At 59.8% G+C, this 57,671-nt stretch carries 52 protein-coding genes, 1 other RNA gene and 1 pseudogene (1 of these 54 running past the window's edge); 28 read left to right on the top strand and 26 right to left on the bottom strand.

From position 1 onward, the window contains the following. The 6 genes from WD823_RS01390 to WD823_RS01365 all read left to right on the top strand — a co-directional run. Nucleotides 1–536 carry the 3' portion of a TVP38/TMEM64 family protein gene (locus WD823_RS01390; RefSeq protein ID WP_368427690.1) on the top strand. It extends 187 nt beyond the left edge of the window, so 536 of the gene's 723 nt are visible here — the last part of the coding sequence; its start codon lies off the left edge, out of view; its stop codon occupies nt 534–536. Nucleotides 537–559: 23 nt separating this feature from the next. After that, nucleotides 560–1,633 carry an AbrB family transcriptional regulator gene (locus WD823_RS01385; protein ID WP_368427689.1) on the top strand — a complete coding sequence of 358 codons (1,074 nt, stop codon included), beginning with the start codon at nt 560–562 and terminating at the stop codon, nt 1,631–1,633. Between the two features lie 190 nt (nt 1,634–1,823). Continuing rightward, a complete protein-coding gene (locus tag WD823_RS01380) occupies nt 1,824–2,756 on the top strand; it encodes a carbohydrate kinase family protein (protein ID WP_368427688.1) in 933 nt (310 codons plus the stop codon). 48 nt (nt 2,757–2,804) lie between these two features. Next, nucleotides 2,805–4,379: an AAA family ATPase gene (locus WD823_RS01375; protein WP_368427687.1), complete on the top strand. Its 1,575-nt coding sequence runs from the start codon at nt 2,805–2,807 to the stop codon at nt 4,377–4,379. 350 nt (nt 4,380–4,729) lie between these two features. Beyond that, entirely contained in the window at nt 4,730–9,286 is a 4,557-nt protein-coding gene (locus WD823_RS01370; RefSeq protein ID WP_368427827.1) for an LAGLIDADG family homing endonuclease, read from the top strand. Nucleotides 9,287–9,373: 87 nt separating this feature from the next. Next, entirely contained in the window at nt 9,374–10,045 is a 672-nt protein-coding gene (locus WD823_RS01365; protein WP_368427686.1) for an NrdJb, read from the top strand. Nucleotides 10,046–10,851: 806 nt separating this feature from the next. On the opposite strand, the gene murU is transcribed toward WD823_RS01365, so the two are convergent. Further along, entirely contained in the window at nt 10,852–11,538 is a 687-nt protein-coding gene (murU, locus tag WD823_RS01360) for an N-acetylmuramate alpha-1-phosphate uridylyltransferase MurU (RefSeq protein WP_368427685.1), read from the bottom strand. 36 nt (nt 11,539–11,574) lie between these two features. Next, nucleotides 11,575–12,570 carry an aminoglycoside phosphotransferase family protein gene (locus WD823_RS01355; RefSeq protein ID WP_368427684.1) on the bottom strand — a complete coding sequence of 332 codons (996 nt, stop codon included), beginning with the start codon at nt 12,568–12,570 and terminating at the stop codon, nt 11,575–11,577. 105 nt (nt 12,571–12,675) lie between these two features. Here WD823_RS01355 and WD823_RS01350 point away from each other — a divergent pair, with 105 nt between their 5' ends. The 4 genes from WD823_RS01350 (at nt 12,676) to rsmA (ending at nt 18,234) form a co-directional block, all read left to right on the top strand. Next, complete coding sequence (locus WD823_RS01350) at nt 12,676–14,916, top strand: LPS-assembly protein LptD (RefSeq protein WP_368427683.1); 2,241 nt, start codon at nt 12,676–12,678, stop codon at nt 14,914–14,916. A gap of 170 nt (nt 14,917–15,086) precedes the next feature. Next, complete coding sequence (locus tag WD823_RS01345; RefSeq protein ID WP_368427682.1) at nt 15,087–16,436, top strand: peptidylprolyl isomerase; 1,350 nt, start codon at nt 15,087–15,089, stop codon at nt 16,434–16,436. Nucleotides 16,437–16,477: 41 nt separating this feature from the next. Then, entirely contained in the window at nt 16,478–17,455 is a 978-nt protein-coding gene (pdxA, locus tag WD823_RS01340; RefSeq protein WP_368427681.1) for a 4-hydroxythreonine-4-phosphate dehydrogenase PdxA, read from the top strand. Next, complete coding sequence (gene rsmA / locus WD823_RS01335; protein ID WP_368427680.1) at nt 17,452–18,234, top strand: 16S rRNA (adenine(1518)-N(6)/adenine(1519)-N(6))-dimethyltransferase RsmA; 783 nt, start codon at nt 17,452–17,454, stop codon at nt 18,232–18,234. The genes pdxA and rsmA overlap by 4 nt, the downstream gene beginning before the upstream one ends. A 150-nt stretch (nt 18,235–18,384) precedes the next feature. Here rsmA and WD823_RS01330 read toward each other — a convergent pair whose 3' ends face one another. The 6 genes from WD823_RS01330 to mtgA form a co-directional block, all read right to left on the bottom strand. Next, nucleotides 18,385–19,098, bottom strand: coding sequence for a lysophospholipid acyltransferase family protein (locus WD823_RS01330; protein ID WP_368427679.1), 714 nt, complete (start codon nt 19,096–19,098; stop codon nt 18,385–18,387). Nucleotides 19,099–19,100: 2 nt separating this feature from the next. Beyond that, the gene (gene gmhB, locus WD823_RS01325; RefSeq protein ID WP_368427678.1) at nt 19,101–19,652 is read right to left on the bottom strand and encodes a D-glycero-beta-D-manno-heptose 1,7-bisphosphate 7-phosphatase; all 552 of its coding nucleotides are present in this window, start codon (nt 19,650–19,652) and stop codon (nt 19,101–19,103) included. Between the two features lie 100 nt (nt 19,653–19,752). Further along, nucleotides 19,753–20,082, bottom strand: a complete 330-nt coding sequence (locus tag WD823_RS01320) for a pyrophosphatase (protein WP_368427677.1) — start codon at nt 20,080–20,082, stop codon at nt 19,753–19,755. Nucleotides 20,083–20,196: 114 nt separating this feature from the next. Then, nucleotides 20,197–22,347, bottom strand: a complete 2,151-nt coding sequence (gene glyS / locus WD823_RS01315) for a glycine--tRNA ligase subunit beta (protein WP_368427676.1) — start codon at nt 22,345–22,347, stop codon at nt 20,197–20,199. A gap of 2 nt (nt 22,348–22,349) precedes the next feature. Further along, a complete protein-coding gene (glyQ, locus tag WD823_RS01310; protein ID WP_368427675.1) occupies nt 22,350–23,231 on the bottom strand; it encodes a glycine--tRNA ligase subunit alpha in 882 nt (293 codons plus the stop codon). A 74-nt stretch (nt 23,232–23,305) separates the two neighbouring features. Further along, nucleotides 23,306–24,205 carry a monofunctional biosynthetic peptidoglycan transglycosylase gene (gene mtgA, locus WD823_RS01305; RefSeq protein WP_368427674.1) on the bottom strand — a complete coding sequence of 300 codons (900 nt, stop codon included), beginning with the start codon at nt 24,203–24,205 and terminating at the stop codon, nt 23,306–23,308. Between the two features lie 558 nt (nt 24,206–24,763). Here mtgA and WD823_RS01300 point away from each other — a divergent pair. From WD823_RS01300 to WD823_RS01265, 8 genes are all read left to right on the top strand, one after another. Then, on the top strand, nt 24,764–25,864 hold the full coding sequence (locus WD823_RS01300; RefSeq protein ID WP_368427673.1) for a tRNA (5-methylaminomethyl-2-thiouridylate)-methyltransferase: 1,101 nt from the start codon (nt 24,764–24,766) through the stop codon (nt 25,862–25,864). Next, on the top strand, nt 25,852–26,091 hold the full coding sequence (locus tag WD823_RS01295; protein ID WP_368427672.1) for a sulfurtransferase TusA family protein: 240 nt from the start codon (nt 25,852–25,854) through the stop codon (nt 26,089–26,091). Before WD823_RS01300 ends, WD823_RS01295 begins: the two co-directional genes overlap by 13 nt. A 274-nt stretch (nt 26,092–26,365) precedes the next feature. After that, nucleotides 26,366–27,535 carry a cation diffusion facilitator family transporter gene (locus WD823_RS01290; RefSeq protein ID WP_368427671.1) on the top strand — a complete coding sequence of 390 codons (1,170 nt, stop codon included), beginning with the start codon at nt 26,366–26,368 and terminating at the stop codon, nt 27,533–27,535. Nucleotides 27,536–27,727: 192 nt separating this feature from the next. Then, nucleotides 27,728–29,140 carry a glutamate--ammonia ligase gene (glnA, locus tag WD823_RS01285; RefSeq protein WP_368427670.1) on the top strand — a complete coding sequence of 471 codons (1,413 nt, stop codon included), beginning with the start codon at nt 27,728–27,730 and terminating at the stop codon, nt 29,138–29,140. A gap of 205 nt (nt 29,141–29,345) precedes the next feature. After that, nucleotides 29,346–30,410, top strand: coding sequence for a nitrogen regulation protein NR(II) (gene glnL / locus WD823_RS01280; protein WP_368427669.1), 1,065 nt, complete (start codon nt 29,346–29,348; stop codon nt 30,408–30,410). Next, on the top strand, nt 30,403–31,797 hold the full coding sequence (gene ntrC / locus WD823_RS01275; protein WP_368427668.1) for a nitrogen regulation protein NR(I): 1,395 nt from the start codon (nt 30,403–30,405) through the stop codon (nt 31,795–31,797). Before glnL ends, ntrC begins: the two co-directional genes overlap by 8 nt. Before the next feature lie 224 nt (nt 31,798–32,021). Continuing rightward, nucleotides 32,022–33,014 carry a phosphate/phosphite/phosphonate ABC transporter substrate-binding protein gene (locus tag WD823_RS01270; protein WP_368427667.1) on the top strand — a complete coding sequence of 331 codons (993 nt, stop codon included), beginning with the start codon at nt 32,022–32,024 and terminating at the stop codon, nt 33,012–33,014. Nucleotides 33,015–33,081: 67 nt separating this feature from the next. Continuing rightward, nucleotides 33,082–34,053 carry a phosphate/phosphite/phosphonate ABC transporter substrate-binding protein gene (locus tag WD823_RS01265; RefSeq protein WP_368427666.1) on the top strand — a complete coding sequence of 324 codons (972 nt, stop codon included), beginning with the start codon at nt 33,082–33,084 and terminating at the stop codon, nt 34,051–34,053. Between the two features lie 60 nt (nt 34,054–34,113). Here the strand turns inward: WD823_RS01265 and WD823_RS01260 are convergent, their stop codons facing one another. The 6 genes from WD823_RS01260 to pepP all read right to left on the bottom strand — a co-directional run bounded on the left by WD823_RS01260 (nt 34,114) and on the right by pepP (nt 39,849). Beyond that, nucleotides 34,114–34,560 carry a PH domain-containing protein gene (locus tag WD823_RS01260; RefSeq protein ID WP_368427665.1) on the bottom strand — a complete coding sequence of 149 codons (447 nt, stop codon included), beginning with the start codon at nt 34,558–34,560 and terminating at the stop codon, nt 34,114–34,116. Between the two features lie 103 nt (nt 34,561–34,663). Further along, nucleotides 34,664–35,092 (bottom strand): hypothetical protein, encoded by a 429-nt coding sequence (locus WD823_RS01255; RefSeq protein ID WP_368427664.1) that lies wholly within the window; start codon nt 35,090–35,092, stop codon nt 34,664–34,666. Nucleotides 35,093–35,139: 47 nt separating this feature from the next. Further along, nucleotides 35,140–35,589 carry a hypothetical protein gene (locus tag WD823_RS01250; protein WP_368427663.1) on the bottom strand — a complete coding sequence of 150 codons (450 nt, stop codon included), beginning with the start codon at nt 35,587–35,589 and terminating at the stop codon, nt 35,140–35,142. A 416-nt stretch (nt 35,590–36,005) separates the two neighbouring features. Next, a complete protein-coding gene (locus WD823_RS01245) occupies nt 36,006–37,223 on the bottom strand; it encodes a UbiH/UbiF/VisC/COQ6 family ubiquinone biosynthesis hydroxylase (protein ID WP_368427662.1) in 1,218 nt (405 codons plus the stop codon). Between the two features lie 19 nt (nt 37,224–37,242). Beyond that, the gene (gene ubiH, locus WD823_RS01240; RefSeq protein WP_368427661.1) at nt 37,243–38,478 is read right to left on the bottom strand and encodes a 2-octaprenyl-6-methoxyphenyl hydroxylase; all 1,236 of its coding nucleotides are present in this window, start codon (nt 38,476–38,478) and stop codon (nt 37,243–37,245) included. Between the two features lie 69 nt (nt 38,479–38,547). Beyond that, nucleotides 38,548–39,849 carry a Xaa-Pro aminopeptidase gene (gene pepP, locus WD823_RS01235; protein ID WP_368427826.1) on the bottom strand — a complete coding sequence of 434 codons (1,302 nt, stop codon included), beginning with the start codon at nt 39,847–39,849 and terminating at the stop codon, nt 38,548–38,550. A gap of 172 nt (nt 39,850–40,021) precedes the next feature. Here pepP and WD823_RS01230 point away from each other — a divergent pair, with 172 nt between their 5' ends. Together WD823_RS01230 and WD823_RS01225 are read left to right on the top strand one after the other, a co-directional pair. Beyond that, a complete protein-coding gene (locus WD823_RS01230; RefSeq protein ID WP_368427660.1) occupies nt 40,022–40,468 on the top strand; it encodes a PA2779 family protein in 447 nt (148 codons plus the stop codon). Between the two features lie 24 nt (nt 40,469–40,492). After that, the gene (locus tag WD823_RS01225; RefSeq protein ID WP_368427659.1) at nt 40,493–41,449 is read left to right on the top strand and encodes a PA2778 family cysteine peptidase; all 957 of its coding nucleotides are present in this window, start codon (nt 40,493–40,495) and stop codon (nt 41,447–41,449) included. 141 nt (nt 41,450–41,590) lie between these two features. On the opposite strand, the gene WD823_RS01220 is transcribed toward WD823_RS01225, so the two are convergent. Further along, the gene (locus tag WD823_RS01220; RefSeq protein ID WP_368427658.1) at nt 41,591–42,172 is read right to left on the bottom strand and encodes a UPF0149 family protein; all 582 of its coding nucleotides are present in this window, start codon (nt 42,170–42,172) and stop codon (nt 41,591–41,593) included. A gap of 95 nt (nt 42,173–42,267) precedes the next feature. Here WD823_RS01220 and WD823_RS01215 point away from each other — a divergent pair, with 95 nt between their 5' ends. The 6 genes from WD823_RS01215 to WD823_RS01190 all read left to right on the top strand — a co-directional run bounded on the left by WD823_RS01215 (nt 42,268) and on the right by WD823_RS01190 (nt 45,084). Then, on the top strand, nt 42,268–42,495 hold the full coding sequence (locus WD823_RS01215; protein WP_368427657.1) for a TIGR02449 family protein: 228 nt from the start codon (nt 42,268–42,270) through the stop codon (nt 42,493–42,495). A gap of 1 nt (nt 42,496) precedes the next feature. Next, complete coding sequence (locus tag WD823_RS01210; RefSeq protein ID WP_368427656.1) at nt 42,497–42,808, top strand: cell division protein ZapA; 312 nt, start codon at nt 42,497–42,499, stop codon at nt 42,806–42,808. Nucleotides 42,809–42,824: 16 nt separating this feature from the next. Further along, nucleotides 42,825–43,011, top strand: a non-coding RNA gene (gene ssrS, locus WD823_RS01205) — 6S RNA. A 25-nt stretch (nt 43,012–43,036) separates the two neighbouring features. Next, nucleotides 43,037–43,627, top strand: coding sequence for a 5-formyltetrahydrofolate cyclo-ligase (locus WD823_RS01200; protein ID WP_368427655.1), 591 nt, complete (start codon nt 43,037–43,039; stop codon nt 43,625–43,627). Nucleotides 43,628–43,661: 34 nt separating this feature from the next. Further along, nucleotides 43,662–44,474 carry a TIGR00282 family metallophosphoesterase gene (locus tag WD823_RS01195; RefSeq protein ID WP_368427654.1) on the top strand — a complete coding sequence of 271 codons (813 nt, stop codon included), beginning with the start codon at nt 43,662–43,664 and terminating at the stop codon, nt 44,472–44,474. Between the two features lie 127 nt (nt 44,475–44,601). Beyond that, nucleotides 44,602–45,084 carry an EVE domain-containing protein gene (locus WD823_RS01190; RefSeq protein ID WP_368427653.1) on the top strand — a complete coding sequence of 161 codons (483 nt, stop codon included), beginning with the start codon at nt 44,602–44,604 and terminating at the stop codon, nt 45,082–45,084. A gap of 14 nt (nt 45,085–45,098) precedes the next feature. On the opposite strand, the gene WD823_RS01185 is transcribed toward WD823_RS01190, so the two are convergent. Beyond that, nucleotides 45,099–46,139 carry a rhodanese-like domain-containing protein gene (locus WD823_RS01185; protein ID WP_368427652.1) on the bottom strand — a complete coding sequence of 347 codons (1,041 nt, stop codon included), beginning with the start codon at nt 46,137–46,139 and terminating at the stop codon, nt 45,099–45,101. A 24-nt stretch (nt 46,140–46,163) separates the two neighbouring features. Further along, nucleotides 46,164–47,678, bottom strand: a complete 1,515-nt coding sequence (gene ilvA / locus WD823_RS01180) for a threonine ammonia-lyase, biosynthetic (RefSeq protein ID WP_368427651.1) — start codon at nt 47,676–47,678, stop codon at nt 46,164–46,166. Nucleotides 47,679–47,958: 280 nt separating this feature from the next. On the opposite strand from ilvA, the gene rpiA reads away from it, so the two are divergent. Further along, nucleotides 47,959–48,615 carry a ribose-5-phosphate isomerase RpiA gene (gene rpiA / locus WD823_RS01175; RefSeq protein WP_368427650.1) on the top strand — a complete coding sequence of 219 codons (657 nt, stop codon included), beginning with the start codon at nt 47,959–47,961 and terminating at the stop codon, nt 48,613–48,615. Here the strand turns inward: rpiA and WD823_RS01170 are convergent, their stop codons facing one another. Further along, on the bottom strand, nt 48,616–49,164 hold the full coding sequence (locus tag WD823_RS01170) for a 2'-5' RNA ligase family protein (RefSeq protein ID WP_368427649.1): 549 nt from the start codon (nt 49,162–49,164) through the stop codon (nt 48,616–48,618). Next, nucleotides 49,161–50,117 carry a M28 family peptidase gene (locus WD823_RS01165; RefSeq protein ID WP_368427648.1) on the bottom strand — a complete coding sequence of 319 codons (957 nt, stop codon included), beginning with the start codon at nt 50,115–50,117 and terminating at the stop codon, nt 49,161–49,163. The genes WD823_RS01170 and WD823_RS01165 overlap by 4 nt, the downstream gene beginning before the upstream one ends. 144 nt (nt 50,118–50,261) lie before the next feature. Here WD823_RS01165 and WD823_RS01160 point away from each other — a divergent pair, with 144 nt between their 5' ends. Beyond that, nucleotides 50,262–50,912, top strand: coding sequence for a DUF2459 domain-containing protein (locus WD823_RS01160; RefSeq protein WP_368427647.1), 651 nt, complete (start codon nt 50,262–50,264; stop codon nt 50,910–50,912). Between the two features lie 93 nt (nt 50,913–51,005). On the opposite strand, the gene WD823_RS01155 is transcribed toward WD823_RS01160, so the two are convergent. The 7 genes and pseudogenes from WD823_RS01155 to WD823_RS01125 all read right to left on the bottom strand — a co-directional run. Further along, nucleotides 51,006–53,843, bottom strand: coding sequence for an AMP-binding protein (locus tag WD823_RS01155; protein WP_368427646.1), 2,838 nt, complete (start codon nt 53,841–53,843; stop codon nt 51,006–51,008). A 783-nt stretch (nt 53,844–54,626) separates the two neighbouring features. Beyond that, nucleotides 54,627–54,893 (bottom strand): hypothetical protein, encoded by a 267-nt coding sequence (locus tag WD823_RS01150; protein ID WP_368427645.1) that lies wholly within the window; start codon nt 54,891–54,893, stop codon nt 54,627–54,629. 42 nt (nt 54,894–54,935) lie between these two features. Beyond that, on the bottom strand, nt 54,936–55,193 hold the full coding sequence (locus WD823_RS01145) for a proton-conducting transporter membrane subunit (protein WP_368427644.1): 258 nt from the start codon (nt 55,191–55,193) through the stop codon (nt 54,936–54,938). A 17-nt stretch (nt 55,194–55,210) separates the two neighbouring features. After that, the gene (locus WD823_RS01140; protein WP_368427839.1) at nt 55,211–55,840 is read right to left on the bottom strand and encodes a hypothetical protein; all 630 of its coding nucleotides are present in this window, start codon (nt 55,838–55,840) and stop codon (nt 55,211–55,213) included. Next, complete coding sequence (locus WD823_RS01135) at nt 55,810–56,280, bottom strand: proton-conducting transporter membrane subunit (protein ID WP_368427825.1); 471 nt, start codon at nt 56,278–56,280, stop codon at nt 55,810–55,812. The genes WD823_RS01140 and WD823_RS01135 overlap by 31 nt, the downstream gene beginning before the upstream one ends. A 13-nt stretch (nt 56,281–56,293) precedes the next feature. Next, nucleotides 56,294–56,662: pseudogene (locus tag WD823_RS01130) on the bottom strand (cation:proton antiporter); the annotation flags it as partial. Between the two features lie 57 nt (nt 56,663–56,719). Next, a partial coding sequence (locus WD823_RS01125; RefSeq protein WP_368427643.1) for an HAD-IC family P-type ATPase occupies nt 56,720–57,671 on the bottom strand: 952 nt, incomplete at its 5' end.

Genomic DNA, 57,671 nt, shown 5'->3' with positions numbered 1-57,671 from the left:
AGGTTGTGGCCGCGCCCGTCCCCGGCGAGGTTTCCGGATTCGTCGGCGGAATTGTCTTCGGCCCATTGTGGGGCGTTGTCTATTCAACCATCGGTTTAACTGCCGGGTCGTGGGTCGCGTTCATGCTGGCCCGAATTCTGGGACGGCCGCTGGTGGAACGATTGGTCAAAGCGGAAACCATCGAGCGATATGACTACGTGATGAAACACAAGGGTCTGCTGCTGGCCTTCTTGATGTTTCTGATACCGGGGTTCCCCAAAGATTTCCTCTGCTACCTGCTGGGTCTGGGCCACATGCGGCAACGTGATTTTCTGCTGGTGTCCGCATCTGGACGGCTGCTGGGCACGATCCTGCTCACCATGGGGGGCGCCTATTTTCGCGATGCGCGTTATGGCGCGCTGTTCACGATCGTCGGCCTCAGTCTCGTCATCATCTTGATCGTCATGATCTACCACGATCGTATCGAGCATGCCTTTCGACGGATGGCCGGCGCCCTGCGAAAGGACACGCAAAAAAAAAATAAACCCAGCAAGTAAGAATTCATCAACTTTAGAATTCAATGTCGTCGTACCGAGACAGACTGATTCATCCCATTAAGGGTTTGTTGCTATGCCTGGCGGGCGGATTTTTCTGCAGCTGGATACAAACGCCATTGCCCTGGATGATTGGACCCTTGCTGGCAATGGTTGCCGGAAAGGTAAGCGGCGGCGGCGTGGACGCGCCCCAGGGAGGCCGCCAGACCGGCCAGCTCATCATCGGCTGCGCGCTCGGACTCTATTTCACTCCGGTGGTCGTCAGCATCCTCGCCGTTCACGCGGTGACCATGCTGCTGGCCGCCGTCTTCGCGATCCTGCTCAGCTATATTTGTGGATTTTTACTGTCCCGCTTTTCAGGTGTCGACAAAACCACGGCCTTTTTCGCCAGCGTCCCCGGCGGGGCGGCTGAAATGGCGGTGCTGGGAGACCGTTTCGGCGCCGCCATGGACAAGGTCGCGCTCGCTCAGTCGCTTCGTATCCTGCTGGTTGTGGTGTTGATCCCCGCGATTCTGACGTACTCCGGCGCCCACGGCGCGGATCAATATCAACCATCGCCAGGCCAGGTCAGTTACCCCGGGTTGGCACTGCTGCTGACGTTATGCGCTTTCGCCGGCGGGTTGCTCGCGTTGGCAAAAATTCCGAACGCCTGGATGTTGGGACCGTTGTTCGCAAGCATTACCGTTACGGTCATGCAGGCAGACCTTTCCGCCATGCCGGTTCCCTTGTCCAATCTGGGCCAGCTGCTGATCGGTTGTGTTCTCGGGGCGCGTTTTGAGCGGGGTTTCATGCTCAAAGCCCGGCGATATCTTCTGGGTCTGTTGCTGAGCATCGGCATCGCGCTGATTCTCTCGGCATTGTTCGCGCTCGTGTTGACCTTCTTCACGGGAATACCCATTCCTACCCTGATCCTGGCGACGGCACCCGGTGGCATAGCCGAGATGGGGATCACCGCCAAGGTGCTACAACTAGGTGTCCCCCTCGTGACCGCGTTTCATGTCACCCGGGTTGTTCTGCTCGTAACCGCGACCGGGCCCTTGTTCAAAGTCATGCGACGGATTTCTGCAAATCTCAAACACAAAGGGTCAGGCACAGACTGATGCCTTCCAGAATGGCCGGCAGGGTGTCGTCATGGCGGCGATCGCGTGAGCGCCGGCCGGTTCGAGACGGCCGGCCAGTCAGACCGCGCTTTTCAGCGTATCGGGTTGCAAACGGATTCAACGCACCGGACAATTCCAACCCGCATGACAAGAGGTGCACGCAAAAAATGAATACCGACTGGATCCAGGCATGGCGGCTTTAATCTGCGGTTCGTTCGCGTATGACACCATTATGGTCTTCAAGGACCAGTTCAAGAATCATATCCTGCCGGACAAGGTTCATATCCTGAATGTCTCCTTCCAAGTCCCGGAACTGCGCCGTGAATTCGGCGGCTGCGCCGGCAATATCGCCTACAACCTCAAGTTGATCGGGGGTGAACCCCTGCCGATGGGGACGGTGGGCCGGGATTTCGGGCCCTACGCCGAGTGGATGGACCGGCACAAAATCAGCCGCCGCTATATCAAGATGTGCGAAGACACGTATACCGCCCAGGCATTCATCACCACGGACATGGACGACAACCAGATAACCGCGTTTCACCCGGGCGCCATGAACCGTTCCCAGGAGACACACGTCGGAAATGCCCATGGAGTAAAACTCGGAATCGTCTCACCGGACGGGCGTGAAGGCATGGTCCAGCATGCCCGCGAATTCGCCGAGGCCGGCATTCCGTTCATATTCGATCCCGGACAGGGCATGCCGCTGTTCGATGGGGAGGATTTACTGCGTTTTTTGGAACAAGCGACATGGGTTACGCTGAATGACTACGAAGCCGAGCTGCTCCGGGAACGCACCGGAAAATCCCTGAGCCACCTCGCGGGCTGCGTGAAAGGGTTGATCGTCACGCTCGGCGCGCGCGGTTCGCGCGTTTACACGGCTGGGCGGATCATTGAAATTCCGGCGGTGCCCACGGCAACGATCAACGACCCAACGGGTTGCGGCGATGCCTACCGCGCCGGGCTGCTATATGGCTTGGCGTGCGATATGGATTGGGAAACCACGGGCCGTATTGCCGCCTTGATGGGGGCGATCAAAATCGCACACCACGGCACTCAGAATCATCGTATCACCCACGACGAATTCGCCGTCCGTTTCTGCGACAGCTTCGGTTATAGTTGGTAGCTGCCGCGGGAATGACCCGCCGCCGATCTGCCGAGGAAGCGACGCTCCGTGGAAACCCGACTTCCCCCTCTGCTGCAGGCTTTGCTGCACTCGGACTGTTACGACCATGCCGTGCGGGAAATGCACATTGTCGAAACGCACATTTCCTGGGTCATCCTGACCGGTTCTTATGCCTATAAAATCAAGAAACCGGTCAATCTCGGTTTTCTCGATTTCAGCACGCTTGAGAAACGCCGCTTTTATTGCGAGCAGGAATGGCGTCTTAACCGGCGACTGGCCGAGGCATTGTATCTCGGGGTGGTGGCGATCACCGGATCGGAATCCGCCCCGAGGGTAAATGAAAACGGGGTCGCCATCGAATACGCGGTGAAGATGGTCCAGTTCCCGGAATCGGCGCGACTGGACCGGATGCTGGCGCGCGGCGAGCTGCAACCACGGCACATCGATTTGCTGGCTCAGGAGCTCGCCGAGTTTCATGGCCGGATCGCCATTGCCGGCGATGACAAGTCCTTCGGCGATCCGGATCATGTCAATGAACCGGTACGCCAAAACTTCGAGCAGATGGAATCGAGGATCGAGACACGTCATCGCGCACAGCTGCAGCGGCTGCGAACATGGAGCATGCGAACTTTTACCTTGCTCAAAAATACATTCGCCGAACGCAAACGCCGAGGCTTCATACGCGAGTGTCATGGCGACGCGCATCTGGCTAACATGATTTGGCTGAATGAACGCGTGATATTATTTGATTGTCTCGAGTTCAATGAAAATCTGCGCTGGATCGACACCATGGGTGAAACCGCGTTTCTGACCATGGACCTCGATGATCGCGGGCGCTCCGATCTGGCCCGTCGCGCGGTGAATGCCTATTTGGAATTTACCGGTGACTACGAGGGTCTCGCGGTGTACCGTTTCTACCAGGTTTATCGGGCGCTGGTGCGCGCCAAGGTCGCCTGTATCCGGTTAAGTCAGGAGGGGCTGGACGAACAGGAAAAGCAGAGAACGGGCGTGGAATATCTCGGTTACGCCGATCTCGCTGAACGTTATACGCAACCGCTTCATCCCGCGCTGATCGTTACCCATGGGCTCTCGGGCAGCGGCAAGACCTGGCTCTCACAGCAACTGCTGGAGGCTTGGGATGTTATCCGTCTGCGCAGCGATATCGAACGCAAGCGCCTGCATGGACTGGCGCCGCATGCGCGCAGTGGATCGGATGTGGATCAGGGAATCTATTCAGCGGAATCCAGCCGCCAGACCTACGCGCGACTCGCGGAACTTGCGCGTTCGATTTTGGCGACCGGTTATTCGGTGGTGGTGGATGCCGCCTTTCTCAAGCGCAACCAGCGCGAACGACTGCGTGCCGTGGCGCACGAACTGCGCGTGCCCTGCATGATCCTTGATCTCCAGGCACCGGAAAGTTTACTCCGTGAGCGTTTACGGCAACGCGTCCGGCAATCGCGGGAGGTATCCGAAGCAAGCCTCGCGGTGCTGCAGCGCCAGTTGGCCACTCGCGAGCCGCTCACGGTCGATGAACAGCGCGTTGCCTTAACCGTCAGCCCCGATGCCGCGTGCGATATCGGCGGCCTTGTGCAAAAAATGAACAGCCTGACCGGCACCTCCTGACGGTATCGCGGCTTCCCCTGCAGCCCGTTAACCTGTCTCTGGCATCCGGGTTAACCATTGAGGGCCGATCGCCTCACCCCATTCGACTATCGGTACCTATATAAAAGGAAAGCGCTGCTCCGGTGCCCGAAGCAACTCTTTGAAAATTGCAATCTTGACATCTCCCACCTGTTGGGGCTAAAACTACAATATGTAGTGGTTGGCCGAGGTTACAGGCCCGACACCTAGTATTACACCCAATAAACAGGCACGTTGTGTGCCCGACAAATATTGCCGGCACCGGAGGACAGGAATCAATGAAGGTCGTCCAATTACAAGCAGAAAACCCGGTTATCACTGAGAAGTGCGCCATGGATGGCGCGCCTACGGACCTAAGGACGGAAATCTCCATACAACCCGCTTCGCTCGACATCTGGGACAAAAAATACCGCTTAAAGAGCAAAACCGGGGAAGCCCTGGACCAGGACATTACCGGAACCTACGCCCGCGTGGCTCGGGCCTTGGCCGATGTCGAGGAAATCCCGGAAAAACGCGAGGAATGGTTCGAAAAATTCTTTTGGGCCCTGCAAAACGGGGCGATTCCGGCCGGGCGCATCATTTCCAACGCCGGCGCCCTGGAGCATAAACCCGCCACCAGCACTATCAATTGCACGGTATCCCGAGCGGTTCCGGATTCCATGGACGGGATCCTGTCCTCGGTGCACGAGGCCGGCCTGACGCTGAAGGCTGGCTGCGTCGCCCCTGGCACCTGGGTCGTCACCGAGCGCGGCTTGGTCACCGCCGATCGGGCGGTCGCCGAGCGCCATGCGCAAATCCTGTGCTACGACCGCGACGCCGGACGGTTTGAGATGCAGACCATATTGCGGCACCTCACCACGCTTGTGCCGCGCGCCGAGAATATCGAGATCGTCTCGAACGGTGCCTCACTCAAGACTTCGATCAAACACCCGGTGCTGGTTTATCGGCATGGCAAGCTGATTTACACGCGGGCCGACGATGTCCGCACCGATGACGCCCTGGTGCATCACCACTTCGCGTGGAGCGCCGAACCGGCGCGCGCACTCGAGGCATGGTTCGCCGGCGCGCACCTGGGCGATGGCAGTGCTTATCCCAAGGCCATGGCCTATAAACCCTCGCGCCAAGCCTGGGCCGCGCGCGCCCAAGCCTACGGTAAACGGCTGGTCTTCAAAATCCGCGCCGCCGAGCGCGAGGTGGTGGAACGCTACGCGGCGTTTTTCCAATCCTTCTGCGGCGCCCAGGCCAAGGTCGTCGCCACCGCCACCGCCAACGGCACGCCGGTATGGGACTACACCGTCGCGAGCTTCGAGGCCACCAACGCCGCCGGGCTCATTGACCATCAGATCGGCGCCAAGTCGGACACGCTGCGGGTGCCGGCCTGGATCAAGACCAACCCCGAGAAATATTTGCTCCCGTTCCTGGCCGGTCTCATCGATACCGACGGCACGGTCAGTAGGGAAACCGGCAGCGCCGGCATCGCCATGCAAAACCCGGACTTCGCCGAGGAGCTTAAAAGCCTGCTCGCCCTGTTCGGCATCCACGGTGCGATCACGCTGCGTACGCCGCGCCCGCATGTTTACAACGGTCATGTTGTCAACGACCACGGCGGCGCCATGCTCAAGATCAGCGACTCGGAGTTTCTTGCCAAGGTCGCCGAACATATGGCCGACAGCGGGAAGCGCGGACGCATTCTCAAGTGCGCCACACAGTCGGGCCAGTACGACACCTATGTATTGCCGCAGACCCTCCATGAGGCGTTGGAACAGGAGCTCCCCGGACTCGGCCACGTCGAGCGCCAGAAACTGGGCTTCTACCACGGCTACCACCGGGCACGCGCGGTCAGCCGCATTTGGCTCGATCGCTGGGAAGCGCGTTTTCCGAACCTTCGCCCCCTTATCGGCCTTGCCCGCACGCTGCGTCCGGTGGAGGCGATCCAGCGCAACCTGGATCTGCCCGAGACCTTCTACGACTTCACTGTCGAGAAGCACAACAACTACTTGGCCGGCAATAATGGCCTAGTCACGATTCATAACTGTGGAATCGGTTACGAGTTCTCTACCCTCCGCCCCAAAGGGGCGTTTGTGAGTGGGGCCGGAGCTTATACCTCCGGTCCCCTCTCTTTTATGGATATCTTCGACGCCATGTGTTTCACCGTCTCGTCCGCCGGCGGGCGGCGCGGGGCCCAGATGGGCACGTTCGACATTGCACATCCGGACATCATGGATTTCATCCGTGCCAAGCGCGAGGACGGGCGGCTGCGACAATTCAATCTCTCGTGCCTCATTACCGATGAATTCATGCAAGCCGTGAAAATGAACACAACCTGGGATCTGCTGTTCCCCGTCAACCGGCATGAATACGAAGACCCCGAGTCGCATATTGTCTGGCGTTACTGGCCGGTGACCGAAGGCTATATCACCAACAACCTTGGCCAGGTAGCCTGCAAGGTATACAAATCCCTCCCGGCACGCCGCCTCTGGGACCTGATCATGGCCTCGACTTACGACTACGCGGAGCCCGGTTTCATCCTGATCGACAAGATCAACGAGATGAACAACAACTGGTTTTGTGAAAACATCCGCGCCACCAACCCTTGCGTGACGGCAGACACGCGCCTGCATACACAGTACGGCCTGGTTCCCATCGGCGAGCTATATGCCGCCGGCGTCCCGCTACAAGCAACGGTTGACGTGCGCGCCCTTGGGCAGGATGGCCGTTGCACAACTGTACGGCCGGCCGTGCCAGCCTTCATGACCGCTCAAGAAGCCGATGTTTACCGGGTGCAGACGGCGGACGGGTACGAGATCAAGGCCACTGCGTGGCACGACTTCTACACTCAGCGCGGCAAGATCAAACTCAAAGACCTGCGTCCGGGCGACGAGCTGCTGGTGCAGTCCGGAAAAGGGCAATTCGGAAAAGAAGGCAATGCCGAACTCGGAGCACTTATCGGTCTCATCGCCGGTGATGGGCACTTTACCAACCGAGGCAAGGGTAAACAGGCTGCCATCGTTAATTTCTGGAACGAAGACCGTGCCTTGGCACCGGTCGTGGCCGGTTATATCAATACCCTGATTGCTGGTCTGGCGGTAAGACCACGCGCCTACCGGGTAGAGCCTGTGGCGGTGCCCGACCGTCACCATGTCTTCCTCCGCTCCGTGCTGCTGGCGCGTTTCCTGGAGCATTACGGGTTCACCGCATCGACCAAATACAAAGTACCCGGGGTCATCTGGCGTGGCACCGAGGACTGCGTCAAAGGGTATCTGCGTGGGCTGTTCCAAACAGATGGGACAGTGAATGCGACCGAGAGTAATAGTTGCTGCACGATTCGTTTAGCTTCTAGCCATCCGGACCTGCTAAAAGAAGTACAAACCTTGCTGGCAAACTTTGGCATCTTTTGCCGTATCCATAAGCGGCGCGAGGCTGCGCAGCGGTCTATGCCGGATGGTAAGGGCGGAAACAAGTTGTACCACTGCTGTGCCGACTACGAACTGATCATTGGTAGCGAGTCACGCGAACGCTTCATGCGCGAGATCGGTTTCTTAGGTGAAACCAAAAACAATCGTTACCGTGTATGGGCACAGGACCGCGCATTGCAGCGAATGGATTCCTTCACCGCGAAAATTACTGAGATCAGCTATATCGGCAAGGAAGCCGTGTTTGACACTACGCAGTCTGACCATAACACACTTGTCTTCAACGGCCTGGTGACAGGGAATTGTGGTGAGCAGCCCTTACCGCAATACGGCTCGTGTTTGCTCGGCTCGGTCAACTTGACCAAGTTCGTGGAAGAACCGTTTACCGACGCGGCGCGCTTTAACTGGGAGCAGTATCGTGAAGTCGTGGCGGTGTTCACCCGCATGCTCGACAACGTGGTCGAGATCAACGGGTTGCCCCTCGAACCCCAGCGGCATGAAATTCACTACAAGCGCCGTCACGGCATGGGCTTCCTGGGCCTGGGCTCGACATTAACCATGCTCAAGATGAAATACGGCTCGCCCGAGTCGCTCGAGTTCACCGAGCGCGTGGCGCGCGAGATGGCCGAGGTGGGCTGGAGAGTGGGCATTGAGCTTGCCGAGGAAAAAGGACCGGCCCCGATTATGGAGGACGAGTTCACCGTTACCGAGGAATTGCTCGTCAAACGCCCGGAGATGCGCCAGCACGGTTATAAAGTCGGCGACAGCATCAAAGGCAAGGTACTGCTCGCCCGCTACAGCCGTTACATGCAGCAGTTCGACGCGTCGCTCACCTCCCGCATTGCCGAGAAGGGCGCGCGCTTCACGCACCATACCTCGATCGCGCCCACCGGCACCATTTCACTGTCGCTCGCGAACAACGCCAGCAACGGCATCGAGCCGTCGTTCGCTCACAAGTACAGCCGTAATGTCCTGCGCGAAGGCAAGAAGAGCAAGGAAAAGGTCGAGGTGTTCTCCTACGAATTGCTGGCTTACCGCTCCCTGGTGAACCCCGACGCCGACCCGGACGCCGAGGGCGGAAGCAACCGGCTGCCGGACTACTTCATCACCGCCGACCACACCAAGCCGCGCGAACACGTGGACGTGCAGGCGGCGGCGCAGAAATGGGTGGACTCCTCCATCTCCAAAACGGCCAACGTTCCCACGGACTTCCCGTACGAGGACTTCAAGGACATCTATCTGTACGCCTATGAGCAGGGCCTGAAAGGCTGCACCACCTTCCGCTTCAATCCCCAGGCCTTCCAGGGCGTGCTGGTGAAAGACAAGGATCTCGAGAACACCACTTACCGCTTCCAGCTGGAGAGCGGCGAGGTGATCGAGGTCAAGGGCAACGAGGAAATCGAATACGACGGCGAGGTCCATAACGCCGCCAACCTGTACGACGCCCTCAAGGAAGGCTATTACGGGCGGTTCTGAAATACCGTAAATTGTGAGTCGTGAACCGTGTCACGACAGGCCGCCAGCGACTCACGACTTACGAATCACGTCTCACGGAGTTTAAACATGGCTATCAAGATCAACGAAAAAATCATGGGCTACGAGGTCATCAAGGAGGAGCCCTTGCGCGCCGAGAGCAACGTCGTGCATATGCACGAGAAGCTCGAACGGCCCGAAATGCTGGTCGGCTCCACCTACAAGATCAAGACCCCGCTCACCGAGCACGCCCTGTATGTCACGATCAACGACATCGTGCTCAACCCGGACACACCCCATGAGAAGCGCCGGCCCTTCGAGATCTTCATCAACTCAAAAAACATGGACCATTTCCAGTGGGTGGTGGCGCTAACCCGCGTCATTTCCGCCGTCTTCCGCAAAGGGGGGGACGTCACCTTCCTGGTTGAAGAGCTCCACTCCGTGTTCGATCCGCGCGGCGGCTATTTCAAGAAAGGCAAGTACACCCCTTCGCTCGTGGCCGAGCTGGGTGATGTCATCGAGCGCCATCTGAAGTTGATCGGCCTCATTCCCGTCGAGCAACCGGATGCAATACGCCAGCAGATCATCGCCGAGAAGCTCGCCGAACTGAAAAAACGCGCCGGCGTGCCGGAAACTATCGCCGGCGAGGCCAGCGTATTTCCGTCCGACGCGTTACTTTGCGTCAAGTGTTCCACCAAGGCCGTCATCATGATGGATGGTTGCATGACCTGTCTCAATTGCGGTGACTCGAAGTGCGGATGACGACTCGAGACGCGCGAAAAATTTCGAAAAAACTGTTTGCAATTTTTTTTCCATTGCCTTAATGTCTTGACACACAGGGTCGATGTGCTAAACATGAAGTGTTTATTGAACACAGATGCTACCGCCCAGATGGCGAGTTGCCGCACCAGCGCAAAGACACCTGCGCGGCGGCGGGCGGAACTAGGATCAACCAAGAGTTAATGGATCGATTGCGAAGCTCGACAACCGGTAGCAAACATACGGCACCCACCAGCGGCAGAGCATGGCTGCCAGGTTCAGTTCTTCCCGTTCTCCTCGTGAATTCAAATGCGCCGACCTCCCGCGTCGTGCGCTCCTCCACGGAATCCGTAAAAAGACGGTCTCAGACTGTCTTTTTTCATTGGCAACGCGCAGTAAGGTCGGGGATTGTTGGCCCCTGACTCCCCCTGCAAGTCCCTTAACCACAATCCAAAGGAGCTTATCATGGCCAAAAAGGCAAAGAAAAAAGCAGCTAAGAAAAAGAAATAACCCGACGGCGAGGGGGATTCCGTGCAGCCGGGCGACCCGCGCTGAGCGCGGGATGACGTCGCAGCATCGGATAACCCTGACCGCCTTCGCAGGCAACATGCCGGTAACACCCGCCCGATGATTACGGGTGGCGAGGTGTTACCGGTTTTTTATTGTCCGGGTCGCCGTATCTGTCTTCCACGACGACGTTCCCGCCCGGTTATTTTCTCAATAACCAACCCTCCCTGGCACAGTAATTATATCCATCTGATTTTTATGGATTTTTTAGGCGATCCGGCCGATGGCCTGCGCCGATATTGTTAACAACGGGGGTTAGGACTCCGGGAGTCACGCAATTCCTGATTCAACGCCGCGAGCCGTTGCGGCGTGCCCACGTCGCACCAGCGACCGGTGTAATGTTCGCCGCTGACCCGGCCTTGCGCCATGGCCGCAAACAGCAAGGGCGCGAGTGGAAATTTGCCGGGGTGACAATCCGCAAACAGCGCATGCGTATAAACACCGATTCCGCTGAACGTGAGCCGCGACTCCCCCGCGGCCAGAAGCCGACCGTGTTGCAGCGAAAAATCACCCTGCGGATGATGATCCGGATTGTTCACCAGCACGAGATGCGCCAGTCCATCCAGTTTCGACGGCAGACGTGTGAACGGGAAATCGGTCCAGATATCGCCGTTGACCACCACAAACGGATCGGTGTCGATCAGGGGAAGCGCCTTGAAGATCCCCCCGCCGGTCTCGAGTCCGCCGCCTGCCTCGTGGGAATAAGCGATGTGCACGCCATATCGGCGGCCATCGCCGAGGGTAGCCGGGAATTTTTCCCCGAGATGAGAATGATTGATGACCAGCTCCCGAAATCCGGCTTCCGCCAACCGCTCGACCAGATGAACGATTAACGGTTTGCCGCCAACCGGCAACAATGGCTTGGGAACGGTATCCGACATCGGGCGCATGCGCTCTCCCCGACCGGCCGCGAGGATCATGACTTTCATCAGCACCTCCAGTGTGCTCCCAGATGAATTGTCACCTTAATCAGCTCCCGGGAGCTTGAGTTCCTGCATCAACGTCAGGAACGGTTGCAGTTCCGGGTAGCGGACGCTGACCTCGTATACATAACCCAGGGTACGCGGGATATCCGGCAGATAGCCCGGCTTGCCGTCGCGATGGCACAGCCGCACGAAAATCCCCGTGGCCTTGATATGACGCTGCACGCCCATCAGGTCAAACCAGCGTAAAAATAGCGCATCATCCCCCCCAACCGCGATATCGGATTGGCGCGCCAGCATCTGATAGTCCCGGATCCAGCTTTCCACGCGGTCGCGCGGCCAGCGGATGTAGCAATCACGCAACAATGACACCAGATCGTAGGTCACCGGACCGAGAACCGCGTCCTGGAAATCGAGAATACCCGGATTGTTTTGCGCGGTGACCATAAGATTGCGCGAATGGAAATCACGATGCACCCACACCCGCGGTTGTGAAAGTGCCTCGCGCACCAACAGGACAAACGTCTGATCGAGCACCGCCTGCTGACGCGAGGACAAGTTAATTCCGAGATGGCGCTCCAGATACCATTCACGGAAGATCTCCATTTCCCGCCACAGCAGCGCTTCGTCATAGTCAGGCAGGAAGCGGGTGGCGGTGGCGGATAACCCGCCTGTCTGGAGCAGCACCATGGCCTCCATGGCATCGCCATACAGACGTTCGACCGTCTGTTCATGGAGATTATTCAAGTACACCCGATCGCCCAGGTCCGTGACAAGATAAAACCCGAGACGGTGGTCCTCTTCCAGCACCTCCGGGACGTTGAGGCCGAGCGTATGAAATCGGCGGGCAATGGCGACATAGGCATGCATGTCGTTCTTGTCCGGCGGCGCATCCATGACGATAAAGGTCTGCTGACCCAGGCTGATGCGAAAATACCGCCGAAAGCTCGCATCCGCCGTGGCCGGCTGTACGTCGAACTTATCCGTGCCGAGTGCGCGAGCGCTCCACTGCTTGAGTGCGACGATTCGATTATCCAAAAGCGGCCCTGCGCCGGTGGCCCGTGGTACCGGAATCACTTGATGGGGAATACATAGTATGCAATTTTATGCCTCCCATCATAAAACAATGACACGCTGGTTCCCATGCTGCAGCCGCGTCCCATTCTCGCTCGCCTGTGCCTGATCAGCATGATGGCAGCGGGGGGCAATCCGGTGGCACAGGCCGTAGAGGAAGGGGTATGCCCCGAACGGCCACCGCGCCTGTCCGCACGCGTCAAGCCCCGCCCTCCCGTGGATCTGCCTACGGAGATTCGTGCACGGGAGCTGCGCTCCACGTTGGGCGATGTCGGCGAATTCACCGGCGATGTGGAATTGCGCCGGGGCCTGCAATCCCTGAGCGGCGATTATCTGCGCTATGAAAAATCGACTGGCCAGGTGGACGCCTCCGGTGACGTCACCCTCCTGGATCACGCCGGGTCCCGCTTCGAGACATCCGAGACGCATTTTAATCTTGATACCCACACCGGTTACACCGGTCCGAGCCGTTTCTATCTGGAGGATGCCCAGGCCAGGGGGGACGCGGAACGGGTTGACTTTGAAGGACCGAACGATACCCGTCTTACGCGCGTGCGCTACACCACGTGCGTGCCGGGCCAAAACGACTGGTTTCTGAATATTCGCGAACTGAAACTCGACACCGAGGAAGACATTGGCAAGGCTTATCATGCCACCGTGAATTTTCTGGGCGTGCCGGTCTTTTATCTGCCCTATCTCTCTTTTCCGATATCAGATCAACGCAAGTCAGGATTTCTCATTCCACAACTGGGATATTCCACCAAACGCGGGGCGGAAGTAGCGGCGCCTTATTACCTCAATCTCGCTCCCGATTACGATGCCACCGTGACGCCACGGTACATGTCCAATCACGGATTGCAGTTACAAAACGAATTTCGCTACCTTACCCCGCGCTCGGAAGGCAGACTCCAATTCGAAGTGCTTGCGGGTGACCGACTGGAGAATGGGGATAATCGGGCGTCGGGCATCTACCAGCACAAACATGCTTTCAATCCGCTCTGGTCAGGTTATATCGATGTGCGCGGGATCTCGGACAAAAACTACTTGGAAGATTTCAGCGACCACCTCGGCGTCACCAGCCAGACTCATTTGCCGCAGAATGCCGAGCTGAATTACCGCGGCCCGCTGTGGACATTCGGCGCCCGTGCCGCGGATTACCAAACCATCGACCGTACCATCCCGCCCGCCGCGCGTCCTTACGCACGTTTGCCGCAGCTTAACTTGTTGCTCAACCGACCCGTGATGCCGAACCGCGTGAATTATTATTTCGAAAGTGAAGCGAGTTATTTTGAGCGTGATGCCAGTGTCAGCGGCAGAAGAGTGAGCTTGAGTCCTGCCGTTGGTTTCCCGCTGGCCAACAGCTACAGTTATCTCACCCCTAAAATCGGCGTGCGAAACCTTGCCTATCACCTCAAGGACGCATCGGTTGACGAGTCACCGTCCCTGTCACGGGGGGTTTTCAGTCTCGACGGCGGGTTATTCTTCGAACGCGACTCCCGGTGGGGTGAGCGACGCTATACCCAAACTCTCGAGCCGCGGCTCTTCTATCTTTACATCCCGGGAAAGAACCAGGACAACCTGCCCAATTTCGATACGGGGTTGCCGGAGCTTACATTCGCCAACCTGTTCCGCGAAAACCGCTTCGCGGGCGGCGACCGCATCGGCGATTCCAACCAGATCACGGCCGCCGTGACCACGCGCTTCATCGACGAGGAAGACGGCAGCGAGCGCGCCCGCGCCAGCATCGGCCGGATCTATTATTTTTCCGATCGCGAGGTCAACCTCCCGGCCGGGACCACCAGCGCCGCGGCCTCGGACATCGCCGGGGAAACCTCGGCCACTCTGGTTGGCAATTGGCATGCCCGCGCCAATGTCCAGTGGAACAGGCAGGAAAGTCACGCGCAAAGATACAACTACTACCTCCAATACAATCCCGCGAAAGACCGCATCGTGAACGCCGGCAAGCGTTTCTCGCGCGGTGAATTGGAACAAACGGATATATCGGCGGAGTGGCCGATCGCCGGCCGCTGGACCTTCCGCGGCCGTTCGCTGTATTCGCGCCGGGACCGCCACAACGTGGAAAGCTATGTCGGGGCGGAATACAACGCTTGCTGCTGGGCGCTGCGCCTTTTGGCGGGACGGCGGCTGTCGTTTGACGCCAACAGCGCCCCTATCCAGGCCACGCATATCTTGTTCGAATTGCAATTAACCGGCTTCTCCAAACTCGGTCGAGTCCCCGACAGCCCGTTGCGCGAGAGCGTGTTTTCGTTCCCGTCCCGCTACGCGGCGCCAGGATACTCCGTTCCCTAGCGAACAGCCGGGGACGGATGGGTTGCGGCAAGGCCAACGCAGATTTATTCGAGAGACATGTTCCCAAGCGGACCGACACCCTGGAATCGCGCTACCTTCCCCACGGGTTCCGCTGGCGGGTTCGTGTTATCCTTGCGTCGTTTCAGCCCCGTTTCAGAGCCATACAGCCCGTGTCCACAAACCGAAATATGAATCTTGCCGCCAAATCAATCGCCGCCGGTTGGATAGTGCCGGTGCTGGCGCTGTTGGTGCCGACCACGCTGACAGTCGCCGCGCCCGAACGGTCGTCTCCCCGTGAGATCGACCACATCATCGTCATCGTCAACCAGGACGTCATCACCGACAGCGAACTGAGCCATCGGCTGGATGACACCAAGAAACAGCTCGCACTGGAGAAAATCAAGACTCCGCCGGACCCCGTGCTCAGAAAACAGTTGCTCGAGCGAATGGTGCTCGAACGCCTGCAGCTTCAGCTTGCCGCCCAGCTCGGAATCCGCGTCAGCGACACCGACGTGGATCAGGCCATTGAATCCATCGCCCGGAGCAACAACCTGAGCGTGGAGGCATTTCGCGATACCCTCAAAAAAAGCGGGATCGACGCTGCGTCACACCGCGAGCAGATCCGCGCGCAGATCATGCTCCAGCAACTTCAAGATCGCGAAATAGCCAACCGGATAAACGTCACGCAAACCGAGATCAATAATTTTCTGGAAAATCCTCAAAGCCAGGCAGACATGGGGGTGTCGTATGAACTCGCGCATATCCTGATCGGGATTCCCGAGACCGCCTCGCCCGAGGCGATACAAGCAGCAAAAAAACGCGCGGAGGATATTCATCGTCAACTGAAAGCAGGCGGCAACTTCGAGCAGATGGCGGTAAGTTATTCCCAGGGCGCGGACGCGCTGAGGGGCGGGAACCTCGGATGGCGGCAAGCGGGGGAATTGCCCGAACTGTTTATCGGTGCGCTCAAAAACATGGCGCGCGGCGAGATCAGTGACGTGCTCCGCGGTCCGAACGGCTTCCATATCCTGAAACTCAACGACCAGCGCGGCGATACCCACACCGAGTCGGTGACCCAAACCCATGTCCGTCATATCCTGTTGCGGCCGAGTGAAATCCAGTCGCTGGATGAGGCGCGCAACAAGCTGCTGGCGCTGCGCGAACGCATCGAAAACGGTGATGATTTTGCGGCCCTGGCGCGCGCGCATTCGGAGGACACCGGCACGGCCGCCAACGGCGGCGATCTCGGCTGGGTCAATCCCGGCCAATTGGTGCCGCCCTTTGAAAAGGCCATGAACGCCTTGTCGCCCAACAAGCTGAGCCAGCCGGTTCGCACCTCCTTCGGCCTACACATCATCGAGGTGCTGGACCGCCGCCGGCAAGACGTTACCCAGCAACGCCAGGTGTCCAACGCGCGCCAGCAGATCCACAAGCGCAAGGCCGATGAACGCTTTGAACAATGGGTGCGCCAGCTGCGCGATGAGGCGTATGTGGAATATGTGCAGGAAGACGTGAATTGATGTGTCTGTCCACAGAACCGTGCTGACATAACCAGAACGCCGTGGAGAAATTCCTGAACATTCCCGTCATCGCCCTCACGCCCGGCGAACCGGCCGGGATCGGGCCGGACCTGGCGGTGCAACTTTCCCAGGACCCCCCGGACTGTGCCTTGGTGCTGATCGCCGACCCAATGGTCATGGGTGAACGCGCGCAACAACTGCGTCTGCCCTTCTCACCCCACGAATGGAACGGTCGCGCCCATTCAAAACCCGGTGTCTTCGTGTTGCCGGTCAAGACCGTGCGTCCCGTGATTTCCGGGCAGCTGGATGTGGCCAACGCCCATTACGTTAAAGCAACGTTAAGCATCGCCATCAAAGGATGTCGGGACGGCGAGTTCGATGCGCTGGTTACCGGGCCGGTGCACAAGGGGATTCTCAACGACGCCGGGATTGCCTTCTCCGGGCACACCGAATTTCTGGCGGAGCACAGTGGCGCGCCACACCCGGTGATGATGCTCGCCTGCCCCTCCCTGCGCGTGGCGCTGGTCACCACGCATCTGCCATTGGTGGAAGTCAGCCGGCACATCACCCGGGAACGCTTGTCGGCGGTGCTCGAGGTGTTACATCGCGATCTACGGACAAAATTCAATGTGGCACAGCCCAATATCGAGGTTTGCGGCCTGAATCCGCATGCCGGCGAATCCGGTTATCTCGGGCGCGAGGAAATCGAAGTGATTGAACCGGTGATCCGGGAACTGGTTGGGCGGGGTATGCACCTGCGCGGTCCGGTGCCGGCCGATAGCGCCTTCATTCCATCGCAGCTGGTGGGCGTGGACGCGGTACTCGCGATGTATCACGACCAGGGACTGCCGGTATTGAAGCACCGCGATTTCGCTCACGCGGTCAATATCACGCTCGGCCTGCCGTTCGTGCGCACCTCGGTGGATCACGGCACGGCGCTGGGACTGGCGGGCACCGGCTGCGCGGACGCCACCAGCCTGCGCGCCGCCATCGATGCGGCGTGCGCGCTGATTCAATGACGCATCACCGGGCGAGGAAACGCTTCGGGCAGCATTTTCTTCATGACCGGAGCATCGTCGAACGCATCGTCGCGACATTGGACCCGAAAGCGGGTGAGCGGATCATCGAGATCGGCCCGGGCCAAGGGGCGTTGACCCGGGAATTGCTTGCCCGCGTGGCGCATTTGGACGCGGTCGAACTGGACCGCGATCTGGTGGCCACCCTCAACACCCGCTTCCCCCCTGACCGGCTCACGCTGCATCAGGCCGATGCCCTCAAGTTCGATTTCTGCCGGCTGGCGGAACCCGGCAACAAGCACCGGCTCGTCGGCAACCTGCCGTACAATATCTCCACCCCGCTGCTGTTCCGCGTGCTGGATCAGCATGCCTGTATCCGGGACATGCTGTTCATGCTGCAAAAGGAGGTCGTGGACCGCCTGAGCGCCGCGCCGGGCGGAAAGGAATACGGCCGGCTCTCGGTCATGATTCAGTACCGCTGCGCGGTGGAAAAATTGTTCGACGTGCCGCCCGGCGCCTTCAAACCGGTACCCCGGGTGGATTCTGCTGTGGTTCGCCTTACGCCGCACGTGGCAGCGCCGGTATCGGTCAACGATCCCGAGCGGTTCGCGACCGTGGTGCGCGCCGCCTTCGCCAGCCGCCGCAAAACCCTGCGCAACAATTTAACGGGGCTGTTGCCCCCGGAGCAGATGCTGAGCCTGGGGATTGATCCGATTCGACGGGCCGAAACGTTGACGCTGGCCGAATTCGCCGCGCTGAGTAATGCAGCGCCCACCCCTTGATTCCAATACTTCGTTATTTCTTATTTTCGGTACTATTTAATGGCAGGCCAGATCAAACACGCTAAACGCGAATCTCACTTGACTATTCATGGTACGGAATTCCAGTATTATGCGGCTTTATAAAGCGACATTTAGGTCGTCTAATTCTCGTTAACCCATTCCCTCCAATTCCCGCATCTTGTCCTCAATCCACGTCTCCGCGCGATCGCGGATCTCTTCCGCGGTCTTGCCGTGAGTTTCAATCACCGGGCCGATGACGACCCGGACGGTACCGGGGCGCTTGAAGAAGCTGCGCCGCGGCCAGAACGTGCCGGCGTTGTGCGCCACCGGCACGACGGGATAACCGGTCTCGGCCGCGAGCACCGCCCCACCGATCCCGTAGCGCCGCCGGGTGCCGGGCGCGACGCGCGTGCCCTCGGGGAACACCACGACCCAGATGCCGGAGCGCAGGCGATCGCGCCCCTGCGCGACGACCTGCTCGATCGCTTTGCGGCCCGAACCGCGATCGATGGCGATCGGATGCAGCAAGGCCAGCGCCCAACCGAAAAAGGGTATCCACATCAATTCGCGTTTCAGCACCCAGGTCTGCGGGGGGAAAATCTCCTGGTACACGATGGTCTCCCACGCCGATTGGTGCTTGGAAAAAATGATCGCCGCCCCCGCGGGCAGGTGTTCGCGGCCCTCGACGCGGTAATCGAGCCGGCAGAGCGTTTTCAGCAACACGACCTGCCACCGCGCCCATTGGCGGATGATGCGATAGCGTACCGGGAAGGGCAGCACCACGGTCAGCAACGACAGCGGAGCATAAATGACGACCGAACCCCACAGCAGCAAGTTGAACAGTACGGAACGGGATCGAGCCAAGTTCAATTCGCGGGCAGTGTGCCGGAAAGGAGGTCGTCGGTGAAGGCCGCCAGGTCGTCGTACACCGGAACGTTCGTCAACGCTTTGCTTTTTTTCTGGGTGCGTTTGCCCTTGCCGGTGCGCACCAGCACCGGACGCGCGGAGACCAGACGCGCGGCCACGATATCGTGCTCGCTGTCGCCCACGGCATACACGCCGTTGAGATTCACCTTCAGCCGGTCCGCGATTTCCTCGAACAGGCCGGGTTGCGGCTTGCGGCAACGGCAGTTGTCTTCCGGCTGGTGGGGACAAAAGAAGATCGCGTCAATTTCACCGCCCTTGGCGCGGACCGCATCGAGCATCTTGGCGTGGATGCGCGCCAGCGTATCCATCTCGAACAGGCCGCGGGCCACGCCGGACTGGTTGGTCGCGACCACGACACGGTAACCCTCGCGGTGCAGCCGCGCGATCGCCTCTAAGCTGCCGGGAATCGGAACCCACTCCTCGGGCAGCTTGATGTAATCGTCCGAGTCGTGGTTGATAACGCCGTCGCGGTCGAGGATGACAAGCTTCATAAAAACTGTGTATAGACAGGATTTACAAGATTAACAGGATTAAGGGAAACAGATCGTGTCTCGGTTTTAATTCTGTAAATCCTGTTAATCCTGTCCATTTTTAATCCTTGAATTCCGAGACGCGGATGCGGCCGTTGATCAGGCGGGCTTCGCGGCTTTCGACTAGCTTCATCTTGTCCCAGAATGCCCGGCGCAAACCGAAATCCGCCGCGATCGCGGTGCCGATGAGCAGGATATACAGATCGGCACATTCCTCGGCCAGTGCCGCTTTGGATTTTCCCTTGGCGACACAAGCCGAGATCTCGCCGAGTTCTTCGGCCATGAGCGCGACGCGATAGGCGAGCTCTTCACCGCCGGTTTCACGGAAACGGTGTTTGGCATGAAACGCCTGCACCGTGGTGAGCATGTCCTGATACGAATCGGTATTCATATGAAAAAACCAGAATGGACAGGATTAACATGATTTACAAGATTAAAACAAAAGTAATCACAAGTCCCCGATTTTTCTCGAATCCTGTTAGTCCTGTAAATCCTGTCTATTTTCTCAGCCTTGCAGCCGTGAAATATCCGCGACGTTCAGAAACAAATTGCTCAGGCGGTTCAGCAGCGCCAGCCGATTATGGCGCACCGCGCTGTCATCCACCATCACCATGACCTTATCGAAAAATTCATCCACGACCGGGCGCAATCCGGCCAGGCGCTTGAGCGTCTCCGCATAGTTGCCCGCTTTGATCAGCGGCGCCACCCGTCCTTCCAGCTTCTGCACCGCCTTCGAGAGTTTCCGCTCCGCGGGCTCGGTCAGTTGGTTGACGTTCACCTCAAGAGCGGGCGTGCCCCCCGCCTGGCGCAGGATATTCCGAATGCGCTTGTTGGCCGCGGCCAGTGCCTGGGCCTGGGGCAGCGCGCGAAATTCCTTGAGCGCCTTGAGGCGCGGCAACACCTGATCCAGCCGCGTGGGCGGTGGCGTGAGCACCGCGTCGATTTCATCCGGTTCAAAGTTTTTCTCGCGCAAATAAGGTTTCAGGCGCTCCAGCATGAAGCCATGAAGCTCCGGGGCAACACTCCCGGCAACAACACCGTCCGGAAATTGGCTGGCTGCAAGGGAGAGCAGCTCCACTACATCAAGCGGCAGGGACTTCTCCGCGAGGATGCGCACCACGCCCAAAGCCGCACGTCGCAGTCCATAAGGATCTTTTTCACCGGTCGGCACCAGTCCGATCCCGTAAATGCCGACCAGGGTGTCGAGCTTGTCCGCAAGCGCCACGCACACGGATATGGATTGTTTGGGCAACGCGCCGGCGGCGGTACGCGGGTAATAATGCTGTTCAATGGCCTCCGCGACCTCGACCGCTTCGCCCTCGTGGCGCAAGTAGTACCGCCCCATGATGCCCTGCAATTCCGGGAATTCACCCACCATCTCGGTCAGCAGGTCGGCCTTGCACAGCGAGGCGGCGCGTTCGACAAGAATTTCATCGGCTTTCAGCCGTCGCGCGATCGCCACGGAAAGTTTCGTCAGCCGTTGCGTGCGCTTGAGCTGGCTGCCGAGCCGGTTGTGATAAACCACCTCCGCCAGCCGCGGCACGCGATCGGCGAGACTGGTTTTGCGATCCTGATCGTAGAAAAACTTGGCATCGGACAGCCGCGCCCGCAGCACGCGCTCGTTGCCGTGAATCACCGCTTTTGGATCCGACGGATTCATGTTGCTGACAAAAAGAAAAGACGCGAGCAGCTTCCCTTGTTTGTCGACCAGCGGAAAATATTTCTGGTGCTGCTGCATGCTGAAAATCAGGCACTCCCGCGGCACGCTCAGAAATGCCTGGTCGAATTTGCCCGCCAGCACCACCGGATACTCGACGAGGCTGGTGACTTCCTCCTCGAGTTCCGCGGCCTTGCCGATCCCCCAACTCGCGGCCGGGGCGACTTTTTTCGCCTCCCGGTCCAGCATTTTCGCGATGATTTCCCGGCGTCCCTCGAAGGAGGCGACTACCTTGCCTTGCTGTTTCAGAATTTTTTCGTAGTCACCGGCGCGGGGAATGGTGATTGCACCGTTACTCAGGAAACGGTGGCCGCGCGTCTTGTTGCCGCTCGGGAGCCCAAGCACCACGCCCGGCACGACCTGGTTCCCGTGCAGCAAAATGACCCCGTGCACCGGACGCACGAATTGCGCCTCGCCAGCGCCCCAGCGCATGAGTTTGGGCACCGGGAGTTTCACGAGCGCCAATTCGACGATGGCGGCAAGATGCTGCTTCAGCGGCGTGCCTTTCTGCCGGGAGGCGTAAACGAAATATTCCCCCTTGTCGCCGGAGCGCTTCCCGAGTTTCGCCACGGCCACACCGCAGGATTTGGCGAAACCCAGCAGCGCCGGCGTCGGCTTGCCCGCGGCGTCCAGCCCCGCCGTCACCGCCGGACCTCTGCGCTCCACCACGCGTTCGGGTTGCTTGTCGAGCACCCGCGTCACCAGGACGGCCAGTCGCCGGGGGGTGGCGTAAGGCCGTGGTTCGGCACCCGCGGCCAGTAAATTCTTTTCATTCAACCCGTCAAAAATATTCTTGCTGAACGCCTCCATGAGCCGGAACAGCGCCTTGGGCGGCAACTCTTCCGTGAGCACTTCGATCAGCAGGGTTTGATGAGCCCCGACCCGGGCCGGGCGGCGGGTGGCGCGCCGTTTCCTGCTGCGAGTGGAAGGGCCGGGCACGATTATTTCGCCTTTTTCCGCTGGAGCATGGGGAATCCCAAGCGCTCGCGCGCAGCGTAATAGTTCTGGGCGACCAGGCGCGCGAGCTGGCGCACGCGACCGATGTAGGTAGCACGCTCGGTGGTGGAAATGGCGCCGCGCGCGTCCAGCAGGTTGAAGGTGTGCGAACACTTTATCACCATCTCGAAAGCCGGCAGCGGAAGATTCAGCTCCATCAGTCGCCGGGCCTCGGTTTCGTAATCGGTGAATTGTTGAAGCAGCCACGTGACATTTGAATGCTCGAAATTGTATTTCGATTGTTCGACCTCGTTCTGATGATAAACGTCCCCGTACGAAACCCCACGGGTCCACACGAGGTCAAAGACGTTCTCCACCTCCTGCAGATACATGGCGAGACGCTCCAGGCCGTAAGTAATCTCACCCAACACCGGTTTGCACGGCAGACTGCCGACTTCCTGGAAATAGGTGAACTGTGTGATCTCCATGCCGTCGAGCCACACTTCCCAACCCAGGCCCCAGGCACCGAGCGTGGGTGATTCCCAGTCATCCTCGACAAAACGAATATCGTGATTTTTCGTGTCTACGCCGATGGCGCGCAGCGAATCCAGATATAAATCCTGAATGCCATCGGGCGAGGGCTTGAGCACCACTTGGAATTGGTAATAGTGCTGCAGGCGGTTCGGATTTTCGCCATAGCGGCCGTCCTTCGGTCGCCGCGACGGCTGCACGTAGGCCGCCTTCCACGGTTCGGGTCCGAGCGCGCGCAGAAACGTGGCGGTATGAAACGTGCCCGCGCCCATTTCCATGTCGTAGGGCTGCAGCATGACGCAACCCTGGCGGGCCCAGTACCGGGACAACTCAAAAATTAGATCCTGGAAAGTCACGAATAGATCAGGTGGAACAACCGGATTGTTTGCCCGGGATTATACCTTTCCCCGTGCCCGGGTACACCGCGCGTTCAGCGCGTTTGGCCCGGGATAGATCGATCTTCGACCGGCGGCAGTTTTTCCACCAGCGGTGGCGTTGAAGAATTATCGGGGGACTCGCTCGTTCCATTCCCGTTTTCCGGCGGCAAGGCAAACATCTCAAAGGGTCGCGGGCGGACCGCTTCCGCGGCGTCGCCCGGAAAACGCATAAGCAGGCTTGACAGTCTTCTGGATCGTTTTTCAAAATAACGGCTGCGGGTGACCGGATTGTTTTTCACCGGACTGGGAAGCGTCGCGGCCAGCTCCGCCGCTTGCGCCACCGTCAGTCTGTCTGGCGTGATTCCCCAATAGACGAGTGCGGCGGACTGCGCGCCATAAATGCCATGGCCGAACTGGGCGATATTGAGGTAGAGCTCAAGGATGCGCCGCTTGGACAAACTGCGTTCCATGCCCCAGGTCAAAATCAGCTCATGCCATTTGCGCAAAGGATTTCGTGACGGACTCAAGAACAGGTTCTTCACCGTCTGTTGCGAGATGGTGCTCGCGCCCAACACGAAACGGCCTTCGCTCAGGTTGTAGTCCATGGCCTCCTTGAAGGCGATGAGGTCGAATCCGCTGTGTTCGTAGAAACGGCTGTCCTCGGCAAGGATCACGGCGCGGATCAGGTGCTTGGGAATTGAGTTAATGGAAACGGGTTGCCAATTCAGGCGCGGCCAATTTTTTTCCTCGGCACGCTGCTTCTCGTACGCAACCATAAAAGCCGATTTCGGCACCGGGCCATCGGCCAGCTTCTTCCAGTCCGGCCACGTGATCCCGAGGTAAAACAGGTCAACAACTAAAAGCAGCAGCAGAATCCGGAATGCCCAGCGCAATATGCGCCCCGACCGGCGCAGGTATTCCCTGAAACCGCGTCTTCCGCGGCGTCGCTTCAAGAATAAGCCGTGCGAAAACATCTGTATCCGTAAACTCACCGATGACCGCCGTGGAATCTCAATTTTAGCACTGCCATGGAAGCTGTCCGGACCGTATAGCCTGGACCGCGGCACGCCTGTCACGGAAAACGCCAACGTTTCCAGGGCCCATAAAACAATCAAAGGGGGGACCGCCGTGGCAGAGATTAAGATGGACAGAGTGGATGCGATTCGTTATTGTTTGCGCGTTTCTGGGTAACGCCTGAGTCACCACGGGGGAAGAACCCGGTCCCTATGAAGACCGGCATAACAATAAAATGGGCCCGCAAGGGCCCTTTTTTGTGGGCCCCGGTTATCTCGAAGCCGCCTGACAGCCGCGATTGCATCCGGACCCGCGTTGGGCCATTCGATTCAGATTTCTGCATCGTACATTTTTCTTATCCCGGTATTCATTGATTACGCGCGCGGCCGTAGCACATCACACGAGCAACCCCGGATCGCCCGCGATAATCCACCGGCGTGCCGGATGCCGTCAATTGCGCTAGTATTTCTTCAGCCAGTTTTAGTAACGGTGTTTTCATGACAATCCGACCTGCACCGACAACCAAGCTCGATCATTCACCCGTGTCTCCGACTTCGGGAGAACCGCGCAAAGCGGTTGCGCTGATTTCGGGCGGGCTTGATTCCATGCTCGCGGCCCGAGTCATGCTGGACCAAAATATCCACGTTGAGGGGATCAACTTTTATACCGGCTTTTGCGTGGAAGGGCATACGCACGCGATTCGCCGTCAAGCGCAAGCCAAGCCAAAGCGCAACAACGCCCTGTGGACGGCGGAACAGCTCGGCATCAAGCTGCACATCATCGAAGTCATCGAGGAATACAAGGAAGTTGTCATCAATCCCAAACACGGTTATGGCGCCAATCTCAATCCCTGTCTCGACTGCAAGGGATTCATGGTGCGCAAGGCGCGTGAATGGATGGAACGGAACGATTTTGATTTCATTATTACCGGCGAGGTACTGGGCCAGCGCCCGATGTCGCAGCGCAGGGACACCATGCCGGTGGTGGCGCGCGAGTCCGGCGCGTTCGACCGGTTGCTGCGGCCGCTGTGCGCCAAGCTGCTGCCGGAAACGTTGCCGGAACGTGCAGGCTGGGTGGACCGCAGCAAGCTGCTCGATTTCAACGGCCGCAGCCGCAAACCGCAAATGGCGCTGGCAAAGCAATACGGTTTCTCGGATTATGCCCAACCCGCGGGCGGCTGCTGCTTTCTCACCAATGAGCAGTATTCACGCAAGCTGGCGGACCTGTGGGCCGCGCGCGGCACCAAACAGTACGAATTCGACGACATCATGCTGCTCAAGGTCGGCCGCCACCTGCGTCCGCGGCCGCATTTCAAGCTGATCGTCGGCCGCGACGAGGGCGAGAATAATTTTCTGAACGGGTACCGGAAAAACTTCATGCATCTCTATGCCACGAGTCACGAAGGCCCGCTGGTCCTGATCGAAGGGACCGTGACCGAGACTGATCTGGAGCTGGCGGCGCGACTGACCGCACGCTTCGGCCGGGGTCGTGATGCCACATCGGTGACCCTCACCGTGACCGACACCGCGGGGCATAGCCGCGTGCTGCATGTGGCCCCGCTCGCTGCCAGCGACGTGCCTGCCGAGTGGTACTTGTGAGCCATTTTGTGCTGGACGCGCGGAACTTGCTGTGCCCGATGCCCGTGATCCGGACGCAAAACCGGGTTGCCGAGCTCGGCCCGGGGGATGTCTTGGAGGTGCGGGCTACCGACCCCGGAACACTGCAAGACATACCCGCCTGGTGCCGGATACACGGTCACGAGATGCTCTCGGTCTCGAAAAATGAGGGTGAGATTACGTTAACACTCCGCGTGAGAGCGGCATGAGCCGCGGAGATGGCGACCGCGCAGCGCGGTGCCGGACGACCGCCGGGGGCGGAGCCGGAGCCCCACGCCGTGGGGATGCGACCCCGAGGCGGGATGAAGGCGCGCTCCCTGCGGTCGTTGGCGTCGCCTGTGCTGGCCGATCCCGCTACGCGGGTCCCTCGGGCGACGCTCCGGGGCGCCCCCCGCGCAAAACGCGGGGATGCGACCGGCGAATTGCCGCCGGCCGCCGACAATACGATATATCAAATTTGCGCGACCTGTCGGAGGCGGCGGCATGAGCAACGCCCGGTCACATAGCGATATCGACACCACGAGCACCGAACGTTATGCCGCCAGCCGCCGGGTGACGCTTGTCAGCGTGCTTTGGAACCTGGTGCTTGCCGTGTCCCAGGTCATTATCGGCCTCGTGGGGAATTCCCAGGCGCTGGTGGCCGACGGCATGCACACGCTGTCCGATGTTATTACCGATTTCATGGTGCTGTTCGCGCTGAAACACGGGCGCAAGGACGCAGATGCGGAACACCCTTACGGACACGCCCGTTTCGAAACCGCCGTCACCCTGCTTCTCGGAATCATGCTGATTGTGGTCGGGGCCGGCATTGCCATTAACGCCGGAATTCGCCTGACTACGGCCCAGACCTTCGTCATTCCCGCGGCGGTGACGTTTTGGGTCGCCATGACGACACTCGCCGCCAAGGAAGGGCTTTACCGTTACACCATGCTGACCGCCAAACGATTCGACTCAAACATGCTGCGGGCCAATGCCTGGCATCACCGGTCCGACGCCCTGTCTTCGCTCATCGTCGCGGCCGGCATCGGCGGCAGCCTGCTCGGGTTTGGCTTTCTGGATTCGGTTGCCGCGATCGTGGTGGCGCTCATGGTGATCAAGGTCGGCGGGGAACTCGCCTGGCTAGCACTGCGTGAATTGGTGGACACCGGGCTTGCCCCCGATCAACTCGAATCCATCCGCCGGGTCATTCTTTCCATCAGTGGCGTAAAGGCCCTGCACCTGTTGCGTACCCGGCGCGTGGGTGAAAAGGCCCTTGCCGACGTGCACATCATCGTGGATGATCACCTGAGCGTCTCGGAAGGCCATCAGATCGGCGAAACGGTGCGTGCGCGGTTGATCGAGGAAATCGCGCCGATGGCCGATGTCATGGTACACATCGATACCGAAGAGGATATCGATGACGCGAGCTGTCTTGACCTGCCGACACGACAGGAAGTGGAGCGGCGGCTAAAAAAATATTTCGCTCACATCCCTGAAGCGCGCCAGATAGAGCAAACGACGCTGCATTATCTGAAGGGACGCATCGACATTGAACTGCTGCTCCCGCTGACTGCTGTCGCCGATGCCACGGGAGCGCAGGATCTTGCGCGGCGATTCGCCGAAGCCAGCCAGGCAGACCAAGACATTGGCCGGGTGGAATTAAAGTTTCATTAATGCACTATTACGGTGCATAATAGAAAATTCATGCACCGTAATAGTGCAAATGCGCTGCTATTTTATCCGCTCTTTCATACTAACTATATGAATTTACGTCACTTTATGCATGGCATGTTTCATGCAAAAATACGCACTCAATTTCCAGCTGTCATTAACGGCTAACACTACCATTTCCGAGGAGGAATTCTGATGTCGCCCGGTGCAGACGTTCTCAAAATGATCAAAGACAAGAAGGTCAAGTTCATCGACTTTCGCTTTACCGACACCAAGGGCAAGGAACAACACGTTTCCGTGCCGGCCAGTACCATCGAGGCGGATACGTTCGAGCACGGAAAAATGTTCGATGGCTCCTCGATCTCCGGCTGGAAAGGCATCCAGGAGTCCGACATGATTTTGATGCCGGAAGCCGACACAGCGGTCCTCGACCCATTCATGGAAGAGCCGACCCTGATCCTGCGTTGCGATGTCATCGAGCCCAACACCATGCAGGGTTACGAGCGCGACCCGCGGTCGCTTGCCAAGCGCGCCGAGGCGTATCTCAAGAGTACCGGCATTGCCGACACCGCCTACTTCGGGCCCGAGGCCGAGTTCTTCATTCTCGATGACGTGCGCTGGGGCGCCGACATGAGCGGCTCGTTCGTCAAGATCGATTCCGAAGAAGCGTCCTGGAACACGGAAAAGGTCTATGAAGGCGGCAACCTCGGGCACCGGCCGAATATCAAAGGCGGTTACTTCCCGGTCCCCCCCGTGGATTCACAGCAGGACATCCGCTCGGCAATGTGTCTGGCGATGGAAGAGATGGGCGTCAAGATCGAAACCCATCATCATGAAGTGGCGACCGCCGGTCAGAACGAGATCGGCATGCTGTTCAATACCCTCGTGAAGAAGGCCGACGAGCTGCAAATCTACAAATACTGCGTGCACAACGTGGCCCACAGCTACGGCAAAACCGCGACCTTCATGCCCAAGCCAATCGTCGGCGACAACGGTTCCGGCATGCACGTGCACCAGTCGCTCGCGAAAGACGGCAAGCCCCTGTTCAGCGGAAACGAATACGGCGGGCTGTCGCAGACAGCACTCTTTTACATCGGCGGAATCATCAAGCACGCCCGTGCCTTGAATGCGTTCTGCAATTCGACCACCAACAGCTACAAGCGTCTGGTGCCGGGCTTCGAGGCACCGACCTTGCTTGCCTATTCGGCACGCAATCGTTCCGCCTCGATCCGTATTCCGTACGTCTCGAATCCGAAAGGTCGGCGCATCGAGGTACGCTTTCCGGACTCCGCCGGCAATCCGTATTTCACATTTGCCTCCATGATGATGGCGGGTCTCGATGGCATCCAGAATAAAATCCATCCGGGTGAAGCCATGGACAAGGATCTCTACGACCTGCCGCCGGAAGAGGAAAAGAAGATTCCGACCGTGTGCCACGCGCTGGACATGGCGCTGGAAGCACTTAACAAGGATCGCGCCTTCCTCAAGGCCGGGGGCGTGTTCACCGACGACGTGATCGATGCCTACATCGGACTTAAGATGAGCGATGTCACGCGCTTGCGCATGACGACCCACCCGATCGAGTTCGACATGTATTACAGCGTTTAAAGGGACGCCAGGTCGTTGCATCATCCACGAACGCCCCCTCCTGGGGGCGTTCGTTTTCAAAGGATTGTGTTGAGTCGATTAATGCACCAAAATGGTGCATGATAGAATGATACACGGAGTATCTTTATAACCCATTTATTCATAAGGAAAACTGATCGACGTGACGCATGCGCTTTCCGATCATAGCCGCCATCGAAGCTTACCCATGTCCACCGGACTGCCTCCGCACATACTGGAAAATCTGACCACGGCGGTGCTGACGTTCGATGCCGACTTGCGGCTCACCAGCATCAATCCCGCGGGCGAAATGCTGTTTGAAGTCAGCGCGAAGAAAATCATCGGGCGCCATATCGCCGAGTTATTGCCGCATTCCCGCCGTTTGGTAGCGAACCTCCGTCAAACGCTGGCCGGCCGGCAACCTCTGACCGCGCGCGGGGTACGGCTGAAACTGCCGGGAGAGAGAACCATCACGGTGGATAGCACCGTGTCACCGCTTGTCGACAGCGGCAGCGAAGCGGTGTCACTGCTGGTGGAGCTCACGCAGGTCGACCGTCTGCTGCGCCTCGCACGCGAGGAAAACATGCTTGACCGGCAGGCGGCAAACCGCGCCGTGATGCGCGGGCTGGCGCACGAGATCAAAAATCCGCTCGGTGGATTGCGCGGTGCCGCCCAGCTTTTGCAACGCGAACTCCCCGACAAGGCGCTGCGGGAATACACCCGCATCATCATTCACGAGGCGGATCGATTGCGTAATCTGGTGGACCGCATGATGGGACCGCACCAGCCGCTGAAATTAAAACCGGTTAACATCCATGAAATTCTGGAACACGTCCGCAAGCTGATCCTGGTGGAAGTCCCCGTCGGACTTGACATCGAATGCCAGTACGATCCCAGCCTTCCGGATTTCGATGGCGAGCCGGAACTGCTGACGCAGGCGGTGCTCAACATGGTGCGCAACTCGGTCGAGGCGATGCAGCACAAGGGACTTATCCGCTTGCGCACGGGTGTCGAGCGCAGTTTCACCATCGGCCAGAAATGCCATCGTCTCGTATTGCGTGCCGATATCGAGGATACCGGTCCCGGTATACCGGAATCGTTGCAGGACCAAATTTTTTATCCGATGGTCACGTCCAAACCCGGCGGTACCGGCCTCGGTCTGTCCATCGCGCAGGATGTCATCGCCAAACACGGCGGGCTGATTGAATGCCGCAGCCGACCGGGACAAACCGTATTCAGCATTTATCTCCCCCTGGTGAAAAATCATGGCTAGGCAGGACATCGTGTGGGTCATTGACGACGATCGTTCGATCCGCTGGGTCCTGGAAAAAGCCCTCGGCCAGGCTGATATGAACGTCAGGAGTTTCGACTCCGCGAATGAAATCGACGAGCTGCTCGAACGGCAACGCCCGGACGTGGTCATTTCCGACATCCGCATGCCGGGGGTGGGCGGGCTGGAAGTGCTCAAGATCGTGCACGCCAAGGCGCCGGAAATCCCGGTCATCATCATCACCGCGCACACCGACCTGGAAAGCGCGGTGGCATCCTACCGCGGCGGCGCGTTCGAATATCTGCCCAAACCGTTTGACGTGGACGAAGCGGTGCGACTCACCCGCCGCGCCATCGAGCATCGCCGCCGGCAAAAATCGGCGGCGCCAGTCGGCGAACAAACCCCTGAAATCATCGGTTCAGCGGCTTCGATGCAGGAGGTCTTCCGCGCGATCGGGCGGCTGTCCGGGTCGCACCTCAGTGTACTGATCAACGGTGAATCCGGAACCGGCAAGGAACTGGTCGCGCGCGCGTTGCACAATCACAGTCCGCGCTCGGAGAAATCTTTTATTGCCATCAATATCGCGGCGATCCCGGGCGAGCTGCTTGAATCCGAGCTCTTCGGCCATGAAAAAGGCGCCTTTACCGGCGCCACGCAGCTGCGCCAGGGTCGCTTTGAGCAAGCCAACGGGGGGACTTTGTTTCTGGACGAAATCGGCGATATGCCACCGGGACTGCAAACCCGTTTGTTGCGCGTGCTCCAGGACGGAAAATTCTACCGGGTGGGAGGACACGATCAGGTGGAAACCAATGTTCGCATCATCGCTGCCACCAACCAGAATCTGGAAAATCGCGTGAAAGACGGGCGATTCCGCGAGGACCTGTTTCACCGCTTAAATGTGATCCGCATCCATTTGCCCGCGATACGCGAGCGCCGCGAGGATATTCCGGAACTCGCGCTGCATTTCATGAAAAAATCCGCCGCCGAACTGGGAGTGGAAACCAAACAGCTGACGCCGCAGGCGATGGAGTACCTGAGCGCCCTTCCCTGGCCGGGCAACGTGCGCCAACTGGAAAATACCTGTCGCTGGCTGACCGTGATGGCGCCCGGTCAGACCGTGCGCGTGGAAGATTTGCCTCAGGAACTGCTGGCCATGGACGGTGACATCACCCGCGAGTCCGAGTGGGAAGGCCGGCTCAAGAGCATTGTCGAACAGCGTCTCGCCCGCGGTGAGGGAGAAATTTTCAAGGACATCAATAACAGTTTTGAACGCATCCTTATCGAGGCTGCCCTCAAGCATTGCGGCGGACGCAAATTGGACGCGGCAAAAAAACTGGGGTGGGGGCGCAATACGCTCACCCGCAAGCTCAAGGATCTCGGTTTGGCGTAATATCCCGGCGGCACCGTCTCCGGTTGGGTCGGAATATTTCGGTGTTTCTCCCGGCAGGTTGGTACACCGCCGGGGCAATCAAATCAGCCGCTCGTCGGTCTGCATGACAAGCGAATTTCGGTGTGGCTGGATTCCCCGGAATTGCTGGCTAGGCTTTCCCCTTACAAATACGGCGGATCATGATGAACCGGGGTTTGAAACAGGGTCCGTCGCGGCGTCCGCGCATGCCGATTAAAACAGCGGTTGGGATTCGGGTTTTCGGGAAAGGGAGCGTCGCTGAATATGAAAATGAAAACCGCGCAGGGAGTATTGCTGGCAGTTCTCATCATTCATGCGACGTCATTATTGGCGGCAGATTCCTCAGACTCCAGAATGCCGTCCATTCGGTCGATCGCGAACGCCTTCAAAAAAGCCGCATTTACGGAGCCCACAACCGCAACGCAACCACTCTGGCCGCGCGTCTGCCTGAAACACCGGTAGCGCTGATATTCACCGCCCCGCCGCGCGAGACACCCGATGAAGGTAAAAAAATCTACCAGCCGATCGCCGAGTTTCTGAGCAAGGCGCTGGGGAAAAAGGTCGTGTACCAGCATCCGGAAACCTGGGGGCTGTATCGCACGAAAATGCTCAACGGCAGCTACGACCTCATTTTCGACGATCCGCACTTCGCCAGCTACCGCGTGGAAAATCTCAATTACACCATCCTCGTCAAGCTTCCCGAGCAAAACGAATTAGCCGTCTTCGTCAGCAACCAGACCGCGGCGCGCGACGTCAGGCACATGGCGGGGCGTACTTTTTGCACCCACGCGCCACCGGATCTCGGCGCGTTGGTGTTGTTGAGCCAGTTTGACAACCCCGCCCGTCAACCGGTGATCGTCGACACCAAAGGGTGGGAGCAGATCTATAACGGTGTGATCGCCGGTAAATGCGACGGCGGGGTCATGCCGCTTCCCAATCTCAAAAAATTCGACCGCGCGAATCTAACCCGGATTATCTACATAACCATGGCCATGCCGAATCAGGCCGTTTCCTCCGGACCTCACGTGTTGCCCGACGATCAAACCAAGATCGTCCGGGCCCTGCTTGCCCCCGAGGCGGATGCTTCCACCGCCGGGCTGCGTGCGGCCTACAAGGCCGGTAACCGGTTTGTACCCGCCAGCAATCAGGAATACCGCGGCCTGGCGAAATTTCTTCGCAATGAATGGGGCTACTACTGAGACGTGGCCGGCACGGTTGACGCGCGCTAACCGGAAACCATAAATTATCGGACAACCAGGAGGTTTTATGTACAGTTTAAAAAAATCAAGAACAACCGTCGCGACCGGCATGATTTCCCTCGGGGTGCTGCTGCTGACAGCGCCCATCAGCGCTGGCGCGGATGAAAAGTCCACACTGGGAAAACCGCCGGCCGCACGAAAAGCCGCATTTATACCACCCGAGAATGCCGCCAGTCGTTCCCCCGCGCTCGAAGGGATCGTCCGTGGCGCGCCCGCGGGACGCGACAGTGTCCTGGTATTCAGTGCACCGCCGCGCGAGGCAAAAGCGGACAGCGCTCGCATCTATCAGCCGATTGCGGAATATCTGTCGCGCGTCACCGGTAGAACTATCGTGTACCAGCGCCCGGCCGATTGGCTCACCTACCAGATGGAAATGCTGCGCGGCAGTTATGACATCATCTTCGATGAGCCGCATCTCAACAGCTGGCGGATATCGAACCTGCGACACAGCGTGCTGGTGAAGATTGCCGATGAATTTGCGTACACAGTCGTGGTGCACAAGGACAACAAAAGCATCTCGACCATTAAACAACTCGCGGGACAGACCGTTTGCGCGATGGATCCTCCCAATCTGGGGACACTGGCCGTGCTCAGTAAGTTCGATAACCCCGTCCGCCAGCCGATGATTGTCAACAGCGGAAGCTGGACAAAAGCTTACGAGGGTGTTGCGACCGGGAACAAATGCGAGGCCGCGATTGTCCCGCTCGCCATTCTGGAGAAACTTTCCGACAGCGAAAACACCGTACACGTCATTTACAAAACCAAAACGCTGCCTAACCAGGCGTTCTCCGCCGGGCCACGTCTCTCATCGGTAGACCAGGCAAGAATCTCCACGGGGCTGCTCTCAAGGGAAGGAAAAACCGCCACCGCCCGGCTGATGGAAACCTATGCTTCCACCAAGGGGCTGGTCTACGCCAACGACAAAGATTACGCCGGACTCGACGTGTACCTGAAGGACAGCTGGGGCTACGCGCGCTAGCGCGGAAATCTCTGGTTAATTAATTTCACCGATGTGGGGCGCTGGTGAAGCGCGCTGGCTTCAGCCGGATGCTTGCAGTCGCTGTGCTAGCGCCTTGACCTGCATGGGATCATCCACTCCCTTAAACACCACCTCGATCCCGCTACCGCCGGCACTGGAAAACTCAACATCGCCCACGTTCACGAGGCGATGCCATAATGTTTGATTTACGTTGATGTTGCGCAGATCCTTGATCCGGATCGACTGCACCTTGCGCGCAATGATCCCTTCGCGGCTTTCGATCGTCGCATCGTCTATTTTGTAACGCCACGAATACCGGCGGAATATAACCACCACCATCAAGTAGACAAACACCGCACCAATCACCACATAAACCACGCGCAGGTTCTCGGGGGAAAAATATTGATGGCCCTTGTAGACGGCCAATATGAAAACGAAGGGCAGCAAGAACATAATACCGATCTGCCACCACTGATTCAGCCACGCCGGACGCGCACTGTAGTTCATAGTTTCTTTCTCCGAGGTTGGTTCGGGGGGTTCTTCCTTATTTTCACGCGAAGCGAGGTATTTGTAGTCTTTCATACGCGCTTAAAGCCTGTTGTTCCGCTCATTATTTACCCTTGGACTTCAATAACTCTGTAAGTCGGTACGGCACCGCTAGATCGCTCTCGGTGAGCCAGAGCCTAAGAGCCTCTGCTCCCTCCTTCATAAGTTGCTGACCTTCAGGTTCAGCCGAAGCTTTGATTACCTCTTTTAAAAGGGCTTCTGCCTCTTTATCAGTGTATTCGCCAAGTTCATTTTGGAGCATTTCGTTAAATAGCAACATTGTTGTCTGTTGATCGACACCCTTAACTTGGCAGACCATATCAACCGCCCCAAACATGTAGAGAAGAATTGTCATTCCATGACTAGAGCTTTTCTCGTCAATACCACTTAGCGGTATGAAGGATGCCTCAATAAACTTTTCTAAGATCGCGCGAACATGCGCAACATTGTTACTTTCTTCACGCTTACCAAAAAGTTTTCTAAAAAAACTCATGTTCCCCTATTGCTGTGAGTTTACGAGTTCGTCGCAAGGTGAATTGATCATTCCGCAAGATACCTTTTAATCATGGCATGATGCTCATTAAATTTTTTATTAAGCAGGGCACGAAGATCAGCAAGGCCGGGTTGCGTTAATAATCTATCAAACGCGTGAGCCGTGAGGTTTAACTGGCGACAGTACTTATCAATCACCGTTGGGGGAGCAACGCGATATTTATTTGCGACATTATGCGTTGCTTCTTGTCGACTAAGACCCTCTTTTCGGACGATATGTACAACTTCAAGAATCTGCCTAAGCGCTATCGGCATTCCGGTAGGCATGATAGGTAAATCTAAACCATTATTGCGAACTACGGATATACGTATAGACCCTGATTTATCCCCCAACAATTCCTTTCGCAGTACTGTATTTGGAGTATCAACGAATGGTTCCGCTTTTCCCTTAAGATAATGAAAGATTTCATCATCTACTTCGATTCGATGCATACGCATGGTGCTTCCCTCTAATTCCAACGAGAAACTAAATTTACTATTAGTATAATTAGTATGTCAAGTAATTTTAGGTAAAATGGACGCCACTGGGGGTTTTTTAGAATCCCGTATGGCGCGCCCGAGCATCGCCAGCCTTTGCCCACCAGCCCGAAGGGGCGCGGGCGGGAAAGCCCGCGCGTCATGCACGGCACAGGGAAGTGCCGTTGCGCGACCTGCACGGCAAAGGCGCGAAGCACAGGACAAGCGCGTCATCCGGGCGGCATTTTCTTTCGTGACTTTCTTTTGGCCGAACAAAAGAAAGTCACCCAGGGTGCAGGGGTGGAGCTACCCGCAAATAGCTTTTCAAAATAAAAGCCGCCAAAGGCGGCTTTTACTCATTTACACCCTGGATTCCGGCTTTTGCCGGAATGACATTCTTAATTCAAGGCTCGCCTCGCGAGCTTGGGCAGATCCCCTTCCAATCCACTCGCCCTGCGCATAATAAAATTTTTGATGGGTGTCGCGGCATTGGTGAGATCAAGCCCCAGATTCCGCAGCTGGCTAACTCCCGGGAGATCATTGCCAAAAAGATACTTAAACCCACCCGTGATGGAAATCATCGCGAGATTGTCGCCCTTGCGCCAGCGTTCGTAGCGCCGCAACACGGCGTGATCCCCGATGTCCTTATGGTTTGCTACGGCATCCAGCAATACCTCGGCCAATGTCGCAGCATCGAGGAAACCGAGGTTCACGCCCTGCCCGGCCAGCGGATGCACCGTGTGGGCGACATCGCCGATGAGCGCCAGATGCGGCGCGGTGTAGGTTTTGGCATGCGACAGCACCAGCGGAAATGCGGCACGCGGTGTGACCGTGTGAATATTTCCCAGGGATGATCCAAATGCTTGATGCAAATCTGGGATAAAAGCCGCGTCATCGAGCGCCATCAACTGCTCGGCCCGCGTATTGTCCGCCGACCAGACGATGGAACAGGTACGCGGCTCATCGAGCGGCAGGAAGGCCAGCGGCCCGGTCGCCAGAAACCGCTGGCGCGCGATATGCTCGTGCGGCCTTTCCGTTGTGACCGTCGCCACGATGCCTTGCTGATTGAGTTTAAGCGCATGGGTTTCGATACCGGCCGCCTGTCGCACGGCGGAGTCCGCGCCGTCGGCGCCGACCAGCAACCGCGTCTGCAGCAAGCGTCCATCTTGCAGCACGATCACTGCACCGTTATCCGCCAGCGTAATATCGCCGATCTCGACCGGGCACAGATAATGGACATTGGTGAACTGATGTAGCCGCTCGATGAGCGCCGTCTGGATCACGCTGTTCTCGACGATATAAGCGAGCGCCGGCTCGCCGATTTCGGCCGCATTGAAATGAATCGACCCGCCGTCGTTGCCGCTCCACACGTGCATCTCGCGCACCGGGGAGACACGCCGCCGTTCCATCCCAACCCAGGCACCGAGATTGTCAAACAAGGCGCGCGAAGCCAGCGTGATGGCGCTGACGCGCGGGTCATAATCTTTCTCCGGTGGCGGTGCCGCGCTCACGCGGTCGAGTACCGCAACCTTGAGGGGTGAATTTCCCAGTGCGACGGCCAGCGCGGTTCCCACCATGCCGCCCCCCACGATCACGATATCGAAGTTACTTTTCATGACACTTTAATTATCAGTCTCACAACGGCAGCCCGCGCGCCAGGCGCGGGAGCCGCCCGGCCTGGCCGCTGGTGATGCGTATGAGTCCGCGCTTGATTCCCGGGAGCAGATCCACGGCCAGCAGCCCGGCATTGCGCGCCAGCGTGAACGGAAACAGGTTGTTGGAAAAAATCCGGATGAGGCCATTGGTAAATCCCGCCGTTATCCGATTATCGCGCCGGCGCCAATCGGCGTAGCCGCGCAACACCCGAATATCTCCAATATCCTCGCCGTCCCGCACGGCATCGGCCAAAATCTCCGCCAGCGCCGCCACGTCCCGCAGCCCCAGATTAAAACCCTGCCCGGCTACCGGATGCACGGTGTGGGCCGCGTTGCCGATCAGCGCCAGGTGCGGCCGGACATGTTCCCTGACCCGTGTCAGCGTGAGTGGATGGGCGGCACGCTTGCCGATTCGGGTGAACGTCCCGAGGCGGTCGCCGAAACGATTCTGCAACCGGGATAAAAATTCCTCGTCGCTCCAACCCAGAATTACTTTTTCTTCGGCGTCTTGTGCGCTCCACACCACCGCGACATCGTGGGTACGCAATGGCAGCAGCGCCAGCGGCCCGGTGTCGGTGAAGCGTTCGTATGCCGTGTTGCGATGCGGTTCGCTGGCCGTCGCCGTGGAGACGATGGCGCTCTGGAAATATTCGGTACGCTCGGCCTCGATTCCGAGCGCCGCGCGCACCGCGGAATGCGCGCCGTCGGCGGCGATGATCAGTCGCGCGGTGAGTGTCCTGATCTGGTCTTGATGGCGAATGGTCGTCGTGGCGGTGTCGGGCGTGAGCCGGATATCCTGCATTTCCGCCGGGCACAACCACTCGATCTGCGGCGCCTGCTGCAACCCGCCGAGCAACGCCGCCCCCAATCGGCGATTGGCCACGACATAACCCAGGGCCGGCAGCCCCGCATCGGCCGCCGAAAGGCGCGTAACCCCGAAGCGGCCACGGTCCGAGATATGAATCCGGTCGATGGGGGTGGCATCGGGCGCGACGGCGTCCCAAACCATCAAGCTTTCAAATATCCGCTTCGACCCATAGGCCAGGGCCAGTGTGCGGTCGTCATAACTCGGCTGTGCCGACGAGGCTAGCGGCACCGCCTCGATCACCGCAATGCGCAAGGGGATAACCCGCAAGGCACAAGCGAGGCTCGCGCCGACCAGACCGCCGCCGATGATGAGAATGTCGTAGTCCATAAAATCGATTGCAAGTTTCAAGCAGCAAGTTGCAAGTAAAGCTGCAGAGAACCGTTCATTTTTTTCTTGCTACTTGTCACTTGTAACTTGCTACTTTTTCATCAAGGCTTCGATCTCGTCGATGGCCTTGGGCGCGTCCCGCGAAAGCACTTCATTGCCCTCGCGCGTTACCAAAACATCGTCTTCGATACGCACGCCAATATTGCTGAAACCGGCCGGAATATGCTTGCCTTCGCCGATATACAGGCCCGGCTCCACCGTGAGCACCATCCCGGGTTCGAGCAGCCGCCAGGTCTCGTCCAGCTTGTAATCGCCGACGTCGTGCACGTCCATGCCGAGCCAATGTCCGGTGCGATGCATGTAGAAACGCTTGTAGTCTGCGTTTTCAATATGCCCGTCCACGCTGCCGTCGAGCAGCCCCAGATCCTTCAGCCCTTGCGTTAGGCAACGCACCGCGGTTTCATGCGGATCGTTCCAGTGCTTACCGGGCTTGACCTGCTCGATGGCCGCCGATTGCGCGGCCAGCACCAGCTCGTAGACGGCGCGCTGCTCGCCGTTGAAGCGCCCGGTAACGGGAAACGTGCGCGTGACATCCGCGGCGTAGCCATCGATCTCGGCGCCGGCGTCGATGAGCAGTACGTCGCCGGATTTGAGCTCGGCATTGTTGTCCGTGTAGTGAAGGATGCAACTGTTGCGCCCGGCCCCGACGATCGGCGGATAGGCCGGGTAGGCGCTGCCGCCTTTTTTGAACTCGTACAGCAATTCCGCTTCAATTTCGTATTCTTTCATGCCCGGCCGGCACGCTTGCATGGCTCGGCGGTGCGCCTGCGCGGTAATCTTGGCCGCCCGTTTCATCAGCCGGATTTCCTCCGGTCCCTTGAACAGGCGCATCTCGTGCAAGATGTGATTCAGATCCACGAACTCGCCCGGCGCGTGCACGCCGTTGCGCGCCTTGCCGCGGACTTCATTAACCCAGGTCATCAAATGGGCGTCAAAATCCGGATAGCGGCCCATGCTGTAAAAAACTTTTTCGCGATTCTCGAGCAGGCCGGGCAGGATTTCATCGATGTCATCTATGGGAAAAGCGTCGTCCGCCCCGTACAGCGCGCGCGCGCCTTCGAGACCGGCGCGCCTCCCTTCCCAAATCTCCTTTTCCGGATTGCGGTCGCGGCAGAACAGGATGTATTCACCATGGCTGCGCCCCGGGACCAGCACCGCGACGGCCTCGGGTTCGGGAAAGTGCGTCAAGTAATAAAAATCGCTGTCGGCGCGAAAAGGATAATGCACGTCGCGATTGCGCACGCGCACCGGGGCGGTCGGCAGAATGGCCACGCCGCCGCCCATGTGGCTCATCAGCGTTTCGCGGCGTTTTTGGCAGACTTTCATGTCCATCCAATCCATTATGCCAAATTCGGAGCCGAAACGTTGTCGCTGGTTAGAATCCGGCAACTTGTTATAATTCCCGGCCAGTAAACGGTCTTTGTCAGCAAGAAATTCGACGGCCGGTATAGCTTGCTGGACGAAACCGGGTGGCCGGTATGGCGGCTGCCCCTAAGGTTAAATTATGCTGGATCAACTTCATCCCACGTATCAGGAGATCAAACTAATGGAAAAACTTCGTCGCCTTACCAAACCCGTCAGCCATCTGGTTGTGCTGGGCCTGCTTGCGCTCTCCATCCACTTCCCCAGCGCGCAGGCCGGCATGATCGGCACCGAGGTCGTGGTCAATGCGGCTCAGGTGCAACAAGATCGTGAACGACTGAAGACTGTCCTCAACCGCGACAGCGTGAAATCCCAACTCGTCGCCCGGGGTGTCGATCCGGCGCAGGTGCAGGCGCGTCTTGACAGCCTGACGGATAACGAAGTCCAAACCCTGGCGGCCAAGATGGATCAACTGCCGGCGGGCGGTGACGGCCTCGGACTGCTGGTGTTTATTTTCATCGTGCTGCTGATCACGGATATCCTCGGATACACCAATATATTCCCGTTCGTCAAGCATCCGAAGCGTTAAGCACTTCGATCGGCGTTAACCCGGATGAGTCGTAAACAAACCGCCCGGCTTTGCACGGGCGGTTTAGTTTTTTTCGTGATCGTGCTGACGGCCGGTTGTGCCACCCTGCAGACCGATCGAATACGCGCCACCGCCGAGGTCTTCCCGGACCCGGTCGAACTCACGTCGGTGCCCTTCTTTCCGCAGGAGGAATACCAGTGTGGGCCGGCGGCATTGGCGACCGTGCTCACCTGGAGCGGGAGCCAGGTCACTCCCTCTGACCTGGCGCCCCAGGTTTACATTCCTGAACGCCAGGGGAGCCTGCAACTCGAGCTGATCGGGGCCGCGCGCCGGCACGGACGCATTCCGTATGTCTTGCAACCGCAGCTGGAATCGCTGCTGGCCGAGGTCGCAACCCATAATCCGGTGGTGATTTTGCAGAACCTTAGCCTGCCGTGGTATCCCATATGGCATTACGCCGTGGTCGTCGGATTTGATCTGAAAGGCGACCGCTTGATCCTGCGATCGGGAAGGGAGAAACGCCGCGAGGTTCCGTTCAGGGTTTTCGAGCGCACGTGGCGCCGATCGCAGTACTGGTCAATGGTGGTGATGCCACCCGATCGCCTCCCGTTCACCGCCGAGGAAATTCCGTATCTGCAGGCGGTTGCGCCGCTCGAGCGCATCGGTCGATGGAATGAAACCGTTATCGCCTACGACACGGCGCTCAAGCGCTGGCCGAAAAGCCTGGCCGCCCGCATCGGGCTCGGAAACAGCCGCTATGCGCTGGCAGACCTCCACGGTGCCGAGGAGGCATTCCGGCAGGCGACCCGGGATCACCCGGACGCCGCCGTGGCCTACAACAATCTCGCCCTGACACTGGCGGATCAACAACGGTGGGGGGAGGCACGCGTCGCGGCACAGCGCGCCGTGGATATCGGCGGACCGCAACGGGAAACCTTCCGTGAGACACTGAAGCAGATCGAGGCAAACCTCGGAAAATAATTAATTCACAGGATTAACAGGATTTTTCAGGATTTACAAGATTAAGGATTTTTAAAAATTAAAACAATTAATCCTGTTAATCCTGTTTTTAATCCTGTAAATCCTGTCAATTCTGTCCATTCATTCTTTATCTTAAGTTTCTTAATGCTTTGCGGCCGGCGACTGCAATTCCTCGAACACGAGTTGTACGCCGATACGCAGATATTCCACAATTTCAATGAGTGCCCGCTCTTCCTTGTCGCCGGCGCGCGCGGTGTCCATTTCAGCCTCCGAAATACGGGTGATATCGCGGACTATTTCCCTGGCGTCGCCGGAAAGTGCCCGCGCATCCCTTACTCCTCCGGCATGCAACCCGAGGAGGTAACCGCGGCACCAGTCGGTCAAACCCTCGATCTGCTCCGCCAGGCTGTGTTCGTCGCCCGGAAGCAAGGGCGTAAACGCGTGCTCCAACCCGTTCAAGTGGGCGAAGGCCGACCGGTACATGGCCGCGAGCAGCTCGGACAATTCCGCCGGGGTTTCGCGGTTTCCTCCGGCATCGCGACCGAGTATCAGTGTTTGCCAGGCGACCCGGGCGCCGTCGGGCGCGCACAGCACGCCGGTGATGATGCCATGCGCCTCGGCCGCGCCGGTGGTAATACCGGCTTCCCGCAAGCGGTGCGTGGCTACGTCGTAGACAGGGTAATCGGCTGCGGTTTCCACGGTGTCAGAGACAAGCGCCGACAAGGCGATTCGGTAAAAAAGAATGGGAAGTTTACACCCGCCCGGGCGGCGCCGAAAGCGTTGACCCGTGAGGGCGTCAGTCCTATAGTGAATGCACCATGGCACCCGACGATCAACACGCCGAAAGCTTGGATCTCAAAATTCTGGAAAGTCGCATCGATGAGCTTATCGAGACGTGCCGGCGCCTCAAATCCGAGAACCAGTCGCTCAAAACGGATCAGAACGATTTGAGCGAGCAGCACGCGCGCCTGATGGAAAAAACCCGGCTCGCGCGCGCACGCATCGAAACCATGATTGACCGCCTCAAGGCGCTGGAGCGCAGTTGACGTGAAGGAATCCCGCGATGGCGTGACCGTCACCATACTCGGAAAGGAGTTCATGGTGGCCTGCCCCGAGGGCGAACGCGCGGCGTTGGTAGCCGCGGCCGGTTACCTCGACAAAACGATGCGTGACATGCAATCCAGCGGCAAGGTAATCGGCACCGAACGAACCGCCGTCATGGCGGCGCTCAATATCGCGCATGAATTGATCGAGTTGCGCGGGCGCGGCGGCTTGCCGCTCGACATGGCACAAAAAATCAAATTCCTCCAGACCAAGATCGATGCAGCCCTGCATCAGGATGCACAAACCCGCCAATAGGTATATGCTTAATGTGCGCCCCCTGCGGTGCGCGTGATTGCTCCAGTTATCCTCTGAACCTATAAGTGCTTATGACGGGAGCCGGATTGCAGATGCTGTTGTGCAAGCCCGCCTTGCAGCGGGAAGCCTGATGCATCTCTGAGGCGCCCACTTGAACCTCACGGTTCAAGGCTACGGAGCAGCACGGCATCTGCGGAGGGCGCCTTCTTTTGGCTTAGTGATTATTCCGTGTCGACTGAAAAAACCGATTTGCGCCGCGCCCTGCGTAACCGGCGCAACCAGCTTACCCCGGAAGAACAGCGACTCGCCGCCCGTAAACTCGCGGCGAAGGTGGTGGGCACGCGTCTGTACCGCGCAAGTCGACGCATCGCCTGCTATCTGCCGATCGACGGCGAGATCGATACGCGCTGCATCATCGAACATATTCACCGGATGCGTAAAATTTGCTACCTGCCGGCGATCTCGCGCCTGTCTCATGACCGGTTGTGGTTTGCCAAAAATCAAGACGGGACCGAATTAGTACGTAACCGTTACGGGGTGCTTGAGCCGGATGTAACAACGCGCGATCTCGTGCGTGCGCGCGAACTCGATCTGATTCTCATGCCGCTCGTCGGATTCGACGATCACGGCAACCGTCTCGGCATGGGCGCGGGGTTCTACGACCTCACCCTGGCCTTCCTGCGACGGCGAAAGGGCTGGCGGAAACCGCATATCATCGGGCTGGCTTATGATTTCCAGCGGATCAACGGTATCGAGGCCGACCCCTGGGATGTTCCGTTGCAGGGCGTGGTCACCGATCAGGCCGTCTATATTTATTAATCGTTAATCGCTTCAAAACAAAAAGGCAGGCATCATGAATTTGCTCTTTATCGGCGACGTCGTCGGGAAACCCGGGCGACGTGTCATTTCCGAACAGCTACCCCTATTGCGGAACCGTCACAAAGTAGACCTAGTGGTGGCCAACGCCGAGAACATCGCCGACGGCGCCGGAATAACCCAAAAAACCGCCGAGGAATTGTTTGCCGCGGGTGTCGACGTCATGACCAACGGCAACCATGCGTGGGACAAAAAAGAGGCGCTGGAATACATCACCACCGAACCGCGGCTCCTGCGTCCGCACAATTACCCTGAGGGTACGCCCGGCACCGGATGGTTCGTGATCTCGGTTGCAACCGGCCACCGGGTCGGCATTCTCAATCTGATGGGCAATGTATACATGCACCCGACACTCGCCTGCCCATTCGCCGCCGCCGACACGGCGCTGGCGGCGAAACCGGAGGATGTGAAAATGGTGCTGGTGGACCTGCATGCCGAAGTCACGAGCGAAAAAATGGCCATGAGCTGGTTCCTCGATGGGCGGGTGAGCGCCGTGGTCGGCACCCACACCCATGTGCCGACCGCCGACGAGCGGGTTCTGCCGCAGGGTACCGGGTATATCACCGATGTCGGAATGACCGGTTGCTATGATTCGGTCATCGGCATGAATACCCAGAAAGCGCTCAGACGCTTTGTGCTGAAACTCCCCGAGCGTTTCGAGGTCGCGGAGGGCATGGGAACCCTTTGCGGGGTCTTGCTCGACATTGATGAAAAGACGGGATTGTGCCGCGCCATCACGCGGATTCGAGCAACGGAGACCGTCGTGCAATCCGCCGTCAGGGTTGCCTAGCGGGACGAGCATTCCCGGAGACGGCCGTCACGATGGTAATCGGTAATAAAAATTATTCCTGCTGGTCCCGGCAATCGTGACACATGCCGCGCCGTGACCTAGGTCATCTCGCCTTCAATCCGGACACATGAATTACTGGTTGATGAAATCCGAGCCGGACGCGTTCAGCATTGACGATCTCGGATCGCGCCCCCAACAGACCGAACGATGGGACGGCGTGCGCAATTATCAGGCGCGCAATTACCTGCGGGCGATGCAACCGGGCGACGCGGCATTCTTCTATCACTCTCGCTGCGCCAAACCGGGCATTGCCGGCATCGTCAAAATCGTGAGTGCCGCAGCTCCCGACCCGAGCGCGTTTGATCCCCGCAGTCCCTATTATGACCCCCGCGGTTCGCCGGAAAAGCCGTCATGGTTCATGGTGGAAGTGCAACTTAGGCGGCGCTTCACGCGCGCGATTTCATTGAACGAGATCAAGGCCAACCCGGCGCTGCGTAAAATGCCACTGGTGCAGCGCGGCAGCCGGTTGTCGGTCATGCCCGTCACTCCCCAGCAATGGAACGCCATTCTGAAAATGGCACAGTCAGGAAGCAAACTGGATAGTAATTAAATTGATTTAAGCGATCAGGGTTCCCGTCCCGGCTTGATGGGATAACCCGCCTCGCGCCAGGCGTTCATGCCACCGTCCAGCGCCACCGCGCGCTGATATCCCATTTCGCGCAGTGTCGCCGTGGCCAGCGTGGATATTCGGCCTAATTCACAGTAGGAAAGGATGCGCCGTGTCGGGTCGGGGAGGTCCTGGTTGACGCGTAATTCCATCTGCCCGCGCGGGAGCAGCACCGCTCCGGGAATGTGCCCCTCCTCATAGGCATCGCGCTCGCGCACGTCCAGCACGATCAGGCCGCCCGACAGGGTGTCGAGACGGCTCTTGAGTTCAGCCAGAGACATGAATGGCACGTTCGCGGCGGCTTCGCTCAGCAATTGCGCCACACTCTTTCCCCCGCTCATGTTGGTTCGCAGCGCCTCGGTAATGTGTTTCGGCATGCCGAGATTGAGGCTTCGCATCATCTCGACGAAGGTCTTGCGGTCGCGCTGTTGCAGCCGCGGATTGGTGGCGAGTTCCTGCGCGATGGATGACTGGGAGTTCCCCTTGTAATCGTGGGCCGGGAATATTTTGAGCGCGGGATCGAGCCGCAGCAGCCGGTGAAACAGGCTGTCATAGAGCGCATCCGGGTCGCCGCTCGGCAGGTCCGTGCGACCCGTCGCACCGATCAGCAGCGTATCGCCGGTGAACACCCGGTCCCCAAGCTGGAGACACATCGAGTCACGCGTGTGACCGGGGGTATGGATGACTTGGAGCCTTTCTCGGCCCAGCGCCACCATCTCGCCATCGTCAAGCCGTATATCCACAAACGGCGCCGGACTCAGGCGATGCATCACCACCGGTACCTCAAGCTGTTTTGACAGTTGCAGCGTGGCGGAGAAATGATCGGCGTGCGTATGCGTGTCGATCAAATAACGGATGCGCAGTCCAGCGCGCGCGGCCAGCGCCAGGTAGCGGTCGATTTGGTTGATCTCCGGGTCGATCACCGCCGCCACGCATGTCTCGGAACAGCCGACCAGGTAGGACAGACAACTGCCGGTGTTTATCTGTTCGAAAATCATTATACCGCTCTTAACTCCGATACATTAACTCAGAAACAACCGATATGCTTTGTTCTTTGTTTCCTCAACATATTCATAACCCAGGTTATCGAGGAATTTCTGAAAATTCCTTTTAGCTTTCCGTGGAACCTGCATGCCGACTAGCACGCGGCCGAAGTCGGCGCCGTGGGAGCGGTAGTGAAACAGGCTGATGTTCCAGCGTCCGCCCATTTTATCCAAAAAGTTCATCAGCGCCCCGGGGCGTTCGGGAAATTCAAATCGATAAAGGATTTCGTCGACGGCATTCGGCGCGCGCCCGCCGACAAGATGGCGAATGTGCAGCTTGGCCATTTCGTTGTCGGTCATGTCCAGCGTGGCGTAGCCGTGCTGGCGCAGCGTGGCCACGAGCTTCTTGGCCTCGGCGGTATCCGGCGGAATCTGGACGCCGACAAATATGTGCGCGTTTTTCGCATCCGCGTAGCGGTAATTGAACTCGGTGATGTTGTGATTGCCGAGGATGGTGCAGAATTTCTTCAGCGCGCCGGGGCGTTCGGGGATGGTGACGGCGAACAGCGCCTCGCGCCGCTCGCCAATCTCGGCGCGTTCGGCCACATGCCGCAGCCGGTCGAAATTCACGTTCGCGCCGGAAGCAATGGCGACGAGGTTTTTGTTCTTGAGCCGCTTCTGCTCGGCGTAGCGCTTCAGGCCCGCGAAGGCGAGCGCGCCGGCCGGCTCCAGAATGGAACGGCGGTCCTCGAAAATATCCTTGATCGCGGCGCAGATCTCGTCGTTCGACACCACCACCATGCCATCCACGAATTGCCGGGCCAACCGGAACGTTTCCCGGCCCACCTGGCGCACCGCCACGCCGTCGGCAAAGATACCGACGTGATCGAGCATGATGCGCTTGCCGCGCTTCAGCGACAGGTCCATGGCGTCGGCATCTTCCGGCTCCACGCCGATAATTTTCACCTCGGGGCGCAGTTGCTTGATGTATACCGCGATGCCGGCGATCAGCCCGCCTCCGCCCACGGGGACGAATACGGCTTCGAGCGGTCCGGTGTGTTGTTTCAGGATTTCCATCCCGATGGTGCCCTGTCCGGCGATTACTTCGGGATCGTCGTAGGGATGCACGAAAGTCAGTTTGCGCTGGGTCGCGATTTCGCATGCGCGGGTGTAGGCTTCGTCATAGTTGTCGCCGTGCAGTACCACCCGAGCGCCCAGGTTATGCACGGCATCGATCTTGATCCCGGGGGTGGTGCGCGGCATGACGATGATCGCCTTGGTGCCCAGTTTCGCGGCCGCCAGCGCGACACCCTGCGCGTGGTTACCGGCGGAGGCGGCGACCACGCCCTGTTTCAGTTCTGCTTTCGGAAGGCCCGCCATTTTGTTATACGCCCCGCGGCACTTGAACGAAAACACCGGCTGCTCATCCTCGCGCTTGAGCCAGACGCGGTTGCCGGTGCGGCGCGACAGGATGGGTGCGAGTTCGAGCGGGGTCTCGCGCGCGACGTCATACACCCGGGCGTTGACGATGTTCTTCAGGTATTTCTGGGGCATTGCGGTTATTGACCTGGCACAAATTCACTTGAAACGAAGCGATAACGCACGCATGGATCTCCAACTTTTCGGCAACGTTGAGATGTCAGATCAATAACGAAAATCCCTAAGAATTTTCGATTATTGAGATGGCCAGGCGGCTTATCCGGAAAGCGCACCGGGTAATTCAACCGCAACAGTTCAGTCGGGTTCATGCCGCCTCAATAATCTATCAGATTGGACGCTTCATTATCACGCGGACAATAGGTATTCTGATCCCCTTTCAGGCAGCGAGTGAGACATGACCCCCGATGCAAAGAAAAAAGCGGCCGCGCAAGCGGCGCTGGATTACGTCGAATCCGGTTGGGTGATCGGTGTCGGCACCGGCTCCACGGCCAACCATTTCATCGACGGGCTGGCCAAAATCAAGGGCAAGCTCGACGGCGCGGTGGCGAGCTCCAACGCCACGGCCGAACGGTTGAAAAGGATCGGCATTCCGGTGCTCGATCTCAACGCCACCGGCGATCTACCGCTGTACGTGGACGGCGCCGACGAGGCGACAAAACATTTATACCTGATCAAGGGCGGCGGCGGCGCGCTGACGCGCGAGAAGATCATCGCCGCGGCGAGCCAGAAGTTCGTCTGCATCGCCGACGATTCCAAACTGGTAGGCGTACTCGGAAAATTCCCGTTGCCGGTCGAGGTCATCCCGATGGCGCGCAGTCTGGTGGCGCGCAAAATCGTGGAACTCGGAGGGCAACCGGAATTGCGCCCGAACTTCAAGACCGATAACGGCAATCTCATTCTCGATGTGCACAACCTGAGCATCCTGAACCCGGTGGAACTGGAAGCGAAGCTCGACCACCTCGCCGGCGTGGTAACCAATGGCCTGTTCGCCCGCCGACCGGCGGACGTGCTGCTGCTCGGCGGCGACCAGGGTGTGCGTACGCTGACCTGATCACCCTGGCCGCGCGGCACGCGAGCCGCCGCGATCACCGCCGCCCAGCCCCACGCGCTCGACACAACGCCAGACTGGACCGCTGGTATCATAAAGCGCGAGCTGCTCGATGCGGATGTTTTCGTCGAAATGCCTCCCGATTTCATTCAGGACGGTTGCTTTTTCTTTTTCCTCCAGATTGCCGTAGACGAGGCTGAGGTGCGGGTAGAAACCCGCGTTCGAGCGCTGATCGAACACTTGCCCGGCCGCTGCGTGCGCATCCTGCAGCGCGCGTGATGGGACGACCTCCACAAACAGGCAGCAGTAGTATTCGTCGAGGCTGGCCGCCTCGTGCAAGCGTACCTCGAGCGGCTCAATCGCGGCGGCGAGCGCGCGCGTTCGCTGGCACAACTCCTTCCCGCTGCCGCCAAGTCCACCGAGCAATGTGATGTGCGGCTCGAACGCGGGCGTCCCAAGCCGCGCGCTCAACCTGGCGATGAGGGCCTGAAACCGCGCATGCGCTTCCGGTGCCAGCAACAGCCAGAGGGTGAAGCGCGGGGTTTCTGTCATGGCGCCTCGCCGGCCTGCGCCAGCGCCTCGACCACGGCGGCGAGCGCGGCGGTTACGCGCGCGAGACGCGCATAGTCTACCTTGTCGGGCGTGTCCTGCTCCGAATGGTAATAGGGATAACGGTACAACGCGGTGTCGGTCACCATGATCGCCGGATAACCTTCGCTCCAGAACGAGCCATGATCGCTCCAGTCCACGCCCGGGACCCAGCCAAACGTGGACACGTATTCGAGGGGAAAATCGCTCGCGGCACGAAACGCCGCCACCACCTGCTTGAGCAGCGCGCGCGAGCGAAAGTTCGATACCAAGCCGATAAAATTGCCGCGGTCCGGGAAGAACGGCGCGAACAACGGCGGATAGTTCTGGCTGCCGGGCTTATCGTCATAGTAGCCGATGGTCTCGAGCGCGAGCATGGCGCGGATGTCCTCGCCCCGGGCGCGCGCGCCGCGGGCGTAATGCCGGCTGCCCATTGCGCCGGTACGGAAGAACGGCGGCTCTTCGTTCACGAAGGCGACGAAGCGCACGGTGCGCTCGGTGTCGCGCGCGGCGAACAGGCGCGAGAGCTCAAGCAGTGCCGCCACCCCGCTGCCGTTGTCGTTCGCGCCCGGACTCCCAAACACCGAGTCGTAATGGGCGCCGATGACGACGATCTCATTCGGCACCAGACGTCCCGGAAGGATGACCTCCAAATTCGCCCAACGATCGTTCTCAAGCTTGTATTCATGTTCAATGACTTGGTAGCCATACGATTCCCACTGGCGTCTAACATAATCCGCGGCCGCACGCAGCGCTTGCGGTTTCAACACGTTGCGTTCACCGATGTCCCCCGCCAGGGTCTGCACGTGCGTGCGCAAAGAGGTTTCCGAGATACTAGCCGCCATGGTAGAAGTGAATATCGTTACCGCCAACATCAGCCATAGAACGATGATTGCACCGGCCGAACGTAATGTCACAAGTTTCCACATGGATGCTAACTCCGATTATCCCAACCAAGGCCGGTAAGCTGGCGTGTTGCCGCCGACAGGGTGACCACGCATCCGGCCCTGCGCCTGCCAGATGACGATGTCTTGGTGCACCAGACGTGGCAGGATATCGCTATGAAAAACTATGCCTTATTCTATATAGGTATGGGGCTGCTTACCGCCTGCGTTACACCGATGGCGGAGCCCACCACGCGCGAGGGCGCGCTGACCGTCCCGGTTTTTCTCGTGAGCCACGGCTGGCATACCGGGATAGTCATCCGGCGCGCCGACATTCCGGCCAGATTATGGCCCGAGGCCAGCGATTTCCCACAGGCTGAGTATCTCGAAGTCGGCTGGGGCGACCGCGCTTACTACCAGGCGCGCAACCCGGGCCTATGGCTGACGCTGAAGGCCGCGCTCGTGCCGACACCGAGTGTGTTGCATATGGTCGGGTTTCGCGACCAGCCGACCGCCCACTTTCCGGCAAGCGAGATCGTCGCACTGACGTTGACGCGCCACGATTTCGAGCGCTTGGCAAAATACTTTCATGACGCCCACGCCCGCGAGGGCACGCAGCCGGTCGCGCCGCTCGGGCCGGGGCTGTACGGCGACAGCCGTTTCTACCCAGCACGCGAGACGTTTCACGTGTTCAACACCTGCAATGTCTGGACGGCGCGGGCGCTACGCGCCGCGGGGCTGCCGGTACGCGACTCGATCACTACTGAGGGCTTGATGGCCCAGGCGCGCCGCCTCGGGAGGGTAGTGCAAGCAGTGCCGGCCGAATGAAATCAGCGCCTGAGCCGCAGAGGCTAGAGCAACACCCGTTTGCTCGGCTGTTTGTCTGTTTCGATCATTAGCCAAGCGGCCAAGTCTTGCCATCTAGTCAGGATTCGATGCCACTGATGCGGCCAGAGCCGGTTCGCCGCAATGCGCCAGGATCTGGGTGCGGGCCGCGTCACGCAGCTTGAGTGCCGCCTCGAAGTCCGTGCCCGGCGGAAGAATTGGCGCTCCCACGGTCACAACAATCCGGCCGCGGCGCGGGAACCATTGATACTCGCGCAGGATCGAGCGTGTGCCGCGCAGAGCGATCGGCACCACAGGAAGCTGCGCCTCGGTCGCGGCAATGAAGGCACCAAGATGGAACGACTTGAGCCCCGGTGCACGCTCGAACCGGCCTTCCGGGAAGAACACCAGCGTGCGTCCGGCGCGCGCCGCCTGCGCGAGCTCGCGTGCGTCCGCAACGCCGCGTTGCCGCTCGAAACGCTCCACGAATTCGGTACCGATGTGCGTCAGGAAACGGCGCGCGATGACCTGGCCGGCCAGTTCGCGCTTGGCGACATAGCTGTAGGCGCCCGGCAGAATCGCGCTCAGAACGATACCATCGAGGTAGCTGGCATGATTCGCCACGATGATGCATACACCGTCCGGCAAGTGTTCGCGCCCACGCACCACGAGCGGCGTGCCGGAGAGTTTAATCAACAGCCGCGCCGCCACGCGAATCAGCCGCCGATTAATGGCCTGGTTCGGCACCAACGCGACCGCCGTCCATACCACCGGCGCCAGCAACCAGAAGAGCAGCAAGGCATAGAGCGCGTACAGCATGCCGGTGGCGGTGCGCCGCAGCCGATGGAGCTCGGGCCGGAGCGCCGACCAGGCGAGCCGCGCAAGTTGCCACCACACGTATTTCGGCTGCCGCCCGATATCGCCGCGCTCGTAACGCTCACGGCTCGCGGCGCGCCGGAGTTTGCCGCTCGAAGTCTTGAGTACGGTGTGCGGCGGCGCCAGCACCACATCGTCGGGCGGCATACCAACCAGATCGGTGGCGATCGCAACGATCGCGTGTCGCAGCTGCTCGCGCGTCGCCGCGTCCGTCTCGCGCGTCTCGGCCAGCGCTATCAACTTCTCGGTGCCCGAAGCCGTGTCAGTGCTGCCGAACACCGCCACGCAACCCTTGCGGATACCGCTGAGATTGCCGATCGCCTCCTCGAGTTCGTGCGGGTAGACGTTGCGCCCGGCGCGGATGATAACGTCTTTCACGCGCCCGGTGAGATATACCTCGCCCTCAGCGATGTAGGCAAGATCTCCGGAGTCGAGCCAGCCATCGTGAAACAGGCGGTGCGTCTCCTCGGGGTTACGGAAATAGCCACTCGTGGCCGAAGGCCCTTTAAACTCGAGCCGGCCCTGCTCGCGCTCGGCCGCCTCATATCCGGTCGCGTCCACGATGCGGACCTGGTGGCCGGGCAACGGCTGGCCGCAGGCGACAAAGCGCAGCGCCGTGGTGTCATCGTCGGCCGCCGGGAGCGCGCGGCCATCGCGCATGAACGTCTCGCGCTCGACGCGATCGACAATCGGCGCACGCCCGGGCGGCGGGAAGGCCAGCCCCACCGAGCACTCCGCCAGCCCGTAGACCGGCGCCATCGCCTCGGGCCGGAAACCGTAACGCGCGAAGCGCGCGGCGAAGCGCGTGAGCGTGTCCGGGCTCACCGGCTCGGCGCCGTTGAACGCGAAGCGCAGCGAACTCAGGTCTAATCCCTTGACGGCGCTGTCGTCGATACGCTTGAGGCACAGCTCGTAGCCGAAGTTGGGCGCGCCCGAAAGTGTCGCGCGGTGGCGGTGGATCGCCCACAGCCAGCGCTCCGGGCGCGCGAGGAACATGAGCGGCGACATGACCACCAGCGGCATGCCGTAGTACAGGCTGCCGAGCCAGGCACCGATCAGCCCCATGTCGTGATACAGCGGCATCCAGCTTACGAACACATCCGCGGAGCTCGCTTGCGTGACCGCGCCCATGTCGCGAATATTGGCGAGTAGATTCGCGTGCGTGAGGATCACGCCCTTGGGGTTGCCGGTCGAGCCGGAGGTGTACTGCAACAGCGCGATGTCCTGGGCATCGAGCGCGGGCGCCGCCACAGCCGCGCTGCCCGCGGCGCGCTCGATCAGCTCGCCGGGCGTGACTACGCTGCGCAGCTTCGCCACGTGCGCGCGCAGCAATCGCGCGAGCGGTCGCGCCTCGGCGACCGTGATCAGCACCACGGCTGCCGCATTGTCGAGGATGCGCGCGTGGCGGCGAAGGTGCTCCTCGATCTGCGCCGGTCGCAGCGGCGGGTAAATCGGCACCGGAATGCCGCCCGCCAGCAGCACGCCGAAGAAACTCGTGAAGTACTCGCGCGCGGTCGGCAGCATGATCGCCGCGGTCTGGCCCGGCGTGAGGCCGAGATCGCGCAGTCCCGCGGCAAGCGTCTGCGCCTCGGCGAGCAAGGCACCGTAGGTGACGACCTCCTCGGACGCCTCGTCCTGCGTGAGATAAATGTGCGCGCGGTTCGTCACCGCGCGCGCATGCCACGCGAGCGTCTCGATGAGCGTCTGGGCATGTACCGGCGCGGTCACCGTGCCCGCCACGGGGGTCGCACGCACCGTGGTATCCGCCGGGGCCGCGGCGTGGCCTGTCCCTGCCGCCAGCGCGCGCAACAGATCGCGCGGTGTCTCGGCGCCCGCCAGTACCGTCTCCGGCAGGTGCGTGCCGAAACGTCGCTCAAGGCGGGCAAGCAATTCGACGCGCGCCAGACTGTCGAAACCGAGTTCGCGCTCAAGCGAGCTATCGAGACTGATAGTAATTGGTGGACGGTTTGGGTGCAGTTCAGCGGCCAGCGCGTGTACCACGGCGAGCAGGTCTTCCGCCGTGGCTACTTCCTCGGAATTGGGTTGTCCGTTCGACATCGCAAGTTTCCTCGCAGGAAACCATTTGGGTACCGATGCTCCGGTATCACAGACAATCATTTAAAACCGAACACGAGGGCTCGGCGTTGACCTAAATCAATGTATAAATAGCGACCGCGTTAAGCTGATGATCATGACAATAACGACACCAAGCGGTCAAGGCGAGAAGATTGCATATCGAAGCCATCAAGCGCGCCTACCGGCGCGCGAAGAATGACCGGCTCGGTTGAATACGCTTATGGAAAAATTGAACATATCCTGGTCGCCACTGAATTCTCACCGCGGGTAAACCGGGCGGTGAAACGTGCGGTGGCGTTCACGCTAGCATCATGCCGCGCTCGACCTGTTGCACACGGTAAGCAGGACTCCTCTCAAAGCGCTGGAGTACCTCTATGGCGGCGATTTCCGGACATCCAGATATAGTGCGAACAACTCAAGGCGGATCTGCTGCGCGTCGCCTACACATCCTTAATCCGCCATCAGATCTGGGCAAATAGAACTGCAAACAGCCCGAGCAACAGAAGCACAGCCGCGCCGATGACACTCTATGAGCAGCCATCGCTCGATCCGGGCAGCGGTGGCAAGCGGTTGTGACAAGAATTCCAGCGCGAAGTGTAAGACGGCGATCGCCGGTACACGACGCCCTGCATCCGCGAACCATCGCAGCGCTCGCTCGATCGGTACGAGCAGATCGCCGGGCTGAATCGCCATTACCCAGCGCCGCGCGGGCCGTAATGGCGGCAGCATGGCGAGACTGGCGGCAAGCAGGCCCGCGGCGAGCGGCTACAGGCTCACCCACAGCCCAGCCGGCGCGAGGGTGCGCGCGAAGCGCTCCGGCGACCATACCCACGGCGCAGTCCAGGAGATAGACGCAACACCGAGCAGCCAGAGCAGCCACCACGCGAGCCACAAACTGTGCCCAACGGCCCGCGCCGGCGAGCGCTTGGCGGCGATGATGAACAAAAAGCGGATCATGAGCACACTCGTGCCCACGGCTGCGAGCGGCAGCAGCCATGCGAGCCAGGCCGGCCAGGGTGCAGGCAACATCATAATCGCATCCTTTTATATATGCCTTGGCGAGTGCCCCGCTGGTCAATGGCGCGCCAGCGACGGCAGCAGCTGGCCGAGTAGCACCCAGGGCCGCGCGCCCCCCCCCCCCCCCGCCACCCCCACGCCGAAAAACAGCGAGCCCTTGGCGAAGGCATGATGCAGGGCATAGAGCGTCACCGCCGGCAGGAGCGCCGGCCAGGCCTGCGGCGCGAGCAGTCCGGCGCCGATACCGGCGGTCATCAGGCCCATTTGACTCATGCTCGAGTAGGCGAGCACCACCTTGGCGTCGCGCTGCGTCACGCCGATCGCCCACCCCGTCAGCCGGAGGCGAGCAGGACGATGAACAGCCCGAGCAACGCCAGCAACGCCGCGCCGACCACCATCCACGTCCGCAGCCGCGTCTCGAGCCGCGCCACCGCCGCCGGCAGGCGCGCGCCGGGAAACGCCACGGACGGCATGGCGCCCATTGATGGCAGGCGCCGCGCAAAACCCGCGAGCCGGTGTAACGCGATCTCGGCCGGCACCAGCACGTCGCCCGGCGGCAGGGAAAAACGCAGTCCGCGCCCGAAACGTATGGCGACGGCGGCGATGACGATGCCGAGCGCCACCGGCCAGGCGGCGCCGGCGAGCGCTGCGGGCGCGAGCAGCGACGCGCGCTCCGGCGGCAGCATAAGCCAGCCTGCCGCCAGCGCCGCCGCGACCAGCGCCACCCATGGCCAGGCCAGGGCGCCCAGGCGCAGCAACGTGACGTCTGCCGGGGCGAGCCGCAGCCGCCACAGAAAACGCGCCATGAGTAGCGTGGTGCCGATCGTGGCCAGCGTCAGCGCCGGCGCCAGCGGCCAGCTCGTGAACAGCGCCAGGTCCTTGAGATAATGCTTGGCCAGCATGCCGCTGGTGAGCGGCGCGCCGGCCAGCACTAATGCCAGCAGCACGAGTCCGGCAAACACCCGGCCGCGGCGCGGTGGAGCCCCTCGCCGAGGAACAGCGCACCCTTCACCAGCGCGTGATGCAACGCGTACAGCGTGAGCGCGAACAGCGCCGGCACAGCTGCCGCCGGCGCCGCCAGCCCGAGACCGACGCCGACGGTGATCAGCCCCATCTGGCTGATGCTGGAATAGGCCAGGATCACCTTGGGTTCGCGCTGCACCAGGCCGATGACCACACCATAGAGCGCCGCCGCCAGCCCGAGCGCGATAAAAATCGCGCTCCATTCGGGCACGGGAAAGCCGAGCGGCAGGAAGCGCAGCCAGCCGAGCAGGCCGGCCTTGATCATGGCCGAGGCCAGCGCCGCCGCGCCCGGCGCCGGCGTGACGCCGTAGGCGAGCGGCAGCGCCACATGCAGGCCGAGCACGCCGGTCTTGACGCCGAAACCGATCAGCAACAGCATCACGATCACGTCGCGCCACGGCGACGTAGATCGCCGGCACGTGGTCGAGGCCGAGGGCGATGGCGATGAAATAACCGATTACCGAGGTAAACACCACCTGACCGAGCCCGGTGGCGAGCGCCACCGGACCCATGCTGCGGATCAGGTGCAGGTCGAGCTTGAGGCCCACGACGAACAGCAGCAGGGCGATACCGAGGGTGGCGAGCAGGTCCACCTGGTTGCGCGCCGTGACCCAGCCCAGGCCCGCCGGGCCGACCGCGATGCCGACCACGATGAACGCCACGATCAGCGGCTGGCGCAGCTTGAGCGCGATCCCGCCGGCCGCCGCCGCGAACAACAGCAGCGCGGTGATCTCATAAAACACGTTGTCAAAGACGGGCAACGTACCTCCCTCGGCATTGCACGCGGTTCATTCGTCATGAACCGCCCGGATTTCCTGTCAGACGGGATGTCGTCGCAAGCCGCGCACGAACGCCTTTTCGAGTTCCACGACCACGTAAATCGAAGCCGCGATCAGCACGATCCGCATCCACGACTCCGCGTCCAGCGGCGCGGTGTGGAACAGCGTCTGCATGAATGGCGCATAGGTGAAGAGCAGCTGCAAGCCCACAATGAGTGCGATGCTGAGGGGCACCCAGGGATTGCCGCGCAGGGCCTGATGCGGCCACGCCACCGCCAGCAGGAACCGCGTGTTGAGCAGGTATACCGCCTCGAACATCACCAGGGTGTTGACCGCGGCGGTGCGCGCCACTTCAAGGATCTCGCCGCGCGTCTGCTCCCACTGAAACATGCCGAGCGTGCCGGCCACTACCACCGTGGTGACGAGCAGGGTGCGCCATAGGAAATGGCGCGAGAAGATCGGCGCGCGCGGGTCGCGCGGCGGGCGCCGCATGATGTCGGGCTCGGCCGGCTCAAACGCGAGCGCCAGTGACAGCGTCACCGCCGTGACCATGTTCACCCACAGAATCTGCACCGGCAGAATCGGCAACACCATGCCCAAGACGATGGCGACGACGATGATGAACGCCTCGCAGGCGTTGGTCGGCATCATGAATAGCAGCGTCTTGCGCAGGTTGTCGTAGATCGTGCGCCCCTCCTTCACGGCGTTGACGATGGAGGCGAAGTTGTCGTCCGCCAGCACGATGTCGGCCGACTCCTTGGCCACCTCGGTGCCGGTGATGCCCATGGCAATGCCGACGTCGGCGCGCTTGAGCGCCGGGGCGTCGTTGACGCCGTCGCCGGTCATGGCCACGATCTCGCCGCGTGCCTGCAGCGCCTGCACCAGGCGCAACTTGTGCTCGGGGCTCACGCGCGCGTACACGTCGATCTCGCCGGCGCGCTGGCGCAGCCCGGCGTCGTCCAGTCGCTCCAGCTCGGCGCCCGGGAGCGCA

The organism is Sulfuricaulis sp., from assembly GCF_040901545.1.
In the GTDB taxonomy this organism is placed as follows: domain Bacteria; phylum Pseudomonadota; class Gammaproteobacteria; order Acidiferrobacterales; family Sulfurifustaceae; genus Sulfuricaulis.
The sequence above is the reverse complement of the archived record's forward strand: the minus strand, read 5'-3'. Positions and strand labels throughout refer to the sequence as shown.

Excerpts from the sequence above, each read along its gene's own strand:
- gmhB (WP_368427678.1), bottom strand. The coding sequence starts at position 19,652 with ATGAAGCTTGTCATCCTCGACCGCGACGGCGTTATCAACCACGACTCG.
- WD823_RS01185 (WP_368427652.1), bottom strand. The coding sequence starts at position 46,139 with ATGATTTTCGAACAGATAAACACCGGCAGTTGTCTGTCCTACCTGGTC.
- WD823_RS01365 (WP_368427686.1), top strand. The coding sequence starts at position 9,374 with ATGGCTATCAAGATCAACGAAAAAATCATGGGCTACGAGGTCATCAAG.
- WD823_RS01155 (WP_368427646.1), bottom strand. The coding sequence starts at position 53,843 with ATGTCGAACGGACAACCCAATTCCGAGGAAGTAGCCACGGCGGAAGAC.
- WD823_RS01225 (WP_368427659.1), top strand. The coding sequence starts at position 40,493 with ATGAGTCGTAAACAAACCGCCCGGCTTTGCACGGGCGGTTTAGTTTTT.
- rsmA (WP_368427680.1), top strand. The coding sequence starts at position 17,452 with ATGACGCATCACCGGGCGAGGAAACGCTTCGGGCAGCATTTTCTTCAT.
- WD823_RS01250 (WP_368427663.1), bottom strand. The coding sequence starts at position 35,589 with ATGCGTATGCATCGAATCGAAGTAGATGATGAAATCTTTCATTATCTT.
- ntrC (WP_368427668.1), top strand. The coding sequence starts at position 30,403 with ATGGCTAGGCAGGACATCGTGTGGGTCATTGACGACGATCGTTCGATC.
- WD823_RS01265 (WP_368427666.1), top strand. The coding sequence starts at position 33,082 with ATGTACAGTTTAAAAAAATCAAGAACAACCGTCGCGACCGGCATGATT.
- WD823_RS01290 (WP_368427671.1), top strand. The coding sequence starts at position 26,366 with ATGAGCAACGCCCGGTCACATAGCGATATCGACACCACGAGCACCGAA.
- murU (WP_368427685.1), bottom strand. The coding sequence starts at position 11,538 with ATGAAAGTCATGATCCTCGCGGCCGGTCGGGGAGAGCGCATGCGCCCG.
- WD823_RS01350 (WP_368427683.1), top strand. The coding sequence starts at position 12,676 with ATGCTGCAGCCGCGTCCCATTCTCGCTCGCCTGTGCCTGATCAGCATG.
- ilvA (WP_368427651.1), bottom strand. The coding sequence starts at position 47,678 with ATGCCCCAGAAATACCTGAAGAACATCGTCAACGCCCGGGTGTATGAC.
- WD823_RS01230 (WP_368427660.1), top strand. The coding sequence starts at position 40,022 with ATGCTGGATCAACTTCATCCCACGTATCAGGAGATCAAACTAATGGAA.
- WD823_RS01135 (WP_368427825.1), bottom strand. The coding sequence starts at position 56,280 with ATGCTGTTGCTGATCGGTTTCGGCGTCAAGACCGGCGTGCTCGGCCTG.
- WD823_RS01260 (WP_368427665.1), bottom strand. The coding sequence starts at position 34,560 with ATGAACTACAGTGCGCGTCCGGCGTGGCTGAATCAGTGGTGGCAGATC.
- WD823_RS01170 (WP_368427649.1), bottom strand. The coding sequence starts at position 49,164 with ATGACAGAAACCCCGCGCTTCACCCTCTGGCTGTTGCTGGCACCGGAA.
- WD823_RS01190 (WP_368427653.1), top strand. The coding sequence starts at position 44,602 with ATGAATTACTGGTTGATGAAATCCGAGCCGGACGCGTTCAGCATTGAC.
- WD823_RS01320 (WP_368427677.1), bottom strand. The coding sequence starts at position 20,082 with ATGAATACCGATTCGTATCAGGACATGCTCACCACGGTGCAGGCGTTT.
- WD823_RS01245 (WP_368427662.1), bottom strand. The coding sequence starts at position 37,223 with ATGAAAAGTAACTTCGATATCGTGATCGTGGGGGGCGGCATGGTGGGA.
- WD823_RS01160 (WP_368427647.1), top strand. The coding sequence starts at position 50,262 with ATGAAAAACTATGCCTTATTCTATATAGGTATGGGGCTGCTTACCGCC.
- WD823_RS01380 (WP_368427688.1), top strand. The coding sequence starts at position 1,824 with ATGGCGGCTTTAATCTGCGGTTCGTTCGCGTATGACACCATTATGGTC.
- WD823_RS01385 (WP_368427689.1), top strand. The coding sequence starts at position 560 with ATGTCGTCGTACCGAGACAGACTGATTCATCCCATTAAGGGTTTGTTG.
- WD823_RS01255 (WP_368427664.1), bottom strand. The coding sequence starts at position 35,092 with ATGAGTTTTTTTAGAAAACTTTTTGGTAAGCGTGAAGAAAGTAACAAT.
- WD823_RS01215 (WP_368427657.1), top strand. The coding sequence starts at position 42,268 with ATGGCACCCGACGATCAACACGCCGAAAGCTTGGATCTCAAAATTCTG.
- WD823_RS01270 (WP_368427667.1), top strand. The coding sequence starts at position 32,022 with ATGCCGATTAAAACAGCGGTTGGGATTCGGGTTTTCGGGAAAGGGAGC.
- glnA (WP_368427670.1), top strand. The coding sequence starts at position 27,728 with ATGTCGCCCGGTGCAGACGTTCTCAAAATGATCAAAGACAAGAAGGTC.
- WD823_RS01195 (WP_368427654.1), top strand. The coding sequence starts at position 43,662 with ATGAATTTGCTCTTTATCGGCGACGTCGTCGGGAAACCCGGGCGACGT.
- rpiA (WP_368427650.1), top strand. The coding sequence starts at position 47,959 with ATGACCCCCGATGCAAAGAAAAAAGCGGCCGCGCAAGCGGCGCTGGAT.
- WD823_RS01370 (WP_368427827.1), top strand. The coding sequence starts at position 4,730 with ATGGATGGCGCGCCTACGGACCTAAGGACGGAAATCTCCATACAACCC.
- WD823_RS01300 (WP_368427673.1), top strand. The coding sequence starts at position 24,764 with ATGACAATCCGACCTGCACCGACAACCAAGCTCGATCATTCACCCGTG.
- WD823_RS01150 (WP_368427645.1), bottom strand. The coding sequence starts at position 54,893 with ATGATGTTGCCTGCACCCTGGCCGGCCTGGCTCGCATGGCTGCTGCCG.
- glnL (WP_368427669.1), top strand. The coding sequence starts at position 29,346 with ATGTCCACCGGACTGCCTCCGCACATACTGGAAAATCTGACCACGGCG.
- pepP (WP_368427826.1), bottom strand. The coding sequence starts at position 39,849 with ATGGACATGAAAGTCTGCCAAAAACGCCGCGAAACGCTGATGAGCCAC.